This is a genomic window from Leisingera sp. ABD4_442 (genome assembly GCF_056160905.1).
Genome location: NZ_JBSWYB010000012.1, coordinates 54,564 through 112,234, shown reverse-complemented (window position 1 = coordinate 112,234; position 57,671 = coordinate 54,564). Strand labels below are relative to the sequence as shown.

General features: G+C 63.7%; 45 protein-coding genes (2 of these 45 cut by a window edge). 16 read left to right on the top strand and 29 right to left on the bottom strand.

Annotated features, from left to right (window positions below):
• The 4 genes from ACXAHG_RS11935 to ACXAHG_RS11920 form a co-directional block, all read right to left on the bottom strand.
• Positions 1 to 802, bottom strand: partial view of a peroxidase family protein gene (locus tag ACXAHG_RS11935; RefSeq protein WP_475057543.1) — the start only. Its footprint begins 1,313 nt before the window's first position; only the first 802 of its 2,115 coding nucleotides appear in the window; the start codon lies at positions 800 to 802; its stop codon lies beyond the left edge, outside the window.
• Between the two features lie 207 nt (positions 803 to 1,009).
• A complete protein-coding gene (locus tag ACXAHG_RS11930) occupies positions 1,010 to 3,394 on the bottom strand; it encodes a response regulator (protein WP_475057540.1) in 2,385 nt (794 codons plus the stop codon).
• Between the two features lie 25 nt (positions 3,395 to 3,419).
• Complete coding sequence (locus tag ACXAHG_RS11925; protein WP_475057538.1) at positions 3,420 to 4,418, bottom strand: cytochrome-c peroxidase; 999 nt, start codon at positions 4,416 to 4,418, stop codon at positions 3,420 to 3,422.
• A 77-nt stretch (positions 4,419 to 4,495) separates the two neighbouring features.
• Entirely contained in the window at positions 4,496 to 5,728 is a 1,233-nt protein-coding gene (locus ACXAHG_RS11920) for an NnrS family protein (RefSeq protein WP_475057535.1), read from the bottom strand.
• 244 nt (positions 5,729 to 5,972) lie between these two features.
• Here ACXAHG_RS11920 and ACXAHG_RS11915 point away from each other — a divergent pair, with 244 nt between their 5' ends.
• Entirely contained in the window at positions 5,973 to 6,668 is a 696-nt protein-coding gene (locus ACXAHG_RS11915; RefSeq protein WP_475057533.1) for a Crp/Fnr family transcriptional regulator, read from the top strand.
• A gap of 244 nt (positions 6,669 to 6,912) precedes the next feature.
• On the opposite strand, the gene ACXAHG_RS11910 is transcribed toward ACXAHG_RS11915, so the two are convergent.
• Both ACXAHG_RS11910 and ACXAHG_RS11905 read right to left on the bottom strand, forming a co-directional pair.
• A complete protein-coding gene (locus ACXAHG_RS11910; protein ID WP_475057565.1) occupies positions 6,913 to 7,839 on the bottom strand; it encodes a YaaC family protein in 927 nt (308 codons plus the stop codon).
• Positions 7,840 to 8,253: 414 nt separating this feature from the next.
• Positions 8,254 to 8,463, bottom strand: a complete 210-nt coding sequence (locus ACXAHG_RS11905) for a hypothetical protein (protein WP_475044939.1) — start codon at positions 8,461 to 8,463, stop codon at positions 8,254 to 8,256.
• A gap of 124 nt (positions 8,464 to 8,587) precedes the next feature.
• On the opposite strand from ACXAHG_RS11905, the gene ACXAHG_RS11900 reads away from it, so the two are divergent.
• Genes ACXAHG_RS11900 through ACXAHG_RS11875 form a run of 6 tightly spaced genes read left to right on the top strand, consistent with a single transcriptional unit; the run spans position 8,588 to position 13,476 of the window.
• A complete protein-coding gene (locus tag ACXAHG_RS11900; protein WP_039150931.1) occupies positions 8,588 to 9,040 on the top strand; it encodes a c-type cytochrome in 453 nt (150 codons plus the stop codon).
• A 13-nt stretch (positions 9,041 to 9,053) separates the two neighbouring features.
• Entirely contained in the window at positions 9,054 to 10,397 is a 1,344-nt protein-coding gene (locus ACXAHG_RS11895; protein WP_475057530.1) for a cbb3-type cytochrome c oxidase subunit I, read from the top strand.
• A 3-nt stretch (positions 10,398 to 10,400) separates the two neighbouring features.
• Entirely contained in the window at positions 10,401 to 11,195 is a 795-nt protein-coding gene (locus ACXAHG_RS11890; RefSeq protein WP_475057528.1) for an AAA family ATPase, read from the top strand.
• 4 nt (positions 11,196 to 11,199) lie between these two features.
• Positions 11,200 to 13,080, top strand: coding sequence for a nitric oxide reductase activation protein NorD (locus ACXAHG_RS11885; protein ID WP_475057525.1), 1,881 nt, complete (start codon positions 11,200 to 11,202; stop codon positions 13,078 to 13,080).
• Position 13,081: 1 nt separating this feature from the next.
• Positions 13,082 to 13,255: a hypothetical protein gene (locus ACXAHG_RS11880; protein ID WP_475044931.1), complete on the top strand. Its 174-nt coding sequence runs from the start codon at positions 13,082 to 13,084 to the stop codon at positions 13,253 to 13,255.
• Complete coding sequence (locus ACXAHG_RS11875; RefSeq protein WP_475057522.1) at positions 13,252 to 13,476, top strand: NnrT protein; 225 nt, start codon at positions 13,252 to 13,254, stop codon at positions 13,474 to 13,476. The genes ACXAHG_RS11880 and ACXAHG_RS11875 overlap by 4 nt, the downstream gene beginning before the upstream one ends.
• Before the next feature lie 126 nt (positions 13,477 to 13,602).
• On the opposite strand, the gene ACXAHG_RS11870 is transcribed toward ACXAHG_RS11875, so the two are convergent.
• The 9 genes from ACXAHG_RS11870 to ACXAHG_RS11830 form a co-directional block, all read right to left on the bottom strand.
• Entirely contained in the window at positions 13,603 to 13,851 is a 249-nt protein-coding gene (locus ACXAHG_RS11870) for an EF-hand domain-containing protein (RefSeq protein WP_475057519.1), read from the bottom strand.
• Positions 13,852 to 14,269: 418 nt separating this feature from the next.
• Positions 14,270 to 15,412, bottom strand: a complete 1,143-nt coding sequence (locus tag ACXAHG_RS11865) for a M56 family metallopeptidase (protein WP_475057517.1) — start codon at positions 15,410 to 15,412, stop codon at positions 14,270 to 14,272.
• The gene (locus ACXAHG_RS11860) at positions 15,402 to 15,818 is read right to left on the bottom strand and encodes a BlaI/MecI/CopY family transcriptional regulator (protein WP_475044925.1); all 417 of its coding nucleotides are present in this window, start codon (positions 15,816 to 15,818) and stop codon (positions 15,402 to 15,404) included. The genes ACXAHG_RS11865 and ACXAHG_RS11860 overlap by 11 nt, the downstream gene beginning before the upstream one ends.
• Positions 15,819 to 16,117: 299 nt before the next feature.
• On the bottom strand, positions 16,118 to 16,396 hold the full coding sequence (locus tag ACXAHG_RS11855) for a DUF2160 domain-containing protein (protein WP_174148848.1): 279 nt from the start codon (positions 16,394 to 16,396) through the stop codon (positions 16,118 to 16,120).
• Positions 16,396 to 17,193, bottom strand: a complete 798-nt coding sequence (locus ACXAHG_RS11850) for a carbohydrate ABC transporter permease (protein ID WP_475057514.1) — start codon at positions 17,191 to 17,193, stop codon at positions 16,396 to 16,398. The genes ACXAHG_RS11855 and ACXAHG_RS11850 overlap by 1 nt, the downstream gene beginning before the upstream one ends.
• An 11-nt stretch (positions 17,194 to 17,204) precedes the next feature.
• The gene (locus ACXAHG_RS11845; RefSeq protein ID WP_475044922.1) at positions 17,205 to 18,068 is read right to left on the bottom strand and encodes a carbohydrate ABC transporter permease; all 864 of its coding nucleotides are present in this window, start codon (positions 18,066 to 18,068) and stop codon (positions 17,205 to 17,207) included.
• Positions 18,068 to 19,162 carry an ABC transporter ATP-binding protein gene (locus ACXAHG_RS11840; protein ID WP_475057511.1) on the bottom strand — a complete coding sequence of 365 codons (1,095 nt, stop codon included), beginning with the start codon at positions 19,160 to 19,162 and terminating at the stop codon, positions 18,068 to 18,070. Before ACXAHG_RS11840 ends, ACXAHG_RS11845 begins: the two co-directional genes overlap by 1 nt.
• A gap of 7 nt (positions 19,163 to 19,169) precedes the next feature.
• The gene (locus ACXAHG_RS11835) at positions 19,170 to 20,234 is read right to left on the bottom strand and encodes an ABC transporter ATP-binding protein (RefSeq protein ID WP_475057508.1); all 1,065 of its coding nucleotides are present in this window, start codon (positions 20,232 to 20,234) and stop codon (positions 19,170 to 19,172) included.
• Positions 20,235 to 20,394: 160 nt separating this feature from the next.
• Entirely contained in the window at positions 20,395 to 22,128 is a 1,734-nt protein-coding gene (locus ACXAHG_RS11830) for an ABC transporter substrate-binding protein (RefSeq protein ID WP_475057505.1), read from the bottom strand.
• A 267-nt stretch (positions 22,129 to 22,395) separates the two neighbouring features.
• Here ACXAHG_RS11830 and ACXAHG_RS11825 point away from each other — a divergent pair, with 267 nt between their 5' ends.
• Positions 22,396 to 23,514 carry a THUMP domain-containing class I SAM-dependent RNA methyltransferase gene (locus ACXAHG_RS11825; RefSeq protein ID WP_475044916.1) on the top strand — a complete coding sequence of 373 codons (1,119 nt, stop codon included), beginning with the start codon at positions 22,396 to 22,398 and terminating at the stop codon, positions 23,512 to 23,514.
• Between the two features lie 56 nt (positions 23,515 to 23,570).
• Here ACXAHG_RS11825 and ACXAHG_RS11820 read toward each other — a convergent pair whose 3' ends face one another.
• Entirely contained in the window at positions 23,571 to 24,770 is a 1,200-nt protein-coding gene (locus tag ACXAHG_RS11820; RefSeq protein ID WP_475044914.1) for a hypothetical protein, read from the bottom strand.
• 357 nt (positions 24,771 to 25,127) lie between these two features.
• Between ACXAHG_RS11820 and ACXAHG_RS11815 the strand changes: the two genes are divergently transcribed.
• Both ACXAHG_RS11815 and ACXAHG_RS11810 read left to right on the top strand, forming a co-directional pair.
• Positions 25,128 to 26,141 (top strand): hypothetical protein, encoded by a 1,014-nt coding sequence (locus ACXAHG_RS11815; protein WP_475057503.1) that lies wholly within the window; start codon positions 25,128 to 25,130, stop codon positions 26,139 to 26,141.
• A gap of 82 nt (positions 26,142 to 26,223) precedes the next feature.
• Positions 26,224 to 27,024 (top strand): TIGR03084 family metal-binding protein, encoded by an 801-nt coding sequence (locus ACXAHG_RS11810; RefSeq protein ID WP_475057500.1) that lies wholly within the window; start codon positions 26,224 to 26,226, stop codon positions 27,022 to 27,024.
• Positions 27,025 to 27,210: 186 nt separating this feature from the next.
• On the opposite strand, the gene ACXAHG_RS11805 is transcribed toward ACXAHG_RS11810, so the two are convergent.
• Positions 27,211 to 28,053, bottom strand: a complete 843-nt coding sequence (locus ACXAHG_RS11805) for a 2-dehydro-3-deoxygalactonokinase (RefSeq protein ID WP_475057497.1) — start codon at positions 28,051 to 28,053, stop codon at positions 27,211 to 27,213.
• Positions 28,054 to 28,436: 383 nt separating this feature from the next.
• Here ACXAHG_RS11805 and ACXAHG_RS11800 point away from each other — a divergent pair, with 383 nt between their 5' ends.
• Positions 28,437 to 29,453, top strand: coding sequence for an AraC family transcriptional regulator (locus ACXAHG_RS11800; protein ID WP_475057495.1), 1,017 nt, complete (start codon positions 28,437 to 28,439; stop codon positions 29,451 to 29,453).
• Positions 29,454 to 29,496: 43 nt separating this feature from the next.
• Here the strand turns inward: ACXAHG_RS11800 and ACXAHG_RS11795 are convergent, their stop codons facing one another.
• Positions 29,497 to 29,853 carry a hypothetical protein gene (locus tag ACXAHG_RS11795; protein WP_475044907.1) on the bottom strand — a complete coding sequence of 119 codons (357 nt, stop codon included), beginning with the start codon at positions 29,851 to 29,853 and terminating at the stop codon, positions 29,497 to 29,499.
• Between ACXAHG_RS11795 and ACXAHG_RS11790 the strand changes: the two genes are divergently transcribed.
• From ACXAHG_RS11790 to ACXAHG_RS11780, 3 genes are all read left to right on the top strand, one after another.
• Positions 29,843 to 30,610 (top strand): sugar transferase, encoded by a 768-nt coding sequence (locus ACXAHG_RS11790; protein WP_475057492.1) that lies wholly within the window; start codon positions 29,843 to 29,845, stop codon positions 30,608 to 30,610. The two genes, ACXAHG_RS11795 and ACXAHG_RS11790, sit on opposite strands and share 11 nt — an antisense overlap.
• Positions 30,611 to 30,760: 150 nt before the next feature.
• Entirely contained in the window at positions 30,761 to 31,603 is an 843-nt protein-coding gene (locus tag ACXAHG_RS11785) for a CpsD/CapB family tyrosine-protein kinase (protein ID WP_475057489.1), read from the top strand.
• A 112-nt stretch (positions 31,604 to 31,715) separates the two neighbouring features.
• On the top strand, positions 31,716 to 32,966 hold the full coding sequence (locus ACXAHG_RS11780; RefSeq protein ID WP_475057486.1) for a GumC domain-containing protein: 1,251 nt from the start codon (positions 31,716 to 31,718) through the stop codon (positions 32,964 to 32,966).
• 174 nt (positions 32,967 to 33,140) lie between these two features.
• On the opposite strand, the gene ACXAHG_RS11775 is transcribed toward ACXAHG_RS11780, so the two are convergent.
• Positions 33,141 to 34,511 (bottom strand): oligosaccharide flippase family protein, encoded by a 1,371-nt coding sequence (locus ACXAHG_RS11775; protein WP_475044902.1) that lies wholly within the window; start codon positions 34,509 to 34,511, stop codon positions 33,141 to 33,143.
• A gap of 236 nt (positions 34,512 to 34,747) precedes the next feature.
• Here ACXAHG_RS11775 and ACXAHG_RS11770 point away from each other — a divergent pair, with 236 nt between their 5' ends.
• Positions 34,748 to 35,953 (top strand): glycosyltransferase, encoded by a 1,206-nt coding sequence (locus tag ACXAHG_RS11770; RefSeq protein WP_475044901.1) that lies wholly within the window; start codon positions 34,748 to 34,750, stop codon positions 35,951 to 35,953.
• Positions 35,954 to 36,039: 86 nt separating this feature from the next.
• On the opposite strand, the gene ACXAHG_RS11765 is transcribed toward ACXAHG_RS11770, so the two are convergent.
• The 8 genes from ACXAHG_RS11765 to ACXAHG_RS11730 all read right to left on the bottom strand — a co-directional run bounded on the left by ACXAHG_RS11765 (position 36,040) and on the right by ACXAHG_RS11730 (position 54,754).
• Positions 36,040 to 36,876, bottom strand: a complete 837-nt coding sequence (locus ACXAHG_RS11765) for a glycosyltransferase family 2 protein (protein WP_475057483.1) — start codon at positions 36,874 to 36,876, stop codon at positions 36,040 to 36,042.
• On the bottom strand, positions 36,873 to 39,377 hold the full coding sequence (locus ACXAHG_RS11760) for a hypothetical protein (RefSeq protein WP_475057480.1): 2,505 nt from the start codon (positions 39,375 to 39,377) through the stop codon (positions 36,873 to 36,875). Before ACXAHG_RS11760 ends, ACXAHG_RS11765 begins: the two co-directional genes overlap by 4 nt.
• Complete coding sequence (locus ACXAHG_RS11755) at positions 39,374 to 40,255, bottom strand: hypothetical protein (protein WP_475057562.1); 882 nt, start codon at positions 40,253 to 40,255, stop codon at positions 39,374 to 39,376. The genes ACXAHG_RS11760 and ACXAHG_RS11755 overlap by 4 nt, the downstream gene beginning before the upstream one ends.
• Before the next feature lie 53 nt (positions 40,256 to 40,308).
• Positions 40,309 to 40,998, bottom strand: coding sequence for a 4'-phosphopantetheinyl transferase family protein (locus ACXAHG_RS11750; RefSeq protein ID WP_475057477.1), 690 nt, complete (start codon positions 40,996 to 40,998; stop codon positions 40,309 to 40,311).
• Positions 40,995 to 45,560 (bottom strand): MupA/Atu3671 family FMN-dependent luciferase-like monooxygenase, encoded by a 4,566-nt coding sequence (locus tag ACXAHG_RS11745; RefSeq protein WP_475057474.1) that lies wholly within the window; start codon positions 45,558 to 45,560, stop codon positions 40,995 to 40,997. Before ACXAHG_RS11745 ends, ACXAHG_RS11750 begins: the two co-directional genes overlap by 4 nt.
• On the bottom strand, positions 45,557 to 46,573 hold the full coding sequence (locus ACXAHG_RS11740; RefSeq protein WP_475044894.1) for a glycosyltransferase family 2 protein: 1,017 nt from the start codon (positions 46,571 to 46,573) through the stop codon (positions 45,557 to 45,559). The genes ACXAHG_RS11745 and ACXAHG_RS11740 overlap by 4 nt, the downstream gene beginning before the upstream one ends.
• A 5-nt stretch (positions 46,574 to 46,578) precedes the next feature.
• Positions 46,579 to 53,028: a beta-ketoacyl synthase N-terminal-like domain-containing protein gene (locus tag ACXAHG_RS11735; RefSeq protein ID WP_475057471.1), complete on the bottom strand. Its 6,450-nt coding sequence runs from the start codon at positions 53,026 to 53,028 to the stop codon at positions 46,579 to 46,581.
• Positions 53,029 to 53,290: 262 nt separating this feature from the next.
• On the bottom strand, positions 53,291 to 54,754 hold the full coding sequence (locus ACXAHG_RS11730; RefSeq protein ID WP_475057468.1) for a hypothetical protein: 1,464 nt from the start codon (positions 54,752 to 54,754) through the stop codon (positions 53,291 to 53,293).
• Between the two features lie 231 nt (positions 54,755 to 54,985).
• Between ACXAHG_RS11730 and ACXAHG_RS11725 the strand changes: the two genes are divergently transcribed.
• Positions 54,986 to 55,699, top strand: a complete 714-nt coding sequence (locus ACXAHG_RS11725; protein ID WP_475057559.1) for a WecB/TagA/CpsF family glycosyltransferase — start codon at positions 54,986 to 54,988, stop codon at positions 55,697 to 55,699.
• A gap of 198 nt (positions 55,700 to 55,897) precedes the next feature.
• Here ACXAHG_RS11725 and ACXAHG_RS11720 read toward each other — a convergent pair whose 3' ends face one another.
• Both ACXAHG_RS11720 and ACXAHG_RS11715 read right to left on the bottom strand, forming a co-directional pair.
• On the bottom strand, positions 55,898 to 56,848 hold the full coding sequence (locus ACXAHG_RS11720; RefSeq protein ID WP_475057465.1) for a glycosyltransferase family 2 protein: 951 nt from the start codon (positions 56,846 to 56,848) through the stop codon (positions 55,898 to 55,900).
• Positions 56,845 to 57,671 carry the 3' portion of a glycosyltransferase family 2 protein gene (locus tag ACXAHG_RS11715; RefSeq protein WP_475057463.1) on the bottom strand. It continues 211 nt past the right edge of the window, so 827 of the gene's 1,038 nt are visible here — the last part of the coding sequence; its start codon lies off the right edge, out of view — the gene reads right to left on this strand; the stop codon is at positions 56,845 to 56,847. Before ACXAHG_RS11715 ends, ACXAHG_RS11720 begins: the two co-directional genes overlap by 4 nt.

Genomic DNA, 57,671 nt, shown 5'->3' with positions numbered 1-57,671 from the left:
CGATTGCGATGCCTGGGTTCACTCCCGCTTTGTACCCGTCATACGCGTTAATGGCAGCGGGCCCGAGCAGCACGGGCAGAAACTCCTTGAAGGTTACCGCTTGAACCAGAGCTTCGACCCGGGCGCGGGAGGCTTCAAACAGCTGATCATCGGTCAGGCCTGGATCCCTGAGGGCAAGTTCGGCCGCCAGGCGGTTGTGTTCGCGGGTAAAGAGCGTGTGCATCGACGACAGTGCGACATTCTCGGCGGCGCGCACGTCACCGGTGAGGAAGCCGTGGCCCTCCAGCAGCAGATGATTGTCCTGGGTCATCTTCAGTCTGCCGCCGTCCGCCCGCAATGCTGCCAGGGTTTCTGCAGTTGAGCCATAGATCATCGACGCGTCAATATAGGCCGTGATCTCGTTTATGTATGCGCCGTTTTTTTGGTCGACCCGGGTAAAGGGGATAACCGCCTGTCCAGTGCCTTCAGGATCAAAATGCGGATCGCCCGCGGGCACAGGAATATCCGCGCGGGTGGTGTGCCCTTCGCTGGTCAGTGATAGATCATGATCCAGGAACTGTCCCCAAATCCACAGAAAATCAGAGGCCCCGGCGCTGTTCGGGAGGCTGCCGTCCTGCACCGACAGGATGTTTGAAATGTCGCGCGGATTGGGACGGTGTTCTCCGGCCATTTCGCCGCCGGCTCCCAGACCACTGGGTGCCATATGCAGAAGGTTTGTCCCGGTTGCGCCCCAGTCCGGGTTTTCTGAATGTGTTAATACCCCATCGGCAGGGCGCGCGGCCCCGATTTGCAAAACGGACATGTGATCCCCCAATCACTCATTACTTTCACCAAAGCTGCCAGCGTGCGGCTGCTCCGCCAATTGAGCACCACGATGGCAGGCGCCTGAAAATCTCCGGAACTGGTAAAGTCCTGCCGGACTCAGGCAGAACTTCAGTCTATCACGAAACCGTGTGATTTTGTGATGTTTCGTGAATTCAGATAGGGCAAAGGCCGGAATCTGCTTGTGTCAGGCCTGCCGGACATGTGTGGCGGCGCTGTCGGATGCCGGGCCATTGGTCCATTTGGCAATGTGTTCCAGCAATTGCTGTTTCCGGACCGGTTTCGACAGAAATCCAACCATCCCCGCCGCGCGGCACGCGGCTTCGTCGGAACTCAGCACATTGGCTGTCAGGGCCAGGATAGGGCAGGGCGGATGCCCGTTCTCCTGTTCCCAGGCCCGCAGGCGCCGGGTGGCTTCCAGCCCGTCCATCACCGGCATCGACATATCCATCAGCACCAGATCAAAGCTTTGGGCTGCAAAAGTGTCCACCGCCTCTTGCCCGTTGCTGCAAATGGTTAGCTGAACGCCAGTGGGAGCCAGCATTTTCTTCAGGACCAGCTGATTGGTCCGGTTATCCTCAGCCACCAGCAGGCGCAGGTGGCTGAACCGGTTCGCGTCTGGCGCAGCCTCTGCCTGCTGCACAATGGGGGATGTTGCGGGCGCGGCGCCAGTGCTTAGCGCGTCCTGCAGGGTTTGCAGCAGCAGCCTGTTGCGGGCCGGCTTCATCAGGACGCGCAAAGTCTTGCACTCTTTGAGCGCTTCATAGGCCGAGAGCATCTGGCTGCCCGCGCAAAAGACGATGGGCAACTCGCGACAGCCGGGCAGTGCGTGCAGGCTCCGGCACAGGTTCCTGGCCTGCTCCAGCGGCAGGCTGGTTTCGACCAGAACAAGGTCGGGCGGCTGGTTTTCCTTCGCCATGGTTGCGACTTGTTCCAGCAGGCCGGCCATGCTGCGCGGGGCCAGAGTCTCAGCCCCCCAGTAGGCCAGTTGGCGCAGCCGCACATCCCGTGCAACCGCAAGGTCGGCGGCTACAGCCACGCGTTTTCCGGCCAGCGGGCGGCGGGGCAATTGTGCTGGTGCTGCAACCGGAAGCGTCAGGCACACCGTGAAACAGGACCCTTGGCCGGTCTGCGAGACCACATCGATCCGCCCACCCATGGCCTGTGCCAGGCGCGAGGAGATGGCCAGGCCCAGGCCGGTGCCTTCAAAACGCCGGGCAGTGGTGCTTTCCACCTGTTCAAAGGCATGGAAAATCTGGCCGATGCTCTCTTCCGGAATGCCGACGCCGGTATCGCGGACATCTATACACAAGGGAATTCTGTGAGAGGCATCATAGTTGAGCCGAATGCTGATGTGGCCTTCCAGCGTGAACTTCACAGCGTTGCCGACAAGGTTCATCAGAATCTGGCGCACCCGGCCGCTGTCACCGATAAAGACGGCCGGGGTATTCTCCGGGATGTCGATGCAGATCTCCAAACCCTTGGCAGTGGCTGAGGGCGACATCAACGTGGCTACATCATAAACAACATCGCGCAGGTTGAAGGGCTGTTCCAGCATCTGGGTTTTGCCGGCTTCCAGCTTGGAAAAGTCGAGAATGTCGTTGACGATGCGCAGCAACGCCTCAGAGGATGCGAGGATGGTCCCGGTACAGGACTGCTGTTCAGGTGTCAGGCTGGTTTCATTCAGCACTTCCGCCATCCCGAGGACCCCGTTAATCGGGGTCCGGATTTCATGGCTCATCGTAGCCAGGAATCGGGACTTTGTCTCAGTTGCGGCCTCGGCTCGGGTTTTTTCCTGCTGCAAGTGTTCGGCAATGCGCTTTTTTTCCACCAGGCTGGCTTCCAGGGTGTCCAGGGCGGTGAAGACGGCAGAGATTTCACCCGCTTCCTGTTGCGGGGCAGGCTGCTCCCGGCTGGCAAGGCGCCGCAGTTTAGATGCGGCCACCTGCATCGCCTCTGAAATGGCATGCGCCTTGCGCATGGCAAAGATCAGCGCGGCGGCCATCAGCAGGGCGGTGCCGGTGAGGCCAAGAATGAAGATCCGGGACAGCGCCTGATTGGCTGCTGCCACGGCCTGTTCCGCGTGTGAAGCGGCCAGCCGGGTCACGGTCTCCGCCTGCTGGGTGACCGCCTCGCTGCTCATCATCAGGGCGCTGAGAGTGGGTATCTGCTGGGCAGGTTTGATGCCCAGCAGAATAACTGCCATCTCGCACCATTCCGTCAATGACTGGTTGAGCGTTTCAGCAGAACTGCGCAGGTGCCCCGGCAGTGGTTGTTTGAGAAGGGCGTTCAGGTCCCGGTTGATGTTGCGAAGGTGGGCTTGAAACTGGCTGGCGGCTTCATCCTGGGGGATCAGCCGGGTCATTGCCAAAACGTCCTGTGCATAGGATTGGGCCGCGGTGATGCCGGCGCTGACGCTGCTGGTGCGGCGGGTCACCTCCAGCGAGGCCTCAAGCACCGCATCCTTGCGCCCCGAGGCATAAGTCGCCATGCCGCCTACCAGAAACGCGGCCAGCAAAGCCGCAACCGCAATAACCAGAACCGGCAGGACGGTGGAGCGCTTGATGTTCATATATGGCCCCTTTCAGCAGCGCGCATCAATTGGCCGGCAGGATCGGGGTTGGAACATGAGACTCGGTATCCGTCAGGGTCTCCAGAAAGGCAATTAGGTCTGAGATTTCGTCTTCGCTGACAGAAAAGCCAGCGATATCCGGGCTGCGCCCGGCTTGGGCAGATCCCCCGCTTGCGTAATGGCGGATGACTGCCCGCAGCGATGGCAGGGAGCCGTCGTGCATATATGGCGCCCGCAGTGCGATGCTGCGCAGCCCCGGCGTCTTGAAACGGTAGTTCAGGTCCGGGTTTCCAGGTGCTGCGCCGCCGCCGCCCAAGTCGTCGGTTGGCATGCCGATATCATGAAGCTGATTGTCAGTGAACATCCATCCTGTATGGCAGGACACACAGCCCGCCCGCCCGGTGAACAACTCAAAACCGCGCTTGGCGGCCTCAGGCACGGCGGTGTCATCGCCATCCGTCCAGCGGTCGAATTGTGCGACCCCGCTGACAATGGTGCGCTGATAAGTTGCGAGCGCTATGAGGACTGTTTCCTTGCCAATACCCCGCCCGGGGAACAACCGTTCGAACCAGGCACGGTAGTCCGGCACCGCACTCAGCCGGGCGGCAATACCGGCGAAGGTCGCGTTCATCTCGTCCGCTGCAGTGATCGGGCCGACGGCCTGTTCCTCCAGGCTGGCTGCGCGCCCGTCCCAGAACAGGGGGGTGATCCAGGCAGCATTCAGCAAGGTCGGAGCGTGGCGGCGCACCGGTGTGTTCCCGGCGCCAATCGCCTTGGGCACGGGGGTTTCCCAGCCAAAGGATGGATTGTGGCAGCTTGAACAGCTGATGTTCTGCCCGCCGGACAGGCGGGGATCAAAGAACAGCATCTTGCCCAGCGTGGCGATCTCGCGGTTATAGGGGGCTGTTTCAGGAAAGGGCACGGTTGAAGGGCGTTTAAAATTCTCGAGTCCGGCGGCATTGGCCAGGCTCGAAACGGCCCACAAGAGCAGCGGCACCACAGCGGCGGCAGCTTTCCACTGCATTCGTGACCTCCTCGTTCTATCCAGTTCCTAGTTACCCGGAATGGCATTCTCTGAGAAGGCCGTTAAAAATACGTGAGCTATGCGCGTTCTGCTGCGGCCGGGGAAGACTGGGGGGCGGCTGGTTTGCCGGACACCTTTTTGGGACCAAGGCGCTGCGAGACCAGCCAAGGGCCTGTTTTCAGAACCATCAGGGCAAAGCTGGCTGTCCACAGCACGCCCGAGGCCAGGATCCCGTCCCAGCCGGGCATCAGCTCAGCACTGCCCGCCAGACGCAGGGCGGCCGCTCCCAGCAGCAGCATGAAGGAGACTGTCAGCGCCGGGCCTGCGACCAGCGGGCGACCGCTGTGGCCCATGGTGGCCCGCATCATCACCGCAAGCGTCATGCCGCCGATGGCGCCGATGCCCAGGATATGCGCTGCGGCAGCGGGTTCGGTCTGGCCAAAGGGCACGCCGCCCGCTGCAATCAGCCCCGCCGGCACCAGCGCATAGGCCAGGTGGAGCATCAGCAAAAGCGGGTCGGGCAGGGTGGCAAGGCCGCGCCAGCGCCCCAGCCGCACCGCGTGCAGCAGGCCGGCTGCCAGCAACAGCGCGCCGCTGACGGCGGCCCAGGGCGCCGCGGTCCAGGCCACCAGCGCCGCTGCGCCAAAGACCAGCGCTACGGCGTCGAATTTGCCAAAGGGCACCGGCATTTTTTCCGCCCCGTGCTTGGCCAGCCAATTGCGGGTGAAGCTTGGGATGATCCGGCCGCCGATCAGCATGATCAGGAAGATCAGCACCGCAATGCCCAGCCGGCGCGAGACATCTGCCGCGCCCTCGGTCATCGCCTCGATGTGGAAGCAGGCATTTGCGGCGCCCAGCAGGGTAACCGGCACCAGCACCTTGAGGTTGCGCCAGTTCTCACCGGCGATGATCTCGCGCGCGATCATGGCAATCACCGCGGCCAGGAAGCCGCAGTCCGCAACCATCACCCCCAGCGCCGGCAGCCCCAGCCAGCCCGCCGCAGCCAGCCGCCCCAGCAGCCACAGGACGGACAGCAGCGCCAGCGGCAGGCCGCGCGCAGGCATCCGCCCGGTCCAGTTTGGCACCGCGGTGAACAGAAAGCCCGCCACCACGGCGGCGCCGTAGCCAAAGATCATCTCGTGAATGTGCCAGTCAGGCGGCAGGAAGGGACCTGAATACTCCAGATTGCCGCGCCAGATCAGCAGCCAGACAGGCACCGCCAGCAGGGCAAACAGGCAGGCACCCAGGAAAAACGGCCGGAAGCCGAAGGAGAAGAGAACAGGTCCGGTATAGTCGGTTCGCGCAGCCATCACGGCCTCCTAGCGTCCAGGCAGATGAAAGGCGGGCGGCACTGGTCAGGTGCCGCCCGCCGGTCCGGCGCAAGGGACGCAATCTTTTGCCGGACCCTCTGGATCAGCACCGGCGGGCAGGGGAGAGGGAGTGTCCCCTGTTTCTGGAATTTCCCGTTTTTCCCGCACGGTTGTTTCCTCTGGCTTCACTATGCGATAACGGCGGGGGTATCTCTTTGTCCTTCAGCAAACTTGCGGTGCATTCTTGTCCAAGCTCGACGAAAGCCTCCTGACCGGGCTGCCGCCCTTCAGCCTCCTGGAACGCGGCCAGATCCGCGAAATCCTCGATCAGGCACTGCCCAAGAGGTATGACGAAGGCGCGGAGATCTTTCACGAAGGCCATGACGCCGAACGCTTCCACCTGCTGCTGGATGGCTACATCCGGGTGGTGAAGACCACCGAGGGCGGCGAGCAGATCATCGCGCTGCACATTTCGCCGGGCCAGCTGTTCGGCATCGCGCCGGCGCTGAACCGCGACACTTATCCGGCCACCGCCATCGCCGCCTCTGAATCGCTGGCACTGTCCTGGCCGGTGCGGCTGTGGGGGGAGTTCACCGCCAAGTACCAGGGCTTCGCCACTGAGAGCTACAATACCCTGGGCCAGCGGCTGGGGGAGATGCAGACAAGGATCACCGAACTGGCGACGCAAGCAGTAGAGCAGCGGGTGGCGGCAGCGCTTCTGCGGATGGTGACCCAATCGGGCCGCAAGGTGGAGGAGGGGATCGAGATCGCCTTCCCCGTGACCCGCCGCAATATCTCCGAAATGACCGGCACCACGCTGCACACCGTCAGCCGTTTGTTGTCGGCCTGGGAGAAGGACGGCATCGTGCACTCCACGCGCAAGCACATCGTGGTGACGGCCCCGCACCGGCTGGTTGTGCTGAGCGGGGCACAGGGGTAGGAGCGTTTCTGCCGTTCGCTACCGTCGCAACTTTTGTCGGCCCGTACGGCCAAATTGATAAGAAGTAAACTCAGCAAGATCGCGACTACTGAGATGGCTAGATGCGCAAGACGGTCCAGAGCTGCCTCTCCGAACATGAAAGCAAAACTTCTATTGCCCCAACGCAAGATGATCGAGCCTAACTTTCAACATAATTGGCTCTTCTCTCTCAGAGCGTCAACACGGCCTAGAGTGTCGAAAGTTTTTAGTTTTGTGTAAGTGAGTTGCCGTTGTGGATGCCGGGAACATGGATTTCCTGACCTGTGATCTCACATGCGATCTCATCTAGAAATTGAGTGGGTGCTGATTTGATGAATTCAGCGAGGATCCAGTTGCGCTGCGTGTCTAGAATGCGCGATAGGCGAATAGGGTCGTACCGAGAGAGCTCGCTAAGGCGATGCATCGCTGCAAAAATCATGGTTGGGGCGTGGCGATCCACAGTGACCAAACTAGAATGCCTTCTTTTTAAATACCATCGATCTGCACCCGCCACATAAGTCAAGTTGCGCCGCAACTTTTTGTGGTAATTTGTTAGCCTGCCAAGGTTCGCACGCTTTTCAGAGGTTCCGCTCTTCCATCTGAAGCGTTGCTTCTTGCGAACTACCAAATCGCTCGGGAATGTGGGGTTCTTCTGATAGCCCAGTGGAAGTGTCGCCAGAACTCGTTTGTCATCGAACCGAGCTTCCATCCCGAAACTAATCCAAGCTTCAGTTGAGCCCCGAGCCTTCACAAAAACAGGTTCAAAGGCAGAGAAAAAGTGAAAAGGCTCACTGTATGAAAGGCAGTAGGCCCTGTGGACAAAAGACATGTTCCCAAGAAGTTCTTTTAGCGTATAAGTTCCATTTCTTTCGTCTCCATAGTAAGTGATAAGTGCCGGTAAAACACCGCTTGTCTTTATCGTTATTTGTTCATTGGAGAGGCTTGCTTTACTTGCCGTTTTCTTTCCAGACACACCGTGGAGGTCAGAAAAAGATAGTCCCTTTGACGCCAAAAGCGCCTTTGTGGCGTTCAGGAAGCAATAGTATAGTGTTAGTGGTGATGCAGTAACAGGCAGCCCAAGAGATGCTCTGTAAAACTCTCGTGCCTGCTGCCAATAAAACTGGGCATCTGTAGCTTTTGCGTTCCGCCGAATCCATAGGTCGACATAAGATCCATAGATCTGAGGTTAGAACCTTTTCATCTTTCCAGGCCGGATTTACAACTGCACGCCTCAAAAGAAGCGGCTTTCTATCTATTGTGATTAATTCGTGCGCCAAGCTTCTGGTCTCTATGAAAACCCTAGAAAATAAACACGCGGTTTGAGTGGGGTCAAGGGCCGCTTCTCTCGGGTACTCTCTCTTTACGGAAACTCTTCATAAATCGTGTAGATCGTAGTTATGGGGTTCTTGTAGGGCAACTAGAAGCAATGGTCTTCTCAGTTCATCCTGAATGTGGCTAAGTGGCAGTCGGCTTAAGGTCGGCAGCAGCCTACTGAACATGCAGCATCTTAGCGAAGCATCGACGGCTGCAACAGGGTCGGCAGGGGTCACTCCCGCCAAAACGCGGGCTATGCCCCCATCATCCCCCGCAACTCCTTCCGGAACGCCATCTCCTCCAGTCCGTATTCCTCGCACGCATCAATCAGCGTGTGAAACGGCGCGATCGGGCAGCCGGGGCAGAGCATCTGGCGGTTCATAAACTCGCCCGCGCAGGCGGGCCAGTGGTGGAACAGTTCCGAGAGCGGCAAGTCGGGATCGTCGAAATCGGGGCGGCGCATGGCGTGTCCTCCTTTTCCTGCATTTTGCGTGCAGCAATGAGGCAGGTCTTTGCGCTTGGACAATATTCGCGGCGGTGCGCGGGTTTAGGCAGAACCCATCCGCAACTGTACTCAGGACCGCGATATGTCAGAGATACTTACCAAGTCGCGGGCCAGGAACGTGTTCTACGGGGGCTCCTTGTTCTTCGTCGTCGTGTTCGTGGCCATGACCGCGCACAGCCACCGCTTCATCGTCAACACATCTACCGCTGGCATGGAATTGACCGACGAGGTGCGCCAGGGCAAACACGTGTGGGAGCGCCATTCCTGCATCAACTGCCACACGCTGCACGGCGAGGGCGCCTATTTCGCACCGGAAGTGGGCAACGTGATGACCCGCTGGGGCGTGCTGGATGATCCGGAAGGCGCCTATGAAATGCTTGACGGCTGGATGAAATCGCAGCCCTCCGGCGTCGAGGGGCGCCGCCAGATGCCGTTCTTCGACCTGACCGAGGAGGAGACAAAGGCCTTGTCCGAATTCCTGCGCTGGGCGGATCAGACCGACACCCAGAACTGGCCGCCGAACGACGCGGGCTGAGGGGAGAGAAACAATGAAATATCAATCTCAAAAAGTGGCCTATGCCTATTTCATGGTGGCAATGGGCCTGTTTGTCATTCAGGTTCTGGGCGGTCTGCTGGCCGGCTGGATCTATGTCTGGCCTAACACGCTGAGCGAGCTTTTGCCGTTCAACATCGTGCGGATGCTGCACACCAACGCACTGATCGTCTGGCTGCTGCTGGGCTTCTTCGGTGCTGCCTATTATCTGATCCCCGAGGAATCCGAGCGTGAACTGTTCTCGGTGAAACTCGCCTATATCCAGCTGGCCATTCTGGTCGTCGGGACGCTCGGCGCGGTGGGGTCCTATCTTGTGGGCATCCATGGCGGGCGGGAGTTCCTGGAACAGCCCCTGTGGGTCAAGTTCGGCATCCTTGTTGCGGCGGTGATCTTCCTCGTGAACATCTCGCTGACCGTGCTGGCAGGCCGCAAGACCGCGATCACCAACATCCTGCTGATGGGCCTGTGGCTGCTTTCGCTCCTGTGGATCTTTGCCTTCATCAACCCGGACAACCTGTCGCTCGACAAGATGTACTGGTGGTTTGTTGTCCACCTCTGGGTGGAAGCCACCTGGGAACTGGTGATGGCCGCCATCCTCGGCTACCTGATGCTGAAACTGACCGGCGTCGACCGCGAGGTGGTGGAGAAATGGCTCTATGTCATCGTCGCCCTGGCCCTGTTTTCCGGCATCCTCGGCACCGGCCACCACTTCTTCTGGATCGGCACCCCGGGCTACTGGCAGTGGATCGGCTCGATCTTCTCGACCCTGGAAGTGATCCCCTTCTTCGCGATGATGAGCTTTGCCTTCGTCATGGTCTGGAAAGGCCGCAAGAACCACCCGAACAAGGCCGCTCTGCTGTGGTCGCTCGGCGCCTCCACCGTAGCCTTCTTCGGGGCCGGCGTCTGGGGTTTCCTGCACACGCTGCACGGGGTGAACTACTATACCCACGGCACCCAGATCACCGCCGCCCACGGCCACCTGGCCTTCTATGGCGCATATGTGGCGATGAACCTGGCGATGTTCACCTATGCGATGCCGCAGCTTAGGAACCGCGACCCCTATAACCAGGTGCTGAACATGGCGTCCTTCTGGCTGATGACCGGCGGCATGGCCTTCATGACCTTCGTGCTGACCTTTGCCGGCACCATCCAGACCCACATGCAGCGCATCATCGGCGACTACTACATGGATGTGCAGGACCAGCTCGGCATCTTCTACCTGATGCGTCTCGGTTCCGGCGTTGCCGTGGTCCTCGGCGCACTGCTGTTCATCTATGCAACCGTCGTGGTCCGCCGCGAGATCATCAAACCCGGCCCCGCGGCCGTACCGGGAGAGTAAGCCATGAACGCGATGAACATGCCTTCCGTGCCCTTCTACCGTCCCGCAGGCGATGAATGCACCGTCTTCGAGATGGCCCAAGCCAACGGTCTGCCCCTTCTTCTGAAGGGGCCCACCGGCTGCGGCAAGACCCGGTTCGTGGAACATATGGCAGCCCGGCTCGGGCTGCCCCTCCACACCGTTGCTTGCCACGACGACCTGTCGGCCGCTGACCTGATCGGGCGTTACCTCTTGAAGGGCGGCGAGACGGTCTGGACCGACGGCCCGCTGACCCGCGCGGTGCGCGAAGGCGGCATCTGCTACCTCGACGAGGTGGTCGAGGCCAGGAAGGACGTGGCGGTGGTGCTGCACCCGCTGACCGATGACCGCCGCCGCCTGGTCATTGACCGCACCGGCGAAGAGCTGGCCGCGCCCAAACCCTTCATGCTGGTCGCGAGCTACAACCCCGGCTACCAGAACATCCTGAAAAAGCTGAAACCCTCGACCCGGCAGCGCTTCCTGTCGATCGGTTTCGACTTCCCGGAAGCCTCTGCCGAAACCGCGGTTGTTGCGTCTGAGAGCGGGCTGGACGAGGACCGATCCGCCGCGCTGGTGCGGCTGGCGGGCCATATCCGCAAGCTTTCCGGCATGGATCTTGAGGAAGGCGTTTCCACCCGCCTGCTGATCTACGCCGCTACGCTGATCGCCAAGGGCATGAGTGTCGAGCGCGCGGTCGAAGCCGCCATCATCGAACCTCTCAGCGACGAGGGTGATGTGCAGCAGGCGCTGCGCGACCTCGCCGCCAGCGTCTACGGGTGAAGCCATGATCCACGCGCGCGACCTGCTGGAACCCGAAGAAACGGTTGGCAACCTGTGGCACGGCATGGCCACGCGGATCGGCGCCGCTGAGGAGGGCACCGAGCACACCGTCCGGTTCGAGGACATGCGGGCCAGCGTGGCGGCGCTGTTCCGGGCGCTGGGCGGGGCCGGGGGCGTGGAGATCCAGGCGGCGCCGGCGGTGCTGTCGGACCACCGTCCGGACCGGCTGCGCCGCATCGGCACCCCTCGGGAAATGGTGCATGTGGCCAGTTTCGACGGCGAGCGCCTGCGCCTGCCGCCGGAACTGGCTGTCTTCCCCAGCCGGGAACTGAACCGCCAGGCCTATCTGTGGCTGGCTGCAATGGCCGCCGTGATAGACCTGCCGGAGCGCCTTGAGGACCGCTATCAGGCCGACCAGCTGGAGATCGCCGCCAATGCCCGCGCCGCGGACAAGGTGTTTGCCGCCTGCCCGGGGCTGCGGTCTGCCTATGGCGCCTTCTGCGCCCATACCGCCGGAACCCGCAAACGCAGCGGCCTGCCGCGTTCCGAAGCGCGGATCGAGCGGATGGTGCTGGATCAGATCGGCTCTGCCTGCCGCATCGCCGAGCCCTGCACCTGCACCGCGCCGCGCGGCTACCGGAGCTATCAGCCGGTGCCGTTCTGGCTGCGCTTGTCCGTGCCGCAGGCGGGCAGGGGGGCCGCCCCCGCTGCGGATGAGGAGATGAAAACCCCGGGCCTTGCGATCTCCAGCCGCAAAACGGCCAAGCGCCAGGATCAGGACCAGACCCGGCGCAAAGACAGCTTCATTGTCCACCGGTTCGAATCCATCCTGTCCTGGGCCGAAAGCCTCAACATCAACCGCATGGTGGATGACGATGACAACGAAAACGCCCAGAAGGCGGCAGAGGATCAGGACAGCCTCACCCTCTCGCAGCACATGAAACGCGCCGCCTCGCGGCTGCGGATCTCGCTGGACCTGTCGCCGCAGGACGCCGAGCACGAACGGCTGGCAGGCCAGTTCTCCTATCCCGAATGGAACCACCGCCTGGGCAAGCACATGCCCGCCCACACCCGGGTGCTGGAGGCCGAGGCCGCACCTGCCGGCAGCTTTCAGCCCGACCCGCGGCTGGCCGCCCGGGTGCGCCGCCAGTTCGCGCCGCTGCACCCGCGCCGGGTGATGCTGCCCCGGCAGCTGGACGGCGATGAGCTGGATCTGGAAGCGGTGGTGAAATCCCACGTCGATCTGGCCTGCGGCCAGCAGGGTAGCGACCGGGTCTGGCAGGCCAGCCGCCCGATGGCCCGCGACCTGAGCGTGGCGGTGCTGATGGACTGCTCGCGCTCCACCGAAGCAACCGTCGGCGACCGCCCGGTGATCGAAACCGCCCGCGAGTCGCTTGCGGCCCTAGCAGGCGGCATCGCCACTGCGGGCGACCGGCTGGGCATCTGGGGCTTCTCCTCCCTGCGCCGCGACAGGGTGTTCCTGACCCGCGCCAAGGGCTTTGAAGACCCTATGTCGGAGGCAGTCACAGCCCGCATCGGCGGCTTCAAGCCCGGTCACTACACAAGGCTTGGCGCCGCAATCCGACACGCCTCCGCCCAGCTGGCCGAAGAAAGTGCTGAACGCCGCCTTCTCTTGGTGCTGACTGACGGCAAACCCAACGATCTGGACCACTATGAGGGCGTGCACGGCATTGAGGACAGCCGCATGGCGGTGCGCGAGGCGCGCGCCCTGGGCCAGTCGGTGCATGGCGTGGTGATCGACGCCGACGGCCAGGACTGGTTTGCCCGCATCTTCGGCCGCGCGGGGTTCACATTGCTGCCCGACCCGGACCGGCTGCCGCGCGCACTGCCGGAAATCTATCAATCCCTGACAATGGAGCACTGAGATGAAACGCATTCTCTCCTTCGCCCTGCTGGCACCTTCCACCGTCTTTGCTGCCACTTTTGAACGCCCGATTCCGCAGCCGCAGACCGAAACCGCAGAGTTCTGGTTTCTGGTGGGCTCCATCGCGCTGATCGTCAGCCTGGGGTTTGTTCAATACTTGGTCAGCCGGCGATGACACCGCAGCCCTCCTGGCGGCTGCTGACGGCGCTCTACCCGTTCGGGGCAGGGGCTGCAGCGGTCAATATCTTCTTTGCCTCGCTGATTGCCAGCTGGATAGGCTGGCGGGTGCTGACCCCCTACGAGTCGGTGGCTTGGGGCCTGCTGCTGGGTTTGCCAATAACCTATGTCTTTGCCCGCCATATTGAGCGGTTGAAGCAGCAGGCAGACGGCGGTTGAACTGCGGGTGCGTCACAGAAAACAAGGCCCCGCTTGGCGGGGCCTTGGCACTCTTTACCATCGGCAGGGACATCCAGTGGCAAGGCGGCCCTGTGTCGGGGGGGGGAGAGCCGCCTTGCCGCGGTTTCAGCCAGCCGCTGCCAGCAGGCCGGCATCCGCCGCTGCTTTAACCTCGGCCAGGTCAGCCTCGCCATCGGAATTGGCATCAATGGTGGCAAAGGTTTCCGCGGTCAGGTCCGGGAAGGCAGCCTGCAGCTCTTCCAGGGAATAGGTGCCGTTGCCATCGGTGTCGGCTTCGGTGATGGACTCCATCGCAGCCAGCGGCGCGGCGGACAGAACAGCAAAAGCGGTGGCGGTCAGCGCGAATTTTTTCATGTGAGACACTCCATTCTATTGTTTGGTTTTACTTGCGGCCACGGTGTTCCGCGTGCCGTGGCATAGACCTACGGTGTGCCTTGGGGCGGTGCTATCCATTTGACTTAAGATGGTAATTTCAGGCGCCTAACTGCCTGAACGCCGTTGTTTGTTCGGCGCTTTGCTGCCCTTGCGGCAGGCTGGTCCTTTATCCGCCCAAGATCCGGGCTGTGTTTTGCAGAATTCTGCCTGCTCTTGCCCGGGAGATGCCCGAAACCTTGAAAGAAGGCCGAAGCGGTCATCGGGGCGGCTTGGAGAAGCGATGGAAATCCCGCTGACGGAAGCTGGTGCCCGATGTATGGCAACGGCCCGGATTCAGAGGCTGCAAAAGCTGGCGCAGGGGCGCGGGATCGAAGGTGGCCAGGCGGTGCTGCCGGGCCTACTGTGAGGCGACTGCAAAGCCGCCATTCAAGGCGCTGACAGCAAGCTCCGGGGTGCTGCTGCGGGTTGCCATCCGTTCCAAATTGACGATGGTGGACAGCATGATGCGGTCGTGGCTCCAGTCGCTCGGCCGCTGCAGCAGCATTGCTGTTGCAAGCACCACCCCTGCCATCGCCAAAGAGACAATAGCCCACCCTAGCGAATTGGCCCCCTGAGGCTGAACCGCGGTCACAGCAATGATGCGGCGCTGCAGCGACACGCCGCGGCGGGTTTCGCGGCGGTCCACAAGGGCCACCGCGGGGCTGCGGCGCATGAACAGGGCCGGGCTGCGGGCCGCATGGGCACAGGCGCGGATCAGGCATTCGCAATAGGCGCGCGCATCGAAACCGGGCCGTGCCATCAGCGCCTGGTCGCAGGCAAATTCACGCAGCAGGCGCACTTCGCGGCGCCACAGATAGAATGCCGGATTCCAGAATAGGGCAGGGCGCAGCAGTTCCAGCAGGAACTCGCATTCGATGTCACGCTGGCGGAAGTGTTGCAGCTCATGGGCGACGGTCAGGCGCAGGTCGCTCGGATCATTCAGCAAGTCCGACGGCAGCACCACATAGCGCTGCAACAGACCCCGGGTCGAATAGGCAACCCGGATATTGTCAGAAACCAAAAGCTGCACCCGGCCGATGCGCTTCCAGACAAAGGCACCTGCCAGATTCTGGCGCAGACGGAAAACAGAAGCTGCCACATGGGCGAGGCAAATCAGCGCCCCGGCGGCAAAGGCTGCGGCAATGCCCTGAGCCCACAGAGGCTGCAGATTGGTGAGGCCGCGCACAGCATCCTCACGAAGGCCCAGCACGGCCTCAAACCTTCCGGCGCTCATGCCGACATTGCCTTGCAGGTATTGCGAGACCAGCATGTCGGAGAAATTCGGCGGATGGGCGATCACAAAATGGGTAAAGGCCAGGATCAGCGCCGGCGAGACGGCAAGTAAAACGGTCATCCCATTCAAAAGCCGCAGCTGCGGCTGGTAGGCCCGCCCCAGCGGGCTGCGTGTCAGCAGCTTGCGGGCGCCAACCCAAAGCGCCGCGCCTGCCAGCAGCAGGATATTCAGATCGATGTAGGCATTCAGCAGAACATCAGCTTGCATTGTCCCCCAACCTTTCCTCCAAGAGCGCCCGCATCTCCTCGAGCATCTCGTCGGTCACATCCTCATCATCGACCAGCCGGGCGACCAAAGCCGCCGGTGCACCGTTGAAGAGCTTGCTCGAAAGGTTTTTCAGAGATGTTTTCTGGTACTCTGCCTTGGGAACGGCAGGGCGGTAGACCAAAGAGCGGTCCTTGCGCTCGCTGGTGAGGAAGCCCTTCTGTTCCATGATCTTGAGAACCGTTGCCACCGAGGTATAGGCGCGCTCCTGCGCCTTATTCAGCTCAGCCAGGATATCACGCACGGTGCCGCCGCCCATGTCCCAGACGACGGTCATGAATTCCAGCTCAACCTCGGTCAGCAGGGAAGAGTCGTGTTTCTTGCGCATCGCCTCGGCAGTCCGGCTCATGTGATCGTTCCAGTTATGCTAGGGGAAGCAGGCTTCCGTGAAAACTATTTTTTTAGAAGATGCGCGGCGGCGGGGCTCTTGTTGTCAAAATGTGCGCTGCCGCGAGAGTCTACTCAGCAAGGGGCGGGGTGAGGTGCCGGTCCCAAGGGCACTGCTTGGCGCACCGGTTCAGGGTCTTGGCTGAGAAGGTCTTGAAGGGCAGCTTTGCCTTCAAGGCCTTTCACGATTGTGTTTTGGTTTCGCGCGTCAAGGGCAAGCCGCCTTTGGCGGGGCCTGCGGCCCCCTTGACCCGAAGGGCATCAGACCTTCCAGAAGCAGAAGATGCCCCAAGCAATCGACAGCCCCAGCGGCCACCATAGCGGCATCCCCACCAGGCCGAGCCAGGCCAGGAAGATGTAGGAGGTGCCCAGGAGGCTGATGAACAGCCGGTCGCCGCGGGTGGTGGTGAGGCCGAGCACGCCTTTCCGGGCATCGCCGCCGGGGTGGCGGATCTCGGCGATGATCAGCACACCGATGGCGCTGAAGATGCCGATGAATAACAGGGCAGTGGGCCAGGTCCAGGCCATCCATGAAAGCATTACACCCTCCCCATCGCGAAGCCTTTCGCGATGTAGTTGCGGACGAACCAGATCACGATGGCGCCCGGAATGATTGTCAGAGTTCCCGCAGCTGCCAGCAGTCCCAGTTCATAGCCCGCGCTGGAGGCGGTCTTGGTCATGGTGGCGGCAATCGGCTTGGCGGCGACGGCGGTCAGAGTTTTCGCCAGCAGCAATTCCACCCAGGAGAACATGAAGCAGAAGAAGGCCGCTACGCCCACGCCCGCTTTGATCGACGGGATGAAGATCGTCGCAAAGAAGCGCGGGAAGGAATAACCGTCAACGAAGGCGGTTTCGTCCAGCTCCTTGGGCACACCGCCCATGAAGCCCTCCAGGATCCAGACTGCCAGCGGGATGTTGAACAGGCAGTGCGCCAGGGCCACCGCCAGGTGGGTGTCGAACAGTTCGACGGCGGAATAAAGCTGGAAGAACGGCAGGGCGAACACCGCGGCAGGCGCCATCCGGTTGGTCAGCAGCCAGAAGAACAGCTGTTTGTCGCCCAGGAACCGGTAGCGGCTGAAGGCGTAAGCCGCGGGCAGCGCCACCGCAATGGAGATCACCGTGTTGATCGACACGTAGGCGATCGAGTTGATGTAGCCCCAGTACCAGCTGGGATCGGTGAAAATGGTCTTGTAGTTGTCCAGCGTGAAAGTCTGCGGGAACAGCGAGAAGCCCGACAGGATTTCGTTCGTCGTCTTAAAGCTCATCGCCACCAGCCAGTAGATCGGCAGCATGAGGAACAGGATATAGACGATAGGGACGATGGATCGTTTCTGCATGTTCCCCTCCCTTAGTTCAGGTCGTCCTTGGTCATCAGCGTATAAAACAGCCAGGAGACCAGGAGCGTGATTGCGAAATAGATGAGCGACATGGCAGCAGCGGGGCCGAGGTCGAACTGGCCAAGCGCGATTTTCACCAGGTCGATCGACAACAGCGTGGTGGAGTTGCCGGGGCCGCCGCCGGTCAGCACGAACGGCTCGGTGTAGATGTTGAAGCTGTCCATGAACCGCAACAGGATGGCAATGGTCAGCACCGTTTTCATCTTCGGCAGCTGGATGAACCGGAACACCGCCCAGTTGGAGGCGCCGTCGATCTTGGCCGCCTGGTAATAGGCGTCGGGGATCGACACCAGGCCAGCATAGCTCAGCAGCACAACCAGCGAGGTCCAATGCCAGACATCCATGGTGACAATCGTCACCCAGGCCGCAACCGGGTCCTGCGTCATGTCATAGGAGATGCCCAGAACGTGGTTCAGGAAATAGCCCAGCAGGCCGATATCGGGCAGGGTGAAGATGTTCCACATCGCGCCGACAACGTTCCACGGGATCAGCATCGGCAAGGCCATCAGCACCAGGCACACCGGCACCCAGAACCCCTTGCGCGGCATAGACAGGGCAATGGCGATGCCCAGCGGCACCTCTATGATCAGGATCAGGAAGGTGAACAGGAACTGGCGGCCAAGAGCCGCGTGGAAGCGGTCAGAGCGCAGGATCTGCTGGAACCAGTCCAAGCCCTGCCAGAAAAACACGTTGTCGCCAAAGGTCTCCTGCACCGAATAGTTGACCACTGTCATCATCGGGATCAGCGCGTTGAAGGCGACCAGCAGCAGCACCGGCAGCACAAAGAACCAGGCTTTCTGGTTTTCGGTTTTCATCAGGCCGCTCCTTGTTCGTCTGCAGCAGGGGAAGTGGCAATCCAGCCGTCCACATAAAGCCGCGTCATGTCCTGACGGAAGGTCAGATGCACGGCGCTGCCTTTTTGCGGCGCGACGCCTTCAGTGACGGCGTTGATGCGGCAGCCGCCGGCCGCGCATTCCACCACTGTGTGGCGGCCCACGTCAGACACCTTGGTGACGGTGGCGGGCAGGCCCGCATCTGCCAGCGAGACAAATTCCGGGCGGATGCCGATTTCGGTCCGGCCGTCTGCCGCGCCTTCGACGGGGCCTTCCAGCGCGATCTGCTGGCCCGCAAACACGGCGGCACCATGCTGCAGCTCGCTAGGCAGGATGTTCATGCCAGGCGAGCCGATGAAATGACCGACAAAGGTATGCGCGGGGCGTTCGAACAGCTCCACCGGCGTGCCGATCTGCACTACTTCGCCCAGCTGCATCACCACTACCTGATCGGCAAAGGTCAGCGCCTCGGTCTGGTCGTGGGTGACGTAGATCATCGTCGCCTTCACCCGTTGGTGCAGCTCCTTCAGCTTGCTGCGCAGTTTCCACTTCAGGTGCGGGTCGATCACAGTGAGCGGTTCGTCGAACATCACCACATTGACGTCTTCGCGCACCAGGCCGCGGCCCATGGAGATCTTCTGCTTGTTGTCGGGGCTAAGGCCGGCCGCCTTCTGGTCCAGCATCTCCGTGACTTCGAGCATTTCGGCAATTGCCATCACCCGCTCGCGGACGGTGGCCTCGTCCCGGCCGCGGTTGCGCAGGGGAAAGGCCAGATTGTCGTAGACCGTCATGGTGTCGTAGATCACCGGGAACTGGAACACCTGGGCGATGTTGCGCTGGTCCGGGGGCAGGGCGGTGACGTCCTGGCCGTCGAACAGGATCTGGCCCTCGGACGGCACCAGCAGGCCGGAGATAATGTTGAGCAGGGTGGATTTGCCGCAGCCCGAGGGGCCGAGCAGCGCATAGGCGCCGCCGTCGGTCCAGTCGAGGTCGATTTCCTTCAGCGCGTAGTCCGAGTCGGACTTCGGCGTCGAAAGATAGCTGTGGCGCAGTTTGGAGAGAGTTATTTTAGCCATTGATGCCTCACGCCGCGCGGCTGCCGTCGGGGGCAAAGAAGTATGCCTGCGCGGGATCCATATAGAAATCGTGCAGCTCACCCACGCGGTAAGAGTGGACGCCGTGGGCCAGAGAAACCCAGCTGCCGGAACCCATGTCGAAATGGGCGGAGCTTTCGGAGCCGGAGAGCTCGGTCACCTGCACCTTGCCCGACAGCTGCACCTGAGCGCTGTTCTTGACGACGGGCAGCACGTGGTGCGGGCGGATGGCGATGGTGTAGGTGCCATCGGCCAGCCCGGCGGCAGCGCCGCTCAGCTCCCAGGTGACACCGGCGCCCAGGCGCGCCATGCTGCCCTGCTTGGTTATTTCGGCGGTGTTGATCGGCGGGTCCGAAAACACCCGTGCGGCATCGACGTTGCCGGGGTTGCGGTAGATCTCGGCGGTGGGGCCGAACTGGGTCACCCGCCCGTCGGCCATCAGTGCGGTCCTGCCGCCCAGCAAGAGCGCCTCTTCCGGTTCGGAGGTGGCATAAACCACCACCGCGCCGCGGCCGGCAAACAGCTCTGGCAGCTGGTCGCGCAGCTCCTCGCGCAGCTTGTAGTCGAGGTTGGCCAGCGGCTCATCCAGGAAAACCGCGCGGCTTTCCTTGGCAATTGCACGGGCCAGGGCGCAGCGCTGCTGCTGGCCGCCGGACAGCTCATGCGGGCGGCGGTGCAGCATCGGCTTTAGCTGCAGGATTTCTGCAGCCTCTTCGACCCGGCCGGCAATTTCCGACTTCGCCATGCCTGCCACTTTCAGCGGCGAGGCGATGTTTTCGAACACCGTCATATGCGGGTAGTTGATGAAGAACTGATGCACCAGGCTGATATTGCGCTTCTGGGTGCTAAGACGGCTGACATCCTCGCCATCCATCAGCACCTGGCCGCTGGCCATCGGGTCCAGGCCCGCCATCAGTTTAATGAGTGAGGTCTTTCCGGAGCCGGTGGCGCCCAGGAGGACATTGAAGTGACCGGGTTCCAGCAGCAGCGAGGTTTCCTTGATGTGCTGAATGGCGCCGACGCGCTTGGTCACGTCTTTGAGTTCGAGTGCCATCTTGCTTTGACTTTCCGGCAGGCGGCCTGTTTGCGCACCGGGATCCGGCGCGCGCGGTCTTTGGGGGGAAGAAGGCCCCGGAAGACGGGAAAGGGTCTCCGGGGCCTGTTTCAGCCCGGCCAGACGATGGGGAGGTCTGGCCGGACCGGGAGGAGTTGCTTTACTCGGTTGCCCAGCGGGCAACCAGCTCGTCGTAGTTGACGGTCTGGCCCTGCGGCTTCTCGTTCTCCAGCGGCGGCTTGGCGCCGCCATTGGCGTACCACCACTCCGCGTCTTTTTCCTCATTCAGGCGCGGGCCGCAGCCGCCATAGACATTCGCCTGCTCATCCGCGCGCTGCATCCGGGCCATGGTGATGTCCATTTCTTCAGCCAGACGGTCCATCGCTTCCTGCGGGGTGAAGGCGCCGGAGTTCACGTCGCCGATCTGCTGCCACCAGATCTGGGCCAGCTTCGGATAGTCCGGCACGTTCACACCGGTCGGCGACCATGCCACACGGTCGGGCGAGCGGTAGAACTCGACCAGGCCGCCCAGTTTCGGCGCGCGCTCGGTGAAGCTTTCGTGGTTCACGGAGCTGTCGCGGATGAAGGTCAGACCCACATGCGATTTCTTCACGTCCACAGTCTTGGAGACCACGAACTGGGCATAGAGCCAGGCAGCCTGAGCGCGGTCCAGCGGGGTGGACTTGAGGAAGGTCCAGGAACCCACGTCCTGATATCCGACCTTCTGGCCTTTTTCCCAATAGGGCCCGTGCGGGCTGGGCGCCATCCGCCACAGCGGGGTGCCGCTCTCATCGACGGTGTTGTTGCCTTCGGATTGCGGCTTCACCATGTCGGCGGTGAAGGCGGTGTACCAGAAGATCTGCTGTGCCACATTGCCCTGCGCCAGTGCCGGCAGCGACTGGTAGAAGTCATAAGACGCAGCACCCGGAGGCGCGTATTTACGCAGCCATTCGTCCCACTTGCGGATCGCATAGACCGCCGCCGGGCCGTTGGCGGCACCGCCGCGGCTGACGCTGGCGCCCTGCGGGTTGCAGCTGCCTGCTTCCATGCGGATGCCCCATTCGTCGATCGGCACACCGTTCGGTTCACCCTTGGAGCCGGCACCGGCCATCGACAGCCAGGCATCGGTCATCCGCCAGCCGAGGTCCGGCGCGCGCTTGCCGTAATCCATGTGGCCATAGATTGCGGTGCCGTCGATTTCCTTGACCTGCTCGCTGAAGAACTCGGCGATGTCCTCATACGCGGACCAGTTGACCGGGACGCCCAGGTCATAGCCGTATTTTTCCTTGAACGCGGCCTGCAGGTCTTCGCGGTCGAACCAGTCCTTGCGGAACCAGTAGAGGTTCGCGAACTGCTGGTCGGGCAGCTGGTACAGATCGCCATCCGGGCCGGTAGTGAACTGGGTGCCCATGAAGTCACCCAGGTCCAGGCCGGGGTTGGTCACGTCCTTGAACTCGCCCGCCATCATGTCGGTCAGGTTATAGGCCAGCTGCAGGCGCGAGTGGGTGCCAATCAGGTCGGAGTCATTGACGTAACCGTCATAAAGATTCCGCTTGGTCTGCATCTGGGTCTGCACCGCCTGGACCACTTCGCCCTCGCCCAGGATCTGGTGGTTCACCTTGATGCCGGTGATTTCCTCAAATGCCTTGGTCAGCACCTCGGATTCATAACTGTGCGTCGGGATGCCTTCCGACAGCACGTTGATCTCCATGCCCTTGTAAGGTTCCGCGGCCTTGATGAACCACTGCATCTCCGACAGCTGTTCATCCTTGGTCAAAACCGATGGCTGGAACTCTTCATCAATCCATTTTTTGGCCGCCATTTCGTCGGCATAGCCAATTGAACCCGCAACCACCGCACAAACGGCTGCTGCGGACAAAAGATACTTACGCATCTTTTCCTCCCTGAAAGTCTATTAAGGCCAGCTGTGCATTGGCTGCATCTGACTGGCATAGAGCTTTCATAGGTTGGATTATGTTGTCAAACTAATTTTTTAGTAATGCGTATCATGTTGAAATGTATTAATTAATACCCTTGTCACAGGGCAACGCTCCTATGCTGCATCGCAGCGTCTTCAGTTGTGACGCAGCGGCAGTTTCGCCCATGGCGGTACTTGAAAAAACGGTCGCCGCGCGCAGACTTTGCGTCTAAGGAGGGCAGCATGACGCAAGACACCACCTTCGAGATCTTCCTAACCGCACCGCCGGGACTGGAACAGGCGCTGCTAACCGAGGCCAAGGAGCTGGGTTTTGCCACGCCCAAGGCTGTACCTGGCGGGGTCAAGGTGCAGGGCACCTGGAGTGAGGTCTGGCGCGCCAACCTGTGCTTGCGCGGCGCTGCGCGGGTGCTGGCGCGGATCGGCGAATTCCGCGCTTTTCACCTGGCACAGCTCGACAAACGCGCGCGCAAGTTTCCCTGGGGCGGCGTGCTGCGCCCGGATGTGCCGGTGAAGGTCGAGGTGGCGACCAACAAGAAATCCAAGATCTACCACGCCGGAGCTGCTGCCCAGCGGGTGGAAAAGGCGATTGCCGAAACCCTCGGCGTCCCTGTCACCAAGGACGCTGAACTGACGGTCAAGCTCCGGATCGAAGACAACCTTTGCGTCTTCAGCGTCGACACCTCGGGCGAGGGTCTGCACAAACGCGGCCACAAATCCGCCGTCGGTAAGGCGCCCATGCGCGAAAACCTGGCGGCGTTGTTTCTGCGGGAATGCGGTTTTGACGGCAGCGAACCGGTGGTCGATCCGATGTGCGGCTCCGGTACCTTCGTGATCGAGGCCGCGGAGATCGCCAAGGGCCTGCTGCCCGGCCGCAGCCGCAGCTTTGCGTTCGAGCAGCTAGCCACTTTCGACGCCGCTGCCTGGGAGGTGCTGAAGCAGCAGGGCGCGCTGTGTGAGACGGACCTGCACTTTTACGGCTCTGACCGCAACGCAGGCGCCGTTGAGATGTCTACCGCCAATGCGGAACGTGCCAGCGTGGCGGATTGCACCTGCTTTGCCCAGGCCGCCGTCAGCGACCTGCAGCGCCCAGTCGGCCCGCCGGGCTTGGTGATTGTCAATCCGCCTTATGGCGCGCGGATCGGCAATAAGAAACTGCTTTACGCCCTCTATGGCGCTCTGGGTCAGGTACTGAAGGAGCGTTTCTCCGGCTGGCGGGTGGGCATTGTCACCTCCGAAACCAGTCTGGCCAAGGCCACCAACCTGCCGTTTCTGCCCTTTGGTGCACCGGTGGCCCATGGGGGGCTGAAAATCCGCCTGTTCAGGACGGATCCGCTGCCCTGATACCGCACAAGAGGGCGCCTGTGGCGCCCTCCCGGCCTTTTTAACAGCGCGGCAGCCTAAGCGAGGTCTGCCAGATCCTCCATGGCACCCTCTGTTCCGCCGCCAGGCATGGTACCGCTGATGGGCTGGTTCATCAGTGCCATGATGTCCTCAGTGCCGGGCTCGCCGGTGCCGCCGAATTGCCCGGCCAGATTTGCGTCGTACCAGTTGCTCAGCCCGTCACCGGTGACGCCGCCGTTGGCATAGGCGGTCCCACTGCTGGCCGCCGCTGCCGGATCATAGCCGCCTTCCAGCACCTGCTGCGAACCGTCCGGATTGCTAACCACGAGCGACAGGCTGCTTAGGTCGATGTCCTCTAGCGTCAGCCCAGCGTCCGACCACAGAGTGAAGTTTGCATTGGTGACGGTGCCATCGGTACTGTCCGGGACCTGGCCGAATTGCACCATCGCGTCAAAGCTGCCGGGCACAGTGGTGCCGTCCCCCAGCGCGTTGACAGAATTGGCATTGGCCGCATGGCCGGTCACTGGCAGCGTGTTTTCATCCGGAAAGAAATTGAGCCCATCCAGGCTGGAATCCTCCGTCATGTTGAAGAACAGGCCGTCAATATCGGCAACCTCACCGTCAAAGGAGGTCGGCTCCAGCTTTATAAACAACTGACCTTGCGGCGTTTGCAGCACCTCGACAGAGACGCTTGGATCGCCGTTTCCTCCTATCTCGAAAGTCACAGAGGTTTTGCCGCTGCCGTCATTGCTGTCGCTACCGTCGCTGCCACCGGTGCCCTTCGTACCGCCGGACCCGCCGCTTCCTTTGGTTCCCCCAGACCCGGAGGCGCCGGTGCCCGACCCTCTGGTGCCTGAACCGCAGCCATGAGTTCCCCCGGAGCCGCCGCTTCCATAGCTGTTCCAATCGTCTTCTTCACGATGCCACCAGTGCGATTTGCCGTGATGCCCTTTGCCGCCGCATCCTTTGGTTCCGCCGGATCCCTTGGTGCTGCCTGACCCCTTGGTTCCGCCGGATCCTTTGGTTCCGCTGGATCCTTTGGTGCCGCCAGTTCCGTCTTCATCTTCGCGGTCCTGCCAGTCCTTGAAGCCCTTGCCTTTCCAGCCATAGCGGCTGGACAGATGGCTGTCATACCAGCGGCTGAAACCGCCGCCCTGGACGCCGCCGTTGTAGTAGCTGTTACCGCCACAAGCCTGCTTGCCGCTCCAGGCGGAATGTCCGCGTCCCCAGCTGTATGAAAAATGTCCCCGGCCCATTCATTCCCCCAGACAATACCCAGATCCAAATTGCGGTGCGGCTGCATTCGTAAAGCGCGCATAGCTTGATCAAGGTTAGGCAGAGAGGCAACTGCGGCCAGATTTTTGACGTATTTTAGTCAAAATGGGCTTTAAAAACCGGGCTTGCGGAAACAAACTGAACCGCCGCCTCGGGATTGTTGTTAAATCCGCCTCGGCGCAAAGGCCACGGCTGGCCCGACCCGTTCGAATCGCCCGGAGCAACTTTTGAATTGCCGTATTCTGTCCTGAAAAGCGCCGTCTTTCCCCACCAAAAGGTTAAGCATTCAAGGGTGAGCTGTCCCGGTCTTGGGCAGCAGTTCGGGAGAGACGCGGGATATGGCTGACGGAAAATTTGACGACCGCACCGCATATATTGCAGGCGCGGCCTGGCAGGTGCTTGGGGAAGAACCGGTGGAGATTTCGGCGCCGGGCGGCAAATCACGCTCGTCGCTGCGGCTGCATTTCAAGGACCGCACGGCAATTGCAACGCTGCGCGCCAATTTCCGCCGCACCCATCTGGAAGCCTTCGTGCTGGAACAGCTGGCGCCGCATTGCGATGACATTCCTCAGGTGCTGGGGGTGCACAACGATGTGCTGTTCCAATCCGATACCGGCGAGACCCGGCTGAGCGAGGAAATCATCGGATTTGAAGAGAGCGACCAGCTTGAACTCGCTGCGGAAGCCTGCGCCGCAATCTTCCGTATCCAGTCCGCTGCGCGCAGGACCAAGCTGCATACGGTGCTGCCGCATCTTGGGGCAAACCGCAGCTGGATTCGCAGTTTCGTCAGCTCGGTAGAGGCACTTGAACCCTATTCCATGGGAGTTCCCGCCAATTTCGACTATCCGGCCGTTGCCGAATACATCGAACACCCGGGCGCTCAGTTTCTGAAATGGGATTGCCGCTCCGGCAATGCCGCCATAGGCGGCGACGGGTTTGTCCGATGGTTCGACTTCGAATATGCCGGCCTGCGGCACGGCGCAGAGGATTTTGCTTGGCTGATTGGCGATGAAACCTGGCCGGTTGCACCAGACAAGATGGCCGATGTGATGATCGAGACCTTCGATCCGGACTGCGGCCACGAAATCGGCGCTTATTTGGAGTATCTTTCGGTCTATACCGCACTCCACTGCATCCAGCGGCTGGAGCTGATCCGGAAAGAAGTCAAAAGCCGCGGCTGGCTGACCCGGGAAAGAGTGCGCAAATACGACGACGCGGGCGTGCATCCTGCGTTTGCGGCTCAGCTGTGCCGGACTGGAGCCTATTACGCGGCGCAGTCCCGGCTCACCGCGCCGCTCAGCCGAAATTTCGAGGCCGCCGGGCACGCTTTCCGCGCTATGCAGGCGGACTAATCCCTGCCGTGACGTGCGGTCCAGGTTTCCTGGGATTGCCCGGAACCGTTACCCTGTTGCTGCGTGCAAAAGAGGGGGAGCTATGCAGCAGGCTGAAGATTTCCGCGCCGAGAGCCGTGCGCTAGCGGCGATACTGGAAAATTTGCCGGAGGCGGATTTCCACCGGGCAACCCAGTTCAAGGGCTGGACCATTGATCACGTGCTGGGGCATCTGCATCTTTTCAACGCCGCCGCAGAAGCCGCCTTGCAAGGCGATGCAGATTTTGCCGGTTTTATCGCCCCGGTTCTCAAGGGCATGCAGGCCGGCAGATCTATTCTGGATTGCCAGTTTCCTTGGCTGAACGGCCTGTCCGGCCAGGCCCTGTTCGAGGCCTGGCGGCAAGGGGCTGAGCGATGCGCGGATGCCTTTTCCCGAACGGACCCCAAGGCGCGGCTGAAATGGGTTGGCCCGGATATGAGCGCACTGAGCTCTGTGACTGCCCGGCAGATGGAGACCTGGGCCCACGGTCAGGAAGTCTTTGATCTTTTGGGGCAGGAGCGCCGGGAAGAAGACCGCATCCGCAACATTGCGCATCTTGGGGTGGCCACTTTTGGCTGGAGCTTCCGCAACCGCGGCCAGGACGTTCCGGACCCGGCGCCTTTTGTGCAGCTCACCGGACCGTCGGGCGCTGTTTGGCAGTGGAACGCGCCGCAGCCGGACAATTTTGTCAAAGGCTCCGCGGTGGAATTTGCCCGTGTGGTGACGCAAGTGCGCAGCCTTGGTGATACCGGGCTGCACTGCGCCGGGCAGGCGGCGGAGGACTGGATGCGCATCGCCCAGTGTTTCGCAGGCCCGCCCGAAACACCGCCCGCCAAGGGCAGCCGGTTCCGGGCACCCGCCTGATACCATAACAGCTCGGGTTGCGCTCCCGTCCGGCTTCGGCTGTCCTCGCGTACAGCCTACGCCCAAGGCTGCGAAGGGGCGGCCGGTGCAGCCGATGCACCGGCAGGCGCGGGAGGGCTTGCTTGTGCCCTTCGGACAATCCGTCTCGCGCACCATTGCCCGGCGCAGGATGCCTTTGTCCTGCCCCTAGCCCGGCCAGGTGGCGGACACTCCTTCCAGCGCCATCCGGACAGGCTCTGCCACGGTTACAGGCAGCGCCTGGGCATCCAGCGCCGCTGTATAAAGTGCACGCAGCCCGTCATCGGCAATAAGGGCAAGATTCTGCCCAAGCCAATAGGGACGTGCAGCGGCCAGCTCCGCGCCCAGAAGAAGGCCCCACAGGCGGGCTCTTGCGGCCTCTGCCGTCAGGCGGCCCAGGCTTGCGGCGGCTTGGACGGCGGCCAGCCGGGCGGCCAGCAGTTCTGGTTTGGTGATGCCATCTCCCGCGGCCTCTGCCAAAACCGGCTTGTCCCAGGCGCCATGCGGATCCAGCGCCATGCCCTGTGCGGCTGCTGCAGCCAGTTGCCAGGTCAGCGCGCTTTGAAAGCTGACGATCTCACGGGCGCTCACCTGCACCCAGTGGGTCACAGGCCCGGGCAGGCAGATCACCCCGTCCCAATCCGGGTTCAGCCGAATGAAACCGCAGACACGGGCAACAGCGCCCTGCATCACGCCGCACGGGGCGGCTTGGCTTACACCCGGCAGGACATGAACAGTCAAATCCTCGAGCCGGGCATTGACCGCCGTCAGCTCTGCGGCAGGCAGCGGAACCGGCCGGGGCGCAGCCAGGCCGCTGCCGCCCAGCAGCACCGGGCGCGGCACCCCGCCTATCGCCTGGCGCAATGCATCTGCCACCGCGGCGGGCTGGCCGCCCTCTAAGGTGAACACCTGGGCTGGCGCTGCTTGACGGCCGGACATTTCCCAGACCAGAAGCCTTTGTCCGTCCAGGTTGGCGGCCAGCCAGGTGGCCTCGCTGCGGGAAGGCTGCATGGTGTCCTCTTTGATCGCTGCTTCCGGTTTGCCTGCTTATGGCGCCGATTCCCCGGTCCGGCAAGCGGGCGGGTGTTGCGCAGGCATAGGCATAAATACCCGTATGGAGAGGGTCCTGAGCGGAAGTATGCCCGCCATAGGCTAAAGCGCCTAGGATTTGTGCAAAAGACAGGGCGCCCCGCCCTGCGCCCGGTTCCAAAAATCCAGTAATGTAAAGCATCCGTCAAAGACCCGCTTCAACGTCCCGGTTCAGGCTCAATCAGCTGGCAAAGCCGGGACAAGCGGTCTGCCGCCCAAGCGGAGTTTTTGATCGAACAGCGCGGCGGAGAGCCGCCGCGGGTACGTAACAGTGACTTGTAACCGTGACAGGAGGTAGTGCAGACATGACCGAAGCTCCGGCACAGCATAACGCGGTATTTGCCCAGCTCGCTGCACGCCATCTTCTGGCCGAAGGCTACGCGCCAGATGCGGTGTTTTCCGGAACAGGGTTTGGCCAGGCGCTGCTGAACCAGGATGATCCTTCCGCCCCATTTTCGGCAATCACTGGAATTTTCGACCACGGGTCTGAGCTGACCGGCGACCCATTGTTCGGCTTTCACCTCGGCAGCGCCACTGATCTGCGTCAGGCCGGGCTTTTAGGCTACATCGCCCGGACGTCCCCCACGGCAGGCTGCTTTCTGCGCAATATTGCACGCTACGCGGGAGTGATGAGCGATGTCTGGGAGCTGGACACCTCCCGGCTGGCCTCGCATGGGGAATTCACCTGGTCGTGCCGGGCGGTCTCCGGCCAGCAGGGGCAGCAGTACATAGAGTTTCTGGCGGCCTTGTTCTTCACCGCCTTGCGTGAGGCTGCTGAAAGCCGGATCGAGCCGCAGCAGGCGGTTTTTGCCCATCAGCGAAGGTCAGGGCTGGAGGAAATGGCGTCCTATTACGGCTGCCCGGTGGATTTCGGGGCGGCTGTCAGCCGTTTTGTCTTCAAGCCTGAGGATATGGATTTGCCGCTGGCCAGTGCTGACCGGGTGCTGTTGCGGGTTTTGCGGTCTTATGGCGACCAGCTGCTGCAAGGGCAGGATCAAGGCAGCAAAAGCACCGGGCTTGCGGCTCAGGTGGAGGAGGCGATCTCTGCCCGGCTGTCCAGCAGCTCTGCGACGCTTGGCAATGTGGCGGCGGATCTGGGCATGAGCCCGCGCACGTTGTCGCGCAGGCTGTCACAGGCTGGAACCAGCTATTTCACCATTCTTGAGGAGCTGCGCAAAGCGCTAGCCGTTCGCTACCTGCGGGAGAGCAAGCTTGCCCTGGCAGAAATCGCCTTTCTTCTAGGTTACTCGGGCCTCAATAGCTTTAGCGATGCCTTCCGCCGCTGGACCGGGCAAAGCCCGGGGCAGTTCAGGGGCGGCTGAACCAGTGTCTGGGGCGCGGCCAGCGGCTGATTCTCTGCAGCTTTTACACGTTTGCCGGACAATGCTCTTGAGCAGCAGGTAATTGTTTCCATGAATATCGGCGATACAGCGGGATTTTAGGCTTTTTCGGGCCGCTCTCACAATATTTACGCCAGTTTTCTAAAGTTTGTCTTAAATAAGACTGGCTGCAGAAATGCAGTGCCGCCAGGGGATTGGGCGGAGAAAACATTGGACGCGGGCGCGTGGGGGCGTGCCCGGTTCTGAACCAGAATACCAGTAATAGCTGTTTGCGCCCTTTGCGGGTGCGGGTGGCGGTTTTCAGTTTCATCGGCTGCACGTGCGTGGCGGCGGGCCGGCTGATTTGTGGCCGGAAAGCGGGGGTATAAGGAATGAAAGACATGGTTCCCGGCGGGGCGGGGCTGTCTTTTGCGCAGGGTGATCTCAAACGGCGGCGGCCTGTCACAGCCGCCGGCCCTGTTCAGGCTGCCAACATAAACGCAGCTTTGAGGAGCATTGCGCAAACGGGCAGGCATGGTGCAAGCGCGGGTTCAGCCTACGCGGCTGCCGGCAAGCGCGCATTGGATCTTTTCCTGGTTCTTCTCAGCCTGCCGCTGACGCTGCCGCTGATTGCTGTATGCGCATTGGCGCTTTGGCTGGAAGGCGGCGGGCCGTTCTATACCCAGGCGCGGCTGGGCCGCGGCGGGCAGAAATTCCGCATTCTAAAACTGCGCACCATGGTCCGGGACGCAGACCAGCTGCTGCTGCACTATCTGGACAGCAATCCGGCGCTGCGCCGGGAATGGGACGAGACGCAGAAGCTCAAGAACGACCCGCGGATCACCCGTGTGGGCCGGGTTCTGCGGGCCACTTCCCTGGATGAGCTGCCGCAGCTTTGGAATGTTGCCAAGGGCGACATGAGCCTGGTCGGGCCGCGTCCGATGATGCCGGATCAGCTGCCGCTTTACGGCGATGCCCGGGCCTATTTTGCTTTGCGCCCCGGGATCACCGGAATCTGGCAGGTATCGGTCCGCAACGAGGCCAGCTTTGCCAGCCGGGTGAGGGCGGATTTCCAGTACCAGCGGGAACTGTCGCTGGGCCGGGATCTTGGCTTGATCTGCCGCACGGCGGGCGTGGTTGTGAAGGGGACAGGGTATTAACATCTTTCTGATCTGATGCCGGTTCGCGCTTTGCGGCCGGCAGCATTTCATCCACCCATTGCGGGGAGCACGGTTGTGAAGCATTTTTCAGTTTCAGGGGCGTTGTGTGCCGGCCCGGCGCAACGCCCGCACACAGGAGTTGAGGACAGCATGAGCGAGCAGGGCTTCAAGCGGTTCCGCCGCCGCCGCGCTCCCGCGGGCGATGTGCCCTTTGCGGCGGGGGCAGGCGGGCAGCACCGGCTGGGCGCGCCTGCGGAAGATACCGATGCGCAGCTGCCTGCCCCATTGCCAGAACCCTGGGAACGCATTCCGCAGCGCCGGATGGCAGCTGAGGAGCCGCAGCAGGCGGGGCTGCCTCTGGTCAGCTGTTTCCGCAGCAGCCCCGCGGCCAAGTCCTTTGACCTGCTGCGCACCCGGCTGCTGCATACACTGCGGCAGCGCGGCTGGCGGCGGGTAGCAGTGACGGCCCCTTCGGCTGGCGCAGGCACCACCTTTTCAGCCGTCAACCTGGCGCTGAGCCTGGCCCGCGTGCCCGGCAGCCGCACCATTCTGATGGACCTGAACTTCCGGCGCCCGAGTGTCGGGCAGTCCTTGGGCATGGCTGCGCCCGGCGGGCTTGCGGATTTTCTGTCCGGTGCAGTCCCGATGGAGCAGCAGCTGCTGCGCCCGATGCCGTCCCTGGCCGTCGGCCTCAATAATGCAGCAGATCAGGATGCCGCTGAAATCCTGCATGGCCGCAGCTGCGCCGGGGTGCTGGACGACATGATGCTGCGCAGCGGTGCCGATACCGCTCTTTTCGATCTGCCGCCGGTGCTGGAGTATGACGATACCGCCGCTTTCCTGCCGCAGGTGGACGGGGTGCTGCTGATTTCTGACGGTACGGACACCACTGCGGCCCAGCTTGCAGCCTGTGAAAAAATGCTGACGGGCCATACCCAGCTGCTTGGGGTGGTTCTGAACCGGGCCCGCGCATCGGACTGCCCGCTGAACTAGGCCGCAATGTCATAGTTTTGCCCGGTTGCTGTGATGAAACTCAGGACACAGGCGGCCAAGGTGCAGCCTGAGGAAATTGGAACGGCGGCAGCCGGGGCATGAGAGCAGACAGATGGGGCCGATTTACTCGCTTGGCGACTTCCTGGACATGGTGCGGCGCAGGTTGTTCACCATCCTGTGCGTGTTTGTGCTGGGATGCCTGCTGTCGGTCTGGTTCGCGGCCAAGCAGCAGCATGAGTATGAAACCGCAGAGGTGCTCCAGATCACCCAGCCGCAGATCGCAGGGGAACTGGCGAAGTCCACTGTAGAAGGCTCCTCTGCCCGCCGTATGCAGCTGATTGAGCAGCGACTGATGGCACGCGGAACGGTGCTGGAAGTGATCGGGAAATTCGGCCTCTACGCAGATACGGAGGCGCTGACTCAACTGCAAAAAGTGGCGCTCCTGCGCGAGTCGGTGCGGATCACCGGGGTTGCTGCCGCCCGCGAGGGCTTTGCCGATGACGGCACCATCTCGGTGCTGACGATCACCGCGCGGATGCCCACTGCGGAACAGGCGCAGCAAGTTGCCAGTGAGTTTGGCCGCCGCACAATCGAGCTCAGCGTGGCAAGCCGTATCGACCAGGCGCGCGAAACGCTCAGCTTCTTTGCCGGAAAAGAGGCCGCGCTGACAGACCAGGTCGCCGCGCTGGAGGATGAGATTGCCGCCTACCGCAATGAAAATGATGTAACCTTGCCTGGTACGATCGAATTCCGCCGGGCTGAAATCGCGGCCCTGAACGAGGGCCTTTTGGAGATTGCGCGGGAGCGGATTGAAATCCGCCGCGCCGCCGACCAGGCGCAGGCGACGGAACGCCCTGCCACCGCCCGCCGGATGCTGGAGGAGGCTGAACAGAAGCTGGCCACGCTGGAGGCGCAGGAACTGCTGCTGGAACAGCGCAAGACCGGGCTGGCAGCCTCCCTGCAGACCACACCTGAGGTCGAGCGCCAGCTGGGCGCCTACGACCGGCGGCTGGAACAGCTGCAGGCGGAGCTTGCGCAAATGACCGCCCGGCGCAACGAGGCAGAAGTCGGCTTCCGTTTGGAAACAGGCCGCCAGGCGGAACGCCTGACGGTCATCGAGCCGGCGCCGCTGCCGGATTATCCCGTGACCGGCGCCCGCAAGACCAAGGCGCTGATGGGGGCTGCTGCCAGTGTTATTCTTGCCCTTCTGGCAGCCTTTCTGCAGGAACTGCGCCACCCGGTGCTGCGCACCGCAGCGCAGATGGAGCGGGAAACCGGACTGGTGCCGGTGGTCTCGGTTCCGGTAATGGACACCCGCCCACCGGGCAAAGCGCGCATCGGATTGTTCCGGCGCAAGGTCTGAGCCAAGCAACCTGCTGCCGGAAGTACTTCTTTAATTTGCCTGTCTCGCGTTAGCGGCAGGCACGCGTCCGCCCGCCCCACGGCGGGCGCGTTCCGCTCCCGGCCAAGCGAACGCTCAGTGACTTGATCAAGCACGCGCTATTACTTGAATTGCTTTCTAAAAAAACGGGCGTGCTCAGGGGGCATTCAGCGCCGCCGCCATCTTTGCAATCTCCGCCCAATGCCAGTGCAGCGCTGCGCCGCCTGCCGCGGCGGTTAGTAAGGCATAGCCCGCATCATGCAGCGGGTCCCAGACGTGATGTTTGCGCGCCAGACGCACCAGCACCGGATAGGCCGCCAGCATCGCCAATCCCAGCGCGGCAATGCCGCCCGCCAGCCCGAACCACATCACCCCGCCCAGGAACAGCACCGTCTGCAGGCAGGCGCGGGCAGCGGAAAACACAAAGAAGCCACGGCTGTCGCCCGCCGCCAGCGCCGCCTGATCGTAGGTCATGGTGATCACTGCCGGCGCCAGCGCCAGGGCAATCAGCACGATCATCGGCCCGGCCAGCAGGTAGCGGTCATCATACAGGAACTGCACCAGCCACGGCCCGGCCCAGGCCATCACCAGCAGCATTGCGAGGATGCCACCGGTCAGCCCGCTGCGCAGTTGCCGCTGCCGCCGGAGGTTCTCAGGTGCCTCCCGCGCAGGCCTGTCGCGATAGACCGGGATCATCAACCGCTGGTTCACCGCATGGCCCAGGAGCATCGGAAAGCTCGCCAGGAAATAGCCGATGTTGTAGATCCCCAGCACCTCCAGCGGCACGAACTTGCCCAGGATCGCCCGGTCTCCTTGCGAAGTCAGAAACCAGAAGGCAGTGGACAGGAAAATCCATTTGCCGAAATGAATGAGCTCCCGCGCAGCTGCCTTCTCCCAGCGGAACCGGTTGGCAGCCCCCGGCAGGCCGTAGTGGCACAGCACCAGCTTGGCCGCAGCCTGAATGACCCCGCCTAGCACCAGCGCGATCACCGACTGCGTCGCCAGCGCCAATGCAATCATCGCCGCCAGCCCGACGATTTGGCCGCCCAGGTCCAGCGCCGTGACCCGCCCAGCCAGAAGATGCCGGTGCGCGGTCTCGATCCGGGTCGGGTTGAAGCCGGCAATGACCAGACCGGCGCCTGCGATAGGCAGATACAGCAGCAGCTCCGGCGCGCCATAGAACGCGGCGGCAGGCCAGGCCAGCAGCGCCGTCAGCGCCCACAATCCAAAGCCGCGGATCACCTGGATGGTCCAGGCTGTGTCCAGAAACGCCGGCTCATCGCCGCGCTTGTTCTGGGCAATCGAGGGCCCGATGCCGACGTCGGAAAACAGCGACAGCCCCACCGTCACCACCGTAACCAGCGCCATCAGGCCAAAGGCTTCTGGAAACAGAATACGCGTGAGGATCAGGTTGGAGGCCAGCCGCAAGGCCTGGCTGCCGCCATACCCGATCATCAGCCAGGAGGCCGAGCGCAGCACCCGCGCCATCATCCCCTGGCCGGCAAAAAGCAAAGCAACCCGCTGCATCCCGGCGCCATTCCTCAAAACACTTGTCCTGCAGGCTAGGCGGGCAGGGCAGGGGCGTCAATCGCGCGGCGGCAATGGCGGATGAGAGCCATGCAAGCGGCTGAAATGAAGCGACAATCCTGATCCTTGTGCTGCATTCTCCACGCTCCCGGAACAAGCGGCATCCAACGCTGGGCAAGCCGCCAATCCACCGCTAACCTGCCGCAGAAACATACACTTGCCGGGAACCCTCAGCGTTGAAGATCGCCTATGTTCTGAACACTTATCCGCAGCCCTCGCACAGCTTCATCCGCCGCGAGCTGCAAGCGCTGGAGCAGCAGGGCGTGGAGGTCCTGCGGCTGGCGATGCGCCCCTCGGAAAGCGCACTGGCTGACCCCGCCGACCAGGCGGAGGCCGCGCGCACCGGATATGTTCTGCAGGCCGGCACAGGCCGTCTTCTCGCCGCTTTGGCACGCGAGGCCTTGACCCCGCGCCGGTTCACACGGGCGCTGGCCCTGGCCGTGAAACTGGCGCGCGCTTCGGACAAAGGCGTGCTCCGGCATATCATTTACCTAGGCGAGGCGGCGCATGTGAAACAGCGCTGCGCAGCAGAGGGCGTGCAGCACATGCACGCGCATTTCGGCACCAATTCCGCTGCGGTCGCGATGCTGGCGCATGAATTGGGCGGCCCGGCCTACAGTTTTACCGTGCACGGGCCGGAGGAATTCGACGCCCCCCATGCGCTGTCGCTGGGGGAGAAGATCAGCCGCGCCGCTTTCACCGTGGCGGTCAGCAGTTTCGGCAAAAGCCAGCTGAGCCGCTGGGCGTCTTTCAGCAAATGGGACTGCCTGAAAGTGGTTCATTGCGGCATCGAGCCGGACCGCTTCGCAAGCCCCGCGCCGCTGCCGCAGGGGCCGCTGCGGCTGGCTGCCATCGGGCGGTTTGTCGAGCAGAAGGGCCAGATGGTTCTGGTCCGTGCCATGGCGCAGCTGGTGCAGAACATCCCGGATGCGCATCTGGCGCTGATTGGCGACGGCGAGATGCGCCCGGACCTGGAGGCAGCGATTGCCAGCCTCGGGCTGCAGCGGAATATCACTCTCACCGGCTGGCTGGCAGAGGACGGCGTGCGGGCAGAACTGGCCCGCGCCCACGCGCTGGTGATGCCCTCTTTTGCCGAGGGGCTGCCGATGGTGGTGATGGAGGCAATGGCCGCCGCCCGCCCGGTTATCGCCACCTATATCGCGGGTACTCCGGAGCTGGTGCTGCCGGGAAAAACTGGCTGGCTGGTGCCAGCCGGCGGTGAAACCGCGCTGGCTGAAGCAATTCTGGAGCTTGCGCATACGCCGCCAGAACACCTCGCCGCCATGGGTCAGGCGGGCCGCACCCGGGTGCTGCAGCGTCACGGCAGCGCAACCGAAGCTGCAAAACTGGCAGCGCATTTCCGCGAAGCGATCCAAAGGTAACGGGTCCCTCCCGCCCGCCGCCGGCACATCTGACGATGCTCCGCTCCTGCTGAGCCCGGCCCAAGGCCGCCGAAAGCGGCGGGCTGTCAGCGGCCCCGGGTCCAGCGGGAGCGGGAGGCAAACAGCGGGGTTTTCACCGCCAGCGCAACCGCAGCGTATGTCAGGAACCCGCCCGGATCGCGCAGCAGCAGGCGCAGTGCCGTGCCGCCGCCGGCCCTTGGCGTGTCCGCGTTCCGCAGCAAATGCGGGTATGCTTCTGCCACCTCTGCCACCCCGGCATTCTGCCGCCGTCTGACCCGCACCAGATTGCGAAAGCCTTCGACCATAGGCCAGCTGTATGGCGCCGCCACCTGCACCCGTTCCTGCGGGGCAAAATTCAACCGGGCAAAGATGTCATCGGCAATGATATCCGGCCAGTCCCCCCAGCGCTGCCGCCCGGTGCGGGTCATTGCAAAGATGCCGAACCCGGGCACGCCGGAGGAAAAAAACGGCAGCCGCACCCACAGCCGTGCATAGGCGCGGGTCATCCGGCTGCGGGCAGGCGCCACCCGGGGGCTGCCGCTGGCATAGCGCGGTGCCCCCGTAGACAATGCCGCGGCGATCTGCGGAATCAGTCCGGGCGAAACCTGAACATCTGCGTCCAGGTAGATCAGGATGCTGCCCCGTGCCGCTTTGTCTCCGGCATTCAGCGCCCCGAGCTTGCCGCCCTGAGGCAGCTCCAGCACCTGCAGGTGCCAATCCGGGCCAGGCGTGCAGGTGCGGGCCAGGGCTGCGGTGCCGTCCGTGCAGCCGTTGGCCAGGACCAGCACTTCCGCTGCCACGCCCGCAGGCAACCGATCCGAGGCAAACACCGCCTGCAGGCAGTCTTTGATATAATTGGCTTCGTTATGAGCCGGGATCAGGATAGAGACCTTCGGGCTCACTTCACAGCCTCCAGCGCATCCCAGCGCGGGTTCCGGTCGCTGAGAGTGCGCAAGGCGCCCCAGCTGCCCCATTTCCCCGGCATGCCCACATCGGCATAGGCGGTGAACAGCGTGCCGCCAAGCGCCAGCCAGCCAGCCAGCAGCTCCTGGTAAAGCGCCCCCATTTCCGGCGTGTAGTTGAAATGGGTGAAGAAACGGGTCAGGGCTTCATCCTCCACCATCGGTCCAATCCCGACCACATGGCTGCCGCCTTCATACATGATCAGCTTCAGCCCGTGTTTTTGCGCAACCCCGGCATGATAGGGCAGCACCCGGCCCAGCAGATCCGCCAGCGTGTCCGCAGGATCACCCGAGATCAGCCCGTCCCGCAGTTCGGCACTCGCCTGGGCCGAGGCCGCATCGTACTGATGCCGCTCGGCAAATCCCTCTGCCGCCGCGCCCGTCAGCCCGCGCTGCGCAGCCACCGCCCCTGCCTGCTCCCGGCTGGCAGCGATCCAGGCACGGACCTCCCCCGCGCGCTCCTTCAGCCCCAGGACGCCGCCGAAGTAACCGGTCACCGCATAGGCATCGAAATAGGCGGCGGGCGCCAGGCGCTCCGCGCGTTCCGCCTTCCACAGCGGCGCAGTTAAAACCTGTTCCTCCAGCCCCAGCCAGCCGGTTTGCGACGAAATCACCCGCACCAGCCGCCCGCTGTCCCCGCCAAAAACATCCGTCCAGATCTGCGCTGCTTCTGCCGCCCGGCCGCCATAGAACTGCATCCACAGCCCGTCACTGCCCCAGCGCGCCTGCGCCTGGGCATCGGCCCAGGCGGCCTGCTGGAACTGCCAGTTCCAGACCTCGTTGGAATATTCGGCATAGACGCGCAGGTCCTCGTCCAAACCGCGTTCAGCCAGGCGGGCAAACTGCCGGATATAGGTATCATCTGCCATATGCGGCATGGTGAACCAGGGATCGGCGCCCAGCGTGTTGGCGAGCGCCAGCATCACCTCTGCCGGAACCCCCTTCAGCGCCCAGGTGTAATCCTGCGGTAAGGGGCGGTCCTCCCAGCCGGTCTGGCCAGAGTCATTGGTGGCCATCCAATCCATGAACCGCAGCGCCGCAAACCCGTCGAGCCGGTCCAGCCACAGCGGGTTGAACAGCGCCCCCTGCGCGTAGGCCTCCAGATGCTCCTCTTTTACAACCGAGATATTGCGCACGTAATCGCCGTCCCGGCCGGTGCGCTGGATGCGGATCTCCACCGGGCCGGGACCAGGCGTATAGTCAAACCGCACTTCGCCTTTGCCATAGCGGACATTCCCGGCCCGGCCCAAAACCTCGACAATGCCGTCGCCCTCAAAGCGCAGCACATAGCGTCCCGCCAGCGAGACCGCCTCCTCCGGCATGTCGGTGAGGATGACCGTGCCGATTGAGCTGAGTTCAGGCGGGATGGCAGTGGGCCAGCCATTGGCATCCAGATATCCAGCGGCCAGCAGGTCTTCATGCCCGGCGCCGCCCCAGCGTTTCGGCAGATGGCCGATCCAGGGGCGCGAGGTTTTGAAATGGTCGAGAAAAGGCGCCTGGGTGCTCCAGTCCGCGATGCCCGCGAGGTTGATGGCAACGGGCTGGCGGGCGGCCGGTCTTGCGGTGTGGGCTGCGTCTTCCAGCACTGCTGCATTCAGCACAGGCAGGGGCGGATCCTGCGGCAGCGGTGCAGGGCGCGCGGGCAAGGCCGCCGTGCGGATGCTGTTCCCCTGGGCGGCAGCCCAGGCGATGACCTGCAGCCGCGCCGCCAACTCGGGTGAGGGCGCGGCAAAGGGCTTGCCCCAGCGATCCGTCAACTGGTGCGGCAAACCGGCAGGGTCCTTGCCGGTCAGCACCGCATATTGCAGCAGGGCCAGGAAATAGAAACCGGTGGCATTGGGGTGGATATCATCGGCAAAGACGTCGCGGATACTGGACAGTCCCGGCATGGTGCCCGCCTGAATGGCATCATCCAGCCGCGCCATCGCCTGGCCTGCGGGCAGAAGTTTCACGTCGCCGCCAGTGGCCGCATTCACCTGTGCCACCACCGCCTGCCAGCGCGGCAGGTCCTGTTCCAGACGCTCCCGCCAGGGCACATCGGCGCCGTCGTCAAACGGCACATCCGCCCCGGTGCCGCTGTCCAAGCTGTGCCAGGTTTCCTGCAGGTAGAACTGCACGTCCGGATTGGCCGCACGCGCCAGCTCATAATACTGCGTGAGCGCTTGTTCGGTGCCGCTCCATTTCAGGTGATTGGCCAGCGGGATAGCTTCCGTCACAATGATCGCATCTGCGCCTTCGCGCAGCCTTTCACGTGAATCCACACCCTCGGCACTGCTGCTGTGCTTCCAATTGTAGCTGAGCGGCGCGCCATTGATGATCTGTGCTTCAACCCGAGCCTCTGCCCTTGTGTGCAGCAGCTGTTTCAGCATCTGCGGATTGTCCGGCCCGAACAGCGAATGGCCGATCATCACAACCGATGTAATCAGCGCCTCCAGTTTCATGCCGCTGCTCCCGCGGCGGCCAGACCGGTGCGGGGCAGGGCGCGCACAGTGTCCCAGACAATCTGCTGCACCCTGGCCGCAGCCTCCGGGGCAAATGCATCTGCCCGGCTGCCATCGGCGCGGGTCAATTGATGCGGCAGGCCCATGGGCGCGCGCTGATACAGCACCGCATAGTGGGTCAGCGCCACAACATAGGCGCCCAGATCATTGATATGGATGCTGTCCAGACCGCCCTCAGGCGTTCTGGCAAACAGCGATTCACGTGAAGCCAGTCCCGGGATTTCCTCAGCCTCCGCTGCGCGCGCCACCGCAGCCAGCACCTGCCCGCCAGGGATCAGGTAAAACGGGCGCTGAGGATTGCGGCGGCTGTCACACCCCAGCAGCTGGCGTGTCCATAACGCTTCGAGGTCTCCCTCGATCCGTTCCAGCCAACCATCCGGGTCATCCAGCCTGTGCCAGGTTTCATAGAGATACAGACGCGGCTCCGGCGACGCCTGCCGCGCCAAATCCGCCCATTTCCCCAAATACTTGGCTGCATCGAAGTATTTGATCGCGTCCCGCAGCTCGACCATCTCTGTCAGCACCACTGCGCCATATTCGCCTGACCCGATGGCCTCTTTCGCATCCCGGTACGCCGGTGCCTGATTGGCGGCGTCAAAGTCGAGGATGTCTTCCTCCGGCTCCCAATGCGCCCTCAGCGACGTGCCCGATCCCAGCTGGCTGTTAAACCTGTGCCCCTCCGGTGCCAGCTGCGCCAGCATATGCGGCATGTCCGGCCCGACCAGCGAATGGCCGAGGTGAAACACCTTCATCGGACCCGCAGGCGGGGCGAGCGGCGGCGGCACCGGTACGCTTCGGCTGCGGGTCGCAAACACCATCAGCCCCAGCGTTGCGGCAGCAGCGCTCAATGCCAGAAACCCGCGCCGCCCCATCACCCGCGCCCCCGGATTTCTGCGGTAGTCATGATCAGCCCCGCACCAATGGCAAAACGCCCGCCAACCGCTTCGCCGCGCTTGAACGGCCCCCGGTCGGCGGTAAAAAAGGCTTGGTAGGCGCCTGCGGCCAAATCAAACTCCAGCTCCATCCCGTCAAACCCGTAAAACGACCGGCTTAAGCAGTATTGCGCCTTGTAGGCCGCTTCCTTGGCGGAAAAGATCACCTTGGCCATCTGGCCCGGATTGTCCTGCCGCTTCAGCCAGGCCTGTTCCCGGTCCGAGCAGATCGCCGGCAGCAGTTCATCTTTCAGGGGCGTGTCTTCCTCCACGTCGATGCCCAGCCCCTGAACCGCGCCAGACCGTGCCAGCACCGCCATCGCGCAGCTTTTGGTGTGGGTGATGGAGCCGACCAGACCGGCGGGCCAGACCGGCGCCCGGTCGCTGCCCACCTGCACCGGAGCGGGGGGCACGCCCAGCTGCTGCATGGCCTGATGCACCGCTGACCTTCCCGCAGCAAATTCATTGCGCCGTTTCTCCACCGCATTCGGCGACAGCCCCGCGGCTTCCTCTGCCAGCGGCACGGGCGGTGCGCCCAGCGGGTCTGCCCCGGCCAGCGCCACATCGGCGGCAAAAAGCGGCCGGACCAGGGCCAGCCGCTCTGCCAGTCTGCTGTTTGTTTCCGTCATCCGGTCCTTGCCCTGCGGTTGGCCCGCATCGCTCGCCGTTTCGACATCATGTCGCTGCGGTCCGGTGCTGCGGTATCCTGCGGCTGTTCTTCCGTATTTGCCGGGGTGCCTGCAAGCCCTTCGATATGCGCCGCCAGCCCCGCCAGCGTCGGGAAACGGAAGATATCGGTGATCGACAGCGCCGCGGTGCCCAGCTCCGCGCGCAGTTCCCGGTGCGCCTGCACTGCCAGCAGCGAATGGCCGCCAAGGGCAAAGAAATTATCCTGCGCGCCGATGCCGCTGACCCCCAGGATGCGGCTCCAGACCGTGGCAATCCGCGCCTGAGCACCCGCATCCAGCGCAACGGCCGGGGCGGCATCAGCCCGCTCGGGCTGCGGGTCCGGCAGCGCCATGCGGTCGATTTTCTTGTTTGGGGTCAGCGGGAAAGCGTCCAGCGTGATGATGCGCGCGGGCACCATCACCTCTGCCAGCCGCGCCGCCAGCGCCTGTTTCAGGGCCTCTGGCTGCACTGGCGCAGAGACGGTGATGTAACCCGCCAGCTGCCCGGTGCCAGCTTCACCGCGCGGCACCACCACGGCGCCTGTCACGCCTGGTTGCGCCGCCAGCACCGCCTCGATCTCGCCCAGCTCGATCCGCTGACCGCGGATCTTCACCTGGTGGTCGGTTCGGCCCAGGAAGGCGAGCGTCCCGCCTTCGGTCCAGCGCACCAGATCGCCGGTGCGGTACAGGGGTGTTGCAGCGAACGTTGCGTTAACGAAGCGTTCAGAGGTCAGTTTGTCCCGCTGCCAGTACCCCGCTGTGACCCCCGCGCCGCCGATATAAAGTTCACCTGGAGACCCCGCAGGGACAGGAGTTTGCTTTTCGTCCAGAACATAGGCTTGCGTATTCGCAACCGGTGTGCCGATCCCGGCCGTCCCCGCAGGGGCAGAGCTGATTGTCTCCACCGTCGACCAGATCGTCGTCTCAGTCGGGCCGTACATGTTGTGGATCTCCGCCCGGGTCGTCTCGCGCAGTGCCTGCACCAGATCCCCCGGCAGCGCTTCGCCGCCCACCAGCAGGTGCTGCAGCCGGCCCAGGCAGGCGCTGGCATCGGCATCCGCGGCAATTATCCGCGCCATTGAGGGCGTGCATTGCATGTGGCTGACCCCATGGCGCACGATCTGTGCCGCCAGCGAGAAATCATCCACCGCCAGTTCCTGCGGCGCGTTCGACAGCCGCAGCACCTCGGCCAGCGGTTTCAGCCCCTCCAGCACCACATCCGGCGCGATGCCATAGTCGATCAGGCAGGCGATCTCATCCACGCCAATACGCTTCAGCTGTTCCACTCGCTGGCAGGCGTCCTGAATGGTGCCGAACAACCCGGAGTCCTCGAAATAGCGCTCAAAGGCAAAGTCGAGGATTGCCTCCAATTCCTCCTCCGACAGCATGCCGAGGTCCATCTCAAACGGGTTCTGCACCCCCTCGGGTTTCTTGAAGGCGGGGAAGGCCCAGGCGTATTGCTTGATCAGCCCGGCGGCGGAGCGCAGGTAATCCTTCATCGGCTCCCGCGCCACCCGCCGGGCTTCCTCCCGGGTTCCAGCCAGATAGCTGTGCAGCATCAGCGTGACCTTGAAATCCGCGGGATCATGGCCCGATTCGCGCAGGGCGTCATGGTAGATGCGGATCTTGCCCGCGACCTCATCAATGCTTTGGCCCAGCAGGTGGGTCAGCACGTTTGCCCCGATCGCACCGGCCTCACGCCAGGTCTCCGGGTTGCCCGCGGTCGTCACCCAGACCGGCAACTCCTTGGAGACCGGGCGCGGCTGGGTGAGGACGTTGTGTTCACCGCCATCTTTGCGGGGAAAACCCACTTCCTCGCCGCGCCACAGCTTGCGCACGGTTTCGATGGCCTCGAACATCGCGGGCTTGTTGGCAGGCGGGGTGTTTTCAGGCCGCAGGATGAAATCGTCCGGCTGCCAGCCGGAGGCAAAGCCGATGCCTGCACGCCCCGCGGTCAGGTTGTCGATCACCGCCCATTCCTCGGCAATCCGCGCCGGATGGTGCAGTGGCGCCACGCAGGAGCCGGAGCGCACGCCGATGTTCTGCGTCACTGCGGCAACCGCCGCGCCGGTGACGGATGGGTTCGGATAGGGGCCGCCAAAGGCGTGGAAGTGGCGTTCCGGCGTCCAGACCGCGTTGAAGCCGTGGCTGTCGGCGAACTTGGCGCCCTCCAGCAGCAGATGGTATTTCTGCGGACCGGGTCCGTCGTCGTTGCCCCAGTAGAACAGATTGAAGTCCATTTTACGGTCTGACAGGGCCACCGGCCCCTTGGACAGCTCCAGCCGGCTTTCATCGCTGGACAGCACCAGCTTCAGCCCGCGCGTGAGCGTCCAGAACAATTCCAGCACCGAGATATCGAAGCTGAGGCTGGTCACCGCCAGCCATGCATCGCCGGGCTGGTGCGGGATGCGTGCGTCCATGCCGGTGAAAAAGTTCGACACATTCGCGTGGGCGACCATCACCCCCTTGGGCAGGCCGGTGGAGCCGGAGGTATAGATCAGATAGGCGAGATCGCCGCCGGAGGCACCGCCGTCAACGTTACCGGCCGCTGTCTCCGCGGGAACGGTTTCGATATCCAGAACCTGGGCGTCCGAGGCAGGCAGCCCGTTCGCCAGCGCGGATTGGGTCACGATCACCTGCGCCTGGCTGTCAGCGATGTAATGCGCGATGCGGTCAGCGGGGTAGGCAGGGTCCAGCGGCACATAGGCGCCGCCGGCTTTCATCACCCCAAGCGCAGCAAACACCAGCTCCGGCGTGCGGCGGATGTGGATGCCAACATGCACGCCCGGCACTACGTTCATTTCTCGCAAGCGTCCCGCCACGGCGTTGGCGCGGGCGTTGACCTCGGCATAGGTGAAGCTCTGATCCTCGAACACCAGCGCGGTGGCCTCCGGGGTCAGGGCGGCCTGCGTCTCAAAGGCCGCGTGGATGGTGAGATCAGCAGGGTAGTCCGCTGCTGTCTGGTTCCAATCCTCCAGCAGCAGCTTGCGCTCGGCCTCGGGCAGGACGGGAAGCTCTGCAACCGGGCGGCTGCCGTCTTCTGCAATGGCGTTCAGAATCAGTTCCAGGCGTGCAGCCAGCAGGCCTGCGGTTTCGACTGTCAGGGCGGCAGTGTCGCAGTGCAGCGCCATGGCGCCATTGGTCAGGGAGACTGTGGCAGCGCAGCCCTCAACCGCTGCATCGGACCCCAGCTTCAGGCCCATACCGGGCATGGGTTGCGCTGCAATCTCCGGTGCGCGGGCCACCAGATCCTCGGCAAAGCCGCCGGTTTTGCGTGCCTTGGCAATCTCTTGCACGCTGCGTTCAACGAGGTCTGCCACGCTGTCCTGCCGCCGCGCCTGCAAGGGCATCCAGCCGGAGATCAGGCCGGGCAGACTCTCCATCCCCTCCACCGACAGCGCCACATCGCCGGCTTCTGCACCGCTGCTGAGCAAGGCAAAGGCAAGCGCGGCAGCTGCTGCCTGTTCTTCACTTAGGTTTGCAGGCAGGGCGATGTCCCGGCGGCTGTATTCACCGCTGCTGTTGCCTGAGGCCAGCGGCACCTGCACCGGCTGCATCGCTGCAAGCCGCCGGCGCCAGTGGCTTTCACCGCCCTGGACCGCAGCGAAGCGGGCGGTGAGTGACTCGGCCTCTGCTACGGTCAGGGAGGGAACCTTGTCTCCTGGATTGACCCGTTTGGAGATGTCCAGCGTCTGGCCCGCGGGGGTGGTCAGGCGGGAGAGCAGGAGGGCCCCGCTGCCGGTTGCGACTTTTACGCTGGCCTTACTGACCTCCAGGACGGTTCCCGACGCGCCGCTGCCCTCCGCAACTTCTGCAGCGCCAGCCAGCACCACGGTCCTGCCGATGCGCAGCTTGGCGGCGCACATCGGGTTCCAGTATCCGCCGGTGTCCAGCGCCCGCACCAACCGCGCGAGTTCCGCCGCGGGCCGGTTGAAATCCAGCATCCCGCCCGCCGCCGGGCGGTCCGACTTCTTGAACAGCCGGCGCTGGCTCAGGTCCTGTTTCTGACGTTTCAGATCGCCGGTTTCCAGCTGGGTGACGACCTCGCCAAAGCTGTCCATTGCGGCGGCATAGCATTTGGAGTTGAGGCTGAAAGCGGTCTCATCCTCAGCCACATCAAACAGCCGCTGGGCCAGGATATCACCCTCATCCACGCCGCCCTCGATCAGATGCCAGGTGATGCCGTGCTGCGGCTCGCCGTTGATCAGCGCCCAGTTCGGGGTGTTGAGGCCCGCGTAGGCCGGCAGCGGCCCGTCGTGAAAGTTGACCGCGCCCTTGGCAGCCTGCGCCAGCACCGCATCCGGGATCACGGTCAAGTTGGCAATCGACAGCAGCCAATCGAAGCTGCCGCTGAGGTCTGCGGGTTTGTCCAGCAATGCCAACCCCTTATCCGCAGCCCAGGCGCGGATGTCCGCGTCTTGGGACACCACCGCCCGGATCTGGTGGCCGCGCGCCAGCAGCGCATCGGCGCAGCCGATCAGAAGGGATTCATTGCCAATCAGGGCACAGGTGAATGCGGTCATTTCTGCTCCTTTGCAAGCGGAGAAGGGAGGCGCGTTTCGGTACGTGTTGTGCGGCGCGGCGCAAAGAGTGCGCGCAGGCTGTGCAGGCAGAGATCGCGCAGGAAATGCGGCGGATCAGCCTGCGGTTTGTTCTGGATCAGGCGGCGCAGGCCATAGATCAGGCTGCCGCTGATGCGGGCCAATGTGGCTGCGGCGGCATAGGCGCGGCCGTGGTTCTTGACGAAGTAATACAGGCGCGAGTCGAACCAATACTGCGGCGTGCGCTGCCAGCCCTTCATGCCGGTGGAGGCAGAGCCGATATGCGCCACCTCGCTGGCCGGCACATAGTGGGTGCGCCAGCCCGCCCGGGCGGCGCGGCGGCAGAGGTCGGTCTCCTCAAAATAAAGGAAGAAGGTCTCGTCAAACCCGCCTGCGGCCTCGATTGCCTCGCGGCGGATCATCAGGCTGGCGCCGGCGGTCCAGTCGACCTGCACCTCTGCCTGCGGCATCTCCATGGCGACGATCCAGTGTTTCAGGAGGCGGGTAATGAAGCCGGTGCGTACGCTCGCCTCAAACTCGCCCGCGACGGAGGGAAAGCGGAAGGCGGTGCGGTGCGGCGTCCCGTCGATGCCGCGCACATACGACCCCGCCAGCCCGGCACCGGGGTGGTCCAGCAGGAAGTCGCGCAGGGTGCGGATGGTGCTGCCCTGCACAAAGGCGTCGGAGTTCAGGAGATAGTAGAACTCCGGCGCGCTGCCGTCTGCCAGGCCAGTGCGGAGCCCGATGTTCATGCCAGCGCCAAAGCCGCCGTTCACCGGCGAGGCAATCACCCGCACCCGGCCGCCGCCCAGCCAGCCGCGGGTTTCCGCCTCTGCCCGGATTTGGTCATAGGAACCGTCGCCGGAGCCGTTGTCGATGATCAATAGCTCGCCCGGCAGCTCCTCCAGCTCGCGCAGAGCGGCCGCTGCGGATTGCAGGGTCATTTCCGGTGTGCGGAAATTCAGCAGGATGATCAGGATGCGCTGCTGGGCCATGGCGGTCACTCCGCTGCCCGGACGGTGCGCGACGGGCCGGAGGCCGCCGCCCGGTCGGCGGCATCGAGCCGTGCCTTGACGCCTGCCGCCAGCACGCTGACGTTCGGCACCAGCACCATGCTGTCATGGTCGCCCGGCACCTCGGCCACTTCGACGGCGGGGGCCCAGCGGGTCCAGTCGTTGTCGGCAAAGACATATTCACGTTCGCCGCTGACCCAATTGCCGCCGCTCACCTGCCATTTGCGGTCCAGCGGCGGGCGGAACAGGGTCAACGGGCCGTGCCAGGGCTGCAGGGCATAGGCCTCGACCGCGGTGCGGAAGGCCATTTCGATCTTGCGGTTGTTGAACTCCGGCAGGGCGCCGGTTTCCGCCGGTTTGGTGCGGCGCTTTTCGAACTCCCAGGCAATGCGGTTCCTGGCCCATTCGCCGAGGTAGCCCGCGCCCTTGCTGCGCAGCTCTGCCAGCTTGATCAGCGCCTTGTCCTGCCGGTTCAGGGCCGGGCGCACCGGCAGCGGCGTATCAAGCAGGATCAGCGCGGCGGTGTCCTGGCCCTGGTCCTTCAGCTGCTGCGCCATTTCATAGGCGGTGATGCCGCCGCCGGAGAAGCCGCCCAGCAGATAAGGACCGTCGGGCTGGATCTGGCGAATCTCATTCAGGCAGCTGCGGGCGGCGTCCTCGATCCGGTCGTGCGGTGCGTCCGCGCCCACCAGCCCTTTGGCCTGCAGGCCGTAGACCGGGCGGTCCTTGCCCACCAGCAGCGCCAGATGCCGCAGGTTCAGCACGTTGCCGAACATGCCCGCGACCAGGAAAAAGGGCCGCCGTCCGGTGCCATCGCCTGGGTGCAGCTGCACAAGGTGGGTGAACTGCGGTTTCTCTTCCGGGGTGTGCGCGGGCTCGCCTGGTTCCTCGGCAACACCGCCGCCAGTGCGCTCGATGATCCGCTCCGCCAGCGCGGCAGCACTGGGCGCCTCAAACAGCACCGACAGCGGGAATTCCACGTCAAAGGCGCGTTTCACCTGCGCAAACAGCCGCACCGCAATCAGAGAATGGCCGCCGAGGTCAAAGAAGCTGTCCTCAACCCCGACCTGGCTGACCCCGAGGAGAGAGGCAAACAGCTGGGCCAGCTGCTCCTCCACCGGGTTGCGCGGGGCGACGTAGCCGGTGTCGAGCTGCGGCCGTTCAAAGGACTGCGTTGCTGCCACTGCCGGTGCGCTTTGATCCGCCTGGGCGATCAGCGCGGGCAGGTCGAGCGAGGAGACCACCACCTGCGGCAAGCCTGAGGCCAGCGCGCGCGCCAGTGCCTCGCCGCCGTCCTCTGCCTTGATTCCGTTTGAGATGTTCAGCTGCAGGCGGCGTTCCTCGGGTGACAGCGGCTGAGGGCTGCTGGCGGGCTCCAAACCCAACTGGGCGGCTGTCGCATCTGGCTCGCCATGTCCTGCTGAGGCATCAAGACCGCTGGCAAGTCGTTGCATCCGGAAGCCTTCGATCTCTGCCAGCACAGTGCCGTCGCGATCCGTCAGGGTAGCAGCAAACTCCGCGGACCCGCTGTCATGGGTTTCCGCCAGCCGCACGTGGCTGCAAATCTGCCTGGGCAGCGGGGCAAAGACCCTGATCGACCGGTAGGAAACCGGCACCCACAAGGCGCCGCCCTGATAGCCGGGGATCAATCCGATGGCCCAGCCGGTGGCCAGATCCATCAGGCCGGGATGCAGCAGAGTGCCGTCCTGCGCAGCGCAATCCGGCAGTGACAGATGGGCCAGCCCTTCACCTTCGCCCAGGGCAGCACGGTCCAGCACATGCCAGCGCGGGCCGAACTTAAGATGCGCCTCCTGCGGGGATCGCAGGCGCCCGGCGGTTGGCGCCTGCTCCTCCGTGCATCGGGTGAGAATATTCTGGAGGTTGAGCGCGGCAGGGCGTTCTGCCGCCGCCGCGCTGGCCAGCATAGCCTGACAATTTAGACGGTAACCATTTGTATACCCAGAGTAAACGAACAGTTCATAACCATTTTCATCAGCTTCTAATTTAATGACAGCATTCTGCGGCTTATCGTCCTGCACAACCATCGGGCGCAGGAAATAGAGGTCACGGATTTCGAACGGCCCATCAACGCCTATGGCCGCCAGCGCCTCGGCGGCCATCTCGACATAGCCGGTGCCGGGCACCAGCGCAGTGCCATCCTTGGTGCGGTGCTCATCCAGCAGCCACTCCGCAGTGCCGAAGCGGGGGGTGAAGATGCGGTTGCCCGCGGCGTCGAACGCCTGCTGCTGCAGCAGCGGCTGCGGGCAGGGTTCCGGCGCGCTGGCGCCTGCGGTTGCGTTGCGGCCTGCCATGGCGCCGGCGGCCATGCCGGTGTCGGCCCAGACGCCCCAGTCCACGGCAATCACTTGCGTCTGCCCGCCCGTGCGGTGCTTGGCCCAAGCGTTGAGGTATTCGTTGGCGGCGATGTAATCCACCTGGCCCGCCGGCCGGGTTACGGTGGAGGAGGAGGAAAACAGCACCATCAATTCCAGGCTGCCGTCCGGGAACACCGCATCGAGCGCCCGCAGCCCGCTGACCTTGGGGGCCAGAACCTGGGCGATCTGGTCCTCATCCTTGGCCAGCAGCGGGCCGTCATTTATGACGCCGGCCCCGTGGAACACTCCGGTAACCGGACCAAAGGCTGCCTCTGCCTGATCCCGTGCCGCGCGCAAGTCGCCGCTGTTGCAGACGTCGGCGGCCAGCGGCAGCACCGATCCCTTGCCACCGGCCTCCAGCGCCATGACGGCGCGGATGCGCTGGGCGGTGCGGTTGGCCGGGCTGTGGCTGGCCAGATACCGCTCCCATGCCTCGCGCGGCGGCAGGCCATCGCGGGCAATCAGCGAGACTTTGGCGCCGTAGTTGCGCATCAGGTGGCCGGCGATGGTCAGGCCGATGCCGCCATAGCCGCCGGTGATCAGGTAGTGACCGCCCTGTTTAAATGGCGGCGTTTCCGGTTCAGGCAGGGGCTGCGGGCGCCAGCTGAGTTCAAACCGTTTCTCCCCGCGCCAGGCGGCGGAGAGGTTTGCCGGTTCCGCCAACAGCTCCTCCATTATGCGGTTCGTGATGTCAGCCTGCACTGGTTTGCGGAGGGCAAACAGGCCTTTTTCGGCCTGCGGCAGTTCAATGTCCACAGCGGCGCAGGTCAGCCCCGGCAGCTCGCGCGGGATCACCCCCAAGGGGCCTGCGATCATTGCCTTTTCCGGGTAGGGCAGTGCCTCATCCCGGACCTGCGCGGCGCCGGTCGTTAAGACCGTCAGATGCGCCGGACCGGGCAGGTCGGCATTGCCCAGCTCCTGAGCCAGTGCGGTCAGTGAGTGGAAGCCCATCTCAAGATTGCGGTCAAAGAAGGAGGAACCGGGGCGGAAGGTTTCCCCCTCGGTCACCAGCCAGAAATGGGCGATGCGGTCCGGCAACAGACCGGCGTCCGCCAGATCCGCCATCAGCGCACCATAGGCGGCGCGGCCCTGTTCCGGCGGCAGCACATAGGCGTTGGGCGCAAGCTGAGCATAGGTGTCGCCCGCGCGAACCCGCGCAACGGTATGGCCTGCTGCCTCCAGCCGGCCTGCGGCGCGGGTGGCATGGCCGGCGTCATCCTCGAAGATCAGCCAGGTGTGCGGCTCTTGGTCCAGCTCCTGCAGCACATCCAAGGAGCAATCGGCCAGACGCGGGCGCCAGGCCGGGCGGTAGCCCCAATCCTTGAGGTCTTCGTGGCGTTCGGGTGCGGCCTCTTCCTCCACCGCCGGTTTGCCCGGCTCGATGAAATAGCGGCTGCGCTGGAAGGCGTAGCCGGGCAATGGCAGGCGGTTGCGTCGCGCCTCGCCCCAGATCTGTTCCCAGTCGGCCTCCACCCCGCAGGCCCAAAGACGGCCGATGACGCCAAAGAAATAGCTGTCGTCCATCACCTCTTGGTCCGGGTGGCGCAGCGAGCTGAGCACTTGACCCTGCTTCACCGCAGGCGACATCTGCGCCAAGGCGCTGAGTGCCTTGCCGGGGCCAACCTCCAGGAATACCCGGTCCGGGGTTTTAGCCAGAGTTTCAATGCAGGCGGCATAACGCACGGTATTGCGCAGCTGGCCGACCCAGTAATCGGCGCTGGTAGCCTGTTCCGCGGTCAGGTCAGCCCCCGTGCGGTTCGAAATCACCGGCAGGGTTGGCGCCGACAGGGACAGGGAGCGGATGAAATCGCCGTATTCCTGCAGGATGCCGTCCAGCATCCGCGAATGCGCAGCGATGTCGATGGGAATACGCTGGTGTTCGACCTCGCGGGCGGTCAGCTCTGCCGACAGTCTGTCCAGCGCCTCCTGCGGGCCGGAAACAGCGGTGAGCGAGGGCGCATTGACGCTGGCGATGTCCAGATCGTCCCCGATGATGGCTTCGACCTCATCCAGGGGCAGGGCAATCGACAGCATCCCGCCGGCGGGCACGGTGTCGAACAGGCGGCCGCGCAGCAGCATCAGATCGATGCAGTTTTCAAAGGACATGACACCGGCCAGGCAGGCGGCGGTATTTTCGCCCATGGAGTGGCCAACTAGCGCCGCGGGCTTCACGCCCCAGCTGATCCACAGCTGCGCCAGCGCGTATTCCACGATCATGATCAGCGGCAGCTGCACCGAGGGCTGCTGGAGTTTGGCATTGGCGGCGTCCTCCGCGCCGTCCTCCGGCAGCCAGATCGCGCGGATGTCGTAATCAAGGCTCTGTTGCAGATGCTCCAGCCCGCGGTCCATCCAGTCGGCAAAGACCGGCTCAGTCTCGTAAAGGTCGCGCGCCATACCGGCATATTGCGCGCCGCCGCCGGGGAACATGAACACCACCTCCGGCGCGTCGCCCAGCCGGTCATGGGTAAAGACCTTGCGGGGATCTTTTTCCTCAATCAGGTCAACGGCTTCAGCGGCGGTCTCCGCCACCAGAACCCGGCGTTTGGCAAAGCCGCGGCGGCCTTCCTTCAGCGTATAGGCCACGTCGGCCAGGTCCGCTTCGGGGTTCGCCTTCAGGTACTCTGCAAGGGCTTGGGTGTTGGCCTCCAGTGCCGCCTTGGACTGGCCGGAAACACAGAGGATCTGGAACGGAAAATCGCTTTCCTCTGACGCGGCACGCTCTGGCGCTTCCTCCAGGATCACATGCGCATTGGTGCCGCCGACGCCCAGCGAGTTGATACCGGCGCGCCGCGGCCCCTTGTGCGGTGTCCAGGGGGTGAGGGCGGCGTTCACGCGGAACGGCGAGCTCTCAAAATCAATCGCCGGGTTCGGGGCCTCAAATCCCAGTGAGGGCGGGATTTCTTTGTGGTGCAGCGCCAGCGCGGTTTTGGTGAGGCTCGCCACACCTGCCGCCGTATCCAGGTGCCCGATGTTGGTCTTGACTGAGCCGATGCGGCAGAAACCGCTGTCCTGGGTGGTGGCCCGGTAGGCATCGGTCAGGGCGGAGACTTCGATCGGGTCGCCCAAATAGGTGCCGGTGCCGTGGCATTCGACATAGTCGATGGTCTCCGCCGGAGTACCCGCGGCCGCCAGTGCCGATTGCACCGCCGCCGACTGGCCGCCGACGGAAGGCGCGAGATAACCCGCCTTGTCCGCACCGTCGTTGTTGATGGCAGAGCCCTTGATCACCGCCCAGATGTGGTCGCCATCGGCAACCGCATCCTCCAGCCGCCTCAACGCCACCGCGCCTGCACCGGAACCGAACACCGTGCCCTTCGCCCGGTGGTCGAAGGCATGGCAATGGCCGTCGGGCGACAGGATCTCATTTTCCTTATAGAGATAGCCGCGGCCCTGCGGCAGCTCGATGGTGACACCGCCGGCCAGCGCCATATCGCATTCGCCCTCGCGCAGGGCTTTACAGGCGTAATGCACCGCCACCAGCGAGGTGGAGCAGGCTGTCTGCACGTTGACCGACGGCCCCTTTAGGTCAAAAACGTGGCTGACGCGGGTCGACAGGAAGTCCTTGTCGTTACCGGTATGGCGCAAGAGGAACATGCCGACATCATCGACCAGTGATGGGTTCGAGCAGATGTTGAAATAGAAATAGCTGCCCATGCCGCAGCCTGCATAGACGCCGATAGGGCCGTGCAGGCTTTCGGGCGGATGGCCCGCGTTTTCCATCGCGCCCCAGGCAACTTCCAGGAACTTACGGTGCTGCGGGTCGAGGATCGCGGCCTCTTTCGGGCTGAAGCCGAAAAATTCCGCATCGAACTCGTCAAACCCCTGCAGCGGAGCAGAGGCGGGGACATAGTCAGGATCGGCCAGAACAGAGGCGCGCTCGCCGTTTGCCAGCAGCGTTTCGCGGTCCAGCACCTCAATCGATTCGATACCGCTGCGCAGGTTCTGCCAGAACAATTCTGCCGACCCGGCCCCCGGCACCGCGACGGACAGACCGACAATCGCAATATCGCCCGCCGGTTCTTTCTTGGCAGCGCCCCCCGCTGCGGCTTTCCCATGCTGCATCGCCACCACCTGGCCCGAAGGCCCTTCACAGATAGCCCGGCGCGCCGCGGCCAAGCTGCTTTGCAGCGCTGGCAGAAGCCCCCGGGCGGGTTGATCTTTACTTGTGCCGGGGTTCTCCCCGGCGGTCTGTTCCCGGCAGGCCGCACAAGATCCCCATCTGCGCCGCTTGCCGGTTTCATTGCGTTTATTTTCATAAATCCATAGGGCGTGCCTGTGGACGCATTGTGTCAAATTGAGCCGGAAAAGCGGAAAGATTGCGGCATCACAGGATGCTGCGCCTGTCCGGCCCGGCGGCATCGGGCACCAGGGCCTGCGCGCCGCCGAAGAGTGCAGGTTTCTTGCTAAACAGATCCGGGTAGAGCAGGCGCTCGGCATAGCCCAGCACTGATCCCGCGCACATCCAGGTGATCGGTATCAGCGTTGCATTCAGCAGCATATCCACCATGGTGGCCGCCAGGATCAGGGCAATCGGTGCCGCATAGGGGGAAACGCTGCCCGCAGGCGCACGGGCTGCAGCATAGGCCAGCAGCACCAGCGGTGCGGCCAGCAGACCCATCTCGGCGATATAGCCGAGCCAGCCGAAGGTGCCAAAGACGATGATCCAGCGCCCGTCCGGGATCGACAGGATCTGGCCGGTCTCCTCATGGCGCACGAGGTTGCGGCCCCAGCCGCCCCATCCGAACCAGGTCTTCTCGGCGGCGCGTGCCAAGAGCTGCGCCTCGTTCTCAAAGCGGTAGTTCAGCGAATGTGCCCGCTCGGCGCTGATTGCCTCGGCCTGGGCCACCAGCGCCTCGGTCGGCACCAGCCCGGTGTTGCGCAGCATTGGATAGACCACCGCGATCAGCGCCAGCAGCAGGGCCGCACGCAGCTGCCAGCGCAAGGGCGCCAATGCCACAACCGGTGTGAAGGCCAGCGCATAGGCCAGCGAGGCCAGGCTCTTGCACAGGACCAAAACACCAAAGAGGTAGCCTGCAGCCAGTGCCAGCCGCAGCCTGTCCTTGCCCTGCGACACGCGGGCCAGGGCTGCGGCGGCCAGAACTGCCGACATAATGAAGAACGCCAGCCACAGGGCGTGGGGCAGGAACACGATGGGGCGGAACCCGCCCTGGCGGATCATCTGGCTGAAATCGTGCTGGAAGAAGCCGTAGATCCAGACGTTCATCTGCGGGCTGAAGCGGATTTCGATCAGCGACGGAACGGTATAGGCCAGCGCGGCGATCATCAGCGCCAGCAGCAATTCCCGCTGGGCCTCGGGGGTGGACAGGTAACGGCGCGCCAGCAGGAAGGGGATCAGCACGATCACCTGGTTGATGATCACCGAGCCCAGGTCGCGCCAGCGCAGACCCGGCAGCTGATCAGTCAGAAAGATGATCGGGTCGGAATTGGCGATCTTGCGGAACAGGATCGGCTCGCCATTGGTCAGAACGGTAGGAATGACCCCGAACACGAACAACAGCACCAGCAGCCGCACTGCCGGGTGCCGCGGCATCAGCGGCACCGGTTTGCGCAGCAGGAAAACGCACAGCACAAAGGCCATCACCGATGGGATGGCGAATTTATCCATGTCCGGCACCAGCGGCAGGTCGAATTCGGCCAGCGGCGGCAGCAGCAGGTAGCCCGCGATCAGGCACCACAGGACCGCCCGCTCCAGCGGCAGGCGCCGGAACAGGATCAGGCTGGCCAGCGGCCAGGCCAGCAGCATCAGATAGGCCAAAGCGTTGGGCAAAGCCCCGTGCTCCCTCAGTTCCCCGGTATTTGCATCAAACTTTACCTGTTGCGCGCGGCGCTGTCGCGCGGATTTACAACAACGGGTTAACAGGGTGCAGGTTTGCCACGCAGCACCGCCGCGGCTGCCGCGGCGCTGGCTTGCGGGCCGCGGCGGCGTTATGACAGGGCGGCGCTATCATTGGAGGCTGCAGTGTATTTCGACTTTGGTGGCCGCCGGGTGGCGGTGAACATGCCCCGCAAGGCCATGCTGGACGCGGAGATCCGTGCGCGTTTTGCGGCAGGCCAGGGATTTGCGCTGGCCACGATCAACCTGGATCACCTGGTAAAGCTGGCAGAGGTCCCGGGTTTCCTGCCGGCCTATCAGGCGCAGGACCTGGTGGTTGCGGACGGGCGCCCGATTGTCTGGCTGTCGCGCCTCGCCCGGCGCCCGGTGGAGCTGATGCCGGGCTCTGACATGGTGCTGCCCCTGTGCCGGCTTGCTGCCGGGGCCGGTGTGCCAGTGGTGCTGGCAGGCAGCACCGGCGCGGCGCTGCAGGACGCCGAAGACGCGCTGACGGCGCAAGTGCCTGGCCTGGAAATCGCCTGGTCGCAGGCGCCGTCGGGGGTATTCGACCCGGATGGCGAGGAAGCAGACCAGATCCTGCACCGGCTGGATGAGACGGGGCCGTGTTTGTGTTTCCTCGCGCTTGGCGCTCCCAAGCAGGAGCGTCTGGCCCAGCGCGGCCGCCGCCTGGCGCCGCGCGCGGGCTTTGCCTCGGTTGGGGCCGGGCTGGACTTTCTCGGCGGTCACCAGAAACGGGCGCCGGCCTGGGTGCGGGCGATTGCGATGGAATGGCTCTGGCGGGCGCTGTCCAGCCCGGCGCGGCTGCTGCCGCGCTATGCAAAATGCCTGTCGGTCCTGCCCAGGCAGTGTCTCAGAGCCTGGCGCATCCGGGCGCGCTGATCCCTGGCGGTATTTCTGCCTTGAGGCCTGGGGATGCGAGGCTCTGCCTCGCGCTCCGGGATATTGGCGGCCAGAAGAATAAGGGATCCAGTCTTCATCTGGCCGCAAATATCCTGGGGTGAATTGGCCGTCAGGCCAAGAGGGGCAAGGCCCCTGCGCCGCGCCCGCGCGGCGCCGCGTTTGCGCCGGGCAGGCGCGCTACTTGTACTCGAGAATGCCTCTGGCCTTGCCGCGCCTGCGGTTCCAGTGGAATTCCAAAACGCCGGCGGCTTCGGCGAATTTTCCAAGCACCGTGAACAGGGCGCGCTCTGCGCCCATCCGCCGGGACAGGCGGGCAATCTGGGCCGGGTACACAAGGGCGGCCAGCAGGAAAAGCGGCTCAATCAGCGCCGCCAGGCCTATGGCGGCTGGCAGCGCAGCGCCCCAGATCAGCGCGCGGCGGGTCTCGGCCACCCAGTGGCGCTCCGGCCCGGCACCGTGCAGGGCGGCGCCCTCGGCAAAAGCGTGGCCCGCGCGGCGGCTGCGGTTCCACCATTGGCTGAACCGCAGCATCTGGGCGTCATGCAGTGTCATTTCAGCATCCAGCCGCCAGATCTGCCAGCCCGCCCGCCGCAGCCGCAGGCACAATTCGGGTTCTTCACCGGCGATCAGGCTGTCGCGGTAGCCCCCGGCCGCGCAGACCGCCGCCACCCGCATCAGCGCATCGCCGCCGCAGGCCTTGGCCTCGCCAATCGGGGTATCCCATTCGGCGTCGCACAGCCGGTTGTAAACAGAGGCCCCGGGAAAGCGTTCACGGCGGCGGCCGCAGACCGCGGCGGCCTGCGGACAGGCGTGCAGGAACCGCAGGGCCGTGCTGATCCAATCCGCATCAACCTCGCAGTCGCCATCAACGAATTGCACAAAAGCGGTGTCCTTGGACAGGGCTGCCAGCCCGGCGTTGCGGGCGCGCGCAGCGGTGAAGGGCTGCGACAGGTCGAGGTTCACCACCTCCGCCCCCAGGCCGCGGGCGGCCTCTGCCGACCCGTCGCAGGAGCCGCTGTCCACATAGATGACCTGCTGCACCTGCCCCTGCAGGGAGCGCAGGCAGCGGATCAGCCGCTCGCCTTCGTTGCGCCCGATCACCACGGCGCCGGTGGCAGGCGCGCTCATTGGCAGCCTCCCGCCAGAAAGGCGCTGTATTGCGCTGAGCGGCGCAGGAACCCCTGGTGCTGAAGATCTGCAATACCGGCGTCTTCCACCGCGTCCGGGGACCACAGTCCCAGACCGGGGCGGGACTGCATTGCACTGGCCCGCAGCCTGTCCTCACCGTGCTCGGAAACCGCTTCGGCCTGGATCTGCAAATCCCGGCTCAGGGAGTCGCCTGCAAATTTGTAATGGCGGATCAGCCCTTCCATGTCGGCCAGCTGCACTCCGGCAGAGGCATGGGGATGCACCGCGGCCTGCACCCCGGATCCGTTGAACACCAGCGGGTGCTTGCTGAGGCAGCAGGTCTCGCCGAACACCTTGCCGCGCACCCCGCCCGACAGTATCTGCGCTCCGCCGGGCGGCAGGCGGTTGTGCTGCAGCCAGTAGGAGAAACCGGTCTCCGGCGCATGATAGTCGACAGCCTTAACCGCGGTGATGTCTGAGAAACGGAACTGAGCCACCGCTTCGGCATAGGTCAGGCTGCGGGCTGCGGCCAGCGGTCCGCGCGGGAACATTTCCAGCATCTGGGCCTGCAGGCCCGTGTAGCCATGCTGCGACAAGTAGCGGGTCAGCCCGGCCAGCCCTGCTGTGCCGCTGCCTTCGAAATCGAACAGCTCGTCCATATCGGCAAACAGGCACCAGCGGTTCTGCCCGTAACGGCGGGCGGCATATCCGCGGAAACTGTTTTCAAACGACAGCCAGGGCAGGGCGGAACGCAGCACCGCGGTGCCCGGCTCCTGGCGGATGCGTTCCAGGGTCGCATCGGCGGAGCCGTTGTCGATAAAGA

Coding starts and splice junctions, on each gene's coding strand:
- ACXAHG_RS11930 (WP_475057540.1), bottom strand. CDS start 3,394: ATGAACATCAAGCGCTCCACCGTCCTGCCGGTTCTGGTTATTGCGGTT.
- ACXAHG_RS11925 (WP_475057538.1), bottom strand. CDS start 4,418: ATGCAGTGGAAAGCTGCCGCCGCTGTGGTGCCGCTGCTCTTGTGGGCC.
- ACXAHG_RS11920 (WP_475057535.1), bottom strand. CDS start 5,728: ATGGCTGCGCGAACCGACTATACCGGACCTGTTCTCTTCTCCTTCGGC.
- ACXAHG_RS11905 (WP_475044939.1), bottom strand. CDS start 8,463: ATGCGCCGCCCCGATTTCGACGATCCCGACTTGCCGCTCTCGGAACTG.
- ACXAHG_RS11900 (WP_039150931.1), top strand. CDS start 8,588: ATGTCAGAGATACTTACCAAGTCGCGGGCCAGGAACGTGTTCTACGGG.
- ACXAHG_RS11895 (WP_475057530.1), top strand. CDS start 9,054: ATGAAATATCAATCTCAAAAAGTGGCCTATGCCTATTTCATGGTGGCA.
- ACXAHG_RS11890 (WP_475057528.1), top strand. CDS start 10,401: ATGAACGCGATGAACATGCCTTCCGTGCCCTTCTACCGTCCCGCAGGC.
- ACXAHG_RS11885 (WP_475057525.1), top strand. CDS start 11,200: ATGATCCACGCGCGCGACCTGCTGGAACCCGAAGAAACGGTTGGCAAC.
- ACXAHG_RS11880 (WP_475044931.1), top strand. CDS start 13,082: ATGAAACGCATTCTCTCCTTCGCCCTGCTGGCACCTTCCACCGTCTTT.
- ACXAHG_RS11875 (WP_475057522.1), top strand. CDS start 13,252: ATGACACCGCAGCCCTCCTGGCGGCTGCTGACGGCGCTCTACCCGTTC.
- ACXAHG_RS11870 (WP_475057519.1), bottom strand. CDS start 13,851: ATGAAAAAATTCGCGCTGACCGCCACCGCTTTTGCTGTTCTGTCCGCC.
- ACXAHG_RS11865 (WP_475057517.1), bottom strand. CDS start 15,412: ATGCAAGCTGATGTTCTGCTGAATGCCTACATCGATCTGAATATCCTG.
- ACXAHG_RS11860 (WP_475044925.1), bottom strand. CDS start 15,818: ATGAGCCGGACTGCCGAGGCGATGCGCAAGAAACACGACTCTTCCCTG.
- ACXAHG_RS11855 (WP_174148848.1), bottom strand. CDS start 16,396: ATGCTTTCATGGATGGCCTGGACCTGGCCCACTGCCCTGTTATTCATC.
- ACXAHG_RS11850 (WP_475057514.1), bottom strand. CDS start 17,193: ATGCAGAAACGATCCATCGTCCCTATCGTCTATATCCTGTTCCTCATG.
- ACXAHG_RS11845 (WP_475044922.1), bottom strand. CDS start 18,068: ATGAAAACCGAAAACCAGAAAGCCTGGTTCTTTGTGCTGCCGGTGCTG.
- ACXAHG_RS11840 (WP_475057511.1), bottom strand. CDS start 19,162: ATGGCTAAAATAACTCTCTCCAAACTGCGCCACAGCTATCTTTCGACG.
- ACXAHG_RS11835 (WP_475057508.1), bottom strand. CDS start 20,234: ATGGCACTCGAACTCAAAGACGTGACCAAGCGCGTCGGCGCCATTCAG.
- ACXAHG_RS11830 (WP_475057505.1), bottom strand. CDS start 22,128: ATGCGTAAGTATCTTTTGTCCGCAGCAGCCGTTTGTGCGGTGGTTGCG.
- ACXAHG_RS11825 (WP_475044916.1), top strand. CDS start 22,396: ATGACGCAAGACACCACCTTCGAGATCTTCCTAACCGCACCGCCGGGA.
- ACXAHG_RS11820 (WP_475044914.1), bottom strand. CDS start 24,770: ATGGGCCGGGGACATTTTTCATACAGCTGGGGACGCGGACATTCCGCC.
- ACXAHG_RS11815 (WP_475057503.1), top strand. CDS start 25,128: ATGGCTGACGGAAAATTTGACGACCGCACCGCATATATTGCAGGCGCG.
- ACXAHG_RS11810 (WP_475057500.1), top strand. CDS start 26,224: ATGCAGCAGGCTGAAGATTTCCGCGCCGAGAGCCGTGCGCTAGCGGCG.
- ACXAHG_RS11805 (WP_475057497.1), bottom strand. CDS start 28,053: ATGCAGCCTTCCCGCAGCGAGGCCACCTGGCTGGCCGCCAACCTGGAC.
- ACXAHG_RS11800 (WP_475057495.1), top strand. CDS start 28,437: ATGACCGAAGCTCCGGCACAGCATAACGCGGTATTTGCCCAGCTCGCT.
- ACXAHG_RS11790 (WP_475057492.1), top strand. CDS start 29,843: ATGAAAGACATGGTTCCCGGCGGGGCGGGGCTGTCTTTTGCGCAGGGT.
- ACXAHG_RS11795 (WP_475044907.1), bottom strand. CDS start 29,853: ATGTCTTTCATTCCTTATACCCCCGCTTTCCGGCCACAAATCAGCCGG.
- ACXAHG_RS11785 (WP_475057489.1), top strand. CDS start 30,761: ATGAGCGAGCAGGGCTTCAAGCGGTTCCGCCGCCGCCGCGCTCCCGCG.
- ACXAHG_RS11780 (WP_475057486.1), top strand. CDS start 31,716: ATGGGGCCGATTTACTCGCTTGGCGACTTCCTGGACATGGTGCGGCGC.
- ACXAHG_RS11775 (WP_475044902.1), bottom strand. CDS start 34,511: ATGCAGCGGGTTGCTTTGCTTTTTGCCGGCCAGGGGATGATGGCGCGG.
- ACXAHG_RS11760 (WP_475057480.1), bottom strand. CDS start 39,377: ATGAAACTGGAGGCGCTGATTACATCGGTTGTGATGATCGGCCATTCG.
- ACXAHG_RS11755 (WP_475057562.1), bottom strand. CDS start 40,255: ATGGTGTTTGCGACCCGCAGCCGAAGCGTACCGGTGCCGCCGCCGCTC.
- ACXAHG_RS11750 (WP_475057477.1), bottom strand. CDS start 40,998: ATGACGGAAACAAACAGCAGACTGGCAGAGCGGCTGGCCCTGGTCCGG.
- ACXAHG_RS11745 (WP_475057474.1), bottom strand. CDS start 45,560: ATGACCGCATTCACCTGTGCCCTGATTGGCAATGAATCCCTTCTGATC.
- ACXAHG_RS11740 (WP_475044894.1), bottom strand. CDS start 46,573: ATGGCCCAGCAGCGCATCCTGATCATCCTGCTGAATTTCCGCACACCG.
- ACXAHG_RS11735 (WP_475057471.1), bottom strand. CDS start 53,028: ATGCAGCATGGGAAAGCCGCAGCGGGGGGCGCTGCCAAGAAAGAACCG.
- ACXAHG_RS11725 (WP_475057559.1), top strand. CDS start 54,986: ATGCCCCGCAAGGCCATGCTGGACGCGGAGATCCGTGCGCGTTTTGCG.
- ACXAHG_RS11720 (WP_475057465.1), bottom strand. CDS start 56,848: ATGAGCGCGCCTGCCACCGGCGCCGTGGTGATCGGGCGCAACGAAGGC.